The following is a 57,671-nucleotide window of genomic DNA, read 5'->3' as shown; positions in this document are numbered from 1 at the left end:
TATAGCACTACACTTCATCCTCTTATATGTAAACACTGTCATTAATCCATCATTTGTTCTATTTAGTTAAAATTGTAAATAACAAAACTCTTTTTGTCAATTATAATTGTCATTACGACAATAAAACTTGTCAAAATAACTATTATTATTTTGCTCATCTTTCTAATATAGGACATACTACTATATATACAAAAGACAATATGCAAATGTTCATATAAAAATATTATATTTTAATATATAATATAAAATGATTTTCTAACATCAAGGAGGGTACATATGAAGATGAAGAGGGGCATTACCACTCTATTATCTGTAGCGGTTCTATCTACATCACTTGTAGCATGTTCAGGAACACCAGAGAAAACAGTGGCGAAAGAAGAGAAAGTAAAATTAACAGAACAGCAATTAATGGCTGATTTATGGTATCAAACAGCTGGCGAAACGAAAGCACTTTACTACCAAGGGTACAATATCGGTCAATTAAAGCTTGATGCAGTTCTTGCAAAAGGGACAGAGAAAAAACCTGCTATCGTACTTGATTTAGACGAAACTGTTTTAGATAACAGTCCTCATCAAGCAATGAGCGTAAAAACAGGCAAAGGCTATCCTTACAAATGGGATGATTGGATTAATAAAGCTGAGGCTGAAGCCCTTCCAGGCGCAATTGATTTCTTAAAATATACAGAGTCTAAAGGTGTAGATATTTACTACATCTCAAATCGTAAAACGAACCAACTAGATGCAACAATTAAAAATCTTGAGCGTGTAGGTGCTCCTCAAGCAACGAAAGAACATATATTACTACAAGATCCGAAAGAAAAAGGAAAAGAAAAACGCCGTGAACTCGTTTCTCAAACCCATGATATTGTCTTATTCTTCGGTGATAACTTATCTGATTTCACAGGTTTTGATGGAAAATCTGTAAAAGATCGTAACCAAACAGTAGAAGATTCAAAAGCACAATTTGGTGAGAAATTCATTATTTTCCCGAATCCAATGTATGGCGATTGGGAAGGCGCTTTATATGATTATGATTTCAAAAAATCAGATGCAGAAAAAGATAAAATCCGTCGCGACAACTTAAAATCATTTGAAGTAAAATAAAAGAGGATGGCATTCGCCATCCTCTTTATTTTACTTTCTCTGTTAAAGGCAAGATAAACACTTCCACACGTCTATTCTTTGCCTTTCCTTCTTGTGTATCGTTTGGAGCAATTGAACGGTATTCTCCGTATCCAATCGCACTAAATTTTTCTGGTTGTAATTCTTTATTTTGCAGTAATACTTGCATAAAATTAACTGCCCGCTGCGTACTTAATTCCCAATTCGACGCAAACTGCGCATTGGCAATAGGGACATTATCCGTATGACCCGATACTGTAATTTCACGAGGTGACGCTGAAACAAGTAAGCTAGACATCTCTTTCGCAATCCCTAAAGATTCTAATTTCACATCTGCTTTCCCCGAATCAAACAGTATATTTTCTAATATTGTCACCATTAATCCCTTTTCAGTTAATTTAGTTTGAAAAGAAGAGGATAATTGTTTTTCATTAATATATTGATCAATCTTTTTTTGTAATGCTTTCAATTCATCCATCTCTTTTTTTTCTTTAGCTCTAGCTTCTTCTTGTTTTTTTGCTTGTTCTGCCTCAAGGCTACTTGCTGATAATTCTTTTTCCTCATTTGGCTTTTGATCACTTAAAAATTCTTTGTTACCTGTTCCCCCAGCTAATTCACTTCGAAAAGCAACTGCCATCTGTTTAAACTTCGCAGCATCTATACTACTCATTGCGAATAAAACGATAAACAATGCAAATAACAACGTTAACATATCAGAATATGGAATTAACCACGTTTCATCGATATGCTCATCATGTTTTTTCTTTTTGCCTCTTCTATTTTTCTTACTCCGCATTTTTTTCTGCTCCTTTTTCTAGCTTTTTACGCTCAGTTGCAGAAAGTGCACCTAAAATGCGGTTCTTCATAATAAACGGATATGTACCTTCTTGTAACATTAATAAACAATCAATGATTAAACGTTTTTTCTCAATTTCAGCTGAAGATTTTTGCTTTAACTTATTTGCAAATGGATGCCATAATACATAACCTGAAAAAATACCAAAAATCGTTGCAATAAACGCACCCGAAATAGCATGACCTAACTTTTCAATATCAGTTAAGTTACCAAGCGCAGCTACAAGACCGATAACAGCACCTAAAACTCCTAATGTCGGTGCATACGTACCAGCTTGTGAAAAAATAGCAGCTCCCTTTGCATGTCTTTCTTCAATTGCCTCTAATTCAGATTCCAAAATCTGCTCTAAATCTTCTGCGGATACGCCATCAATCACAAATTTCATACCGCGCAAAAGAAATTCATCTTGAATTTTGTCTAATTGTTGCTCTAAAGACAAAATACCGTATTTTCTACTTTCAGATGTCCAATGAACAAATAATTCTAGCAACTGTTCATAACTTAAATCCTTTTTATTTGAACCAAAAAGAACTTTAAATAGTTTTGGAACCCTTTTTAGTTGATTCATCGGAAATGCAATACATACTGCAGCAAATGTACCGATAAAAATAATTAATGCTGCGGCAGGATTTAATAAGGCTGTTACGTCAGCGCCCTTGACGACCATCCCTACTACCACTGCTAAAAATCCTAAAACAAGTCCAATAATTGTTGCAAAATCCATTCCCATTCACTCCTAGTCTATACAAGAAGTTCTTTATTCTCGATAATCGCTACATCTTCTTATGTATATATATTACATAAAAAATGCAATTCATGAAAGATAAGAAATGAATTATATAAAAAAATACTACAAATTCACACATTTTCTGACATTTTCTTTGCATTTCTATTACGTTATGACTCTTATATTCCTTTTCCAACAAACTAGACTTATAATAAAAAAACGCTACACATTTTATTAAGAAGGGACTGTGATTACAAGGCATTATGAAAAAGATAATAATTATTTCTGCCACTACTATTGTAATCGGTATCACATCTTTCACTTACTTTGGTTCTAAATCACCACTACATAATGAAGCGAAAGCTGTCGAAAGTCAAAAACATACTAACCACCCAAAAGAAGAGATTCCTGCTTTTCCAAAAGCTGATCATAATGCAAAGAAAATAGACAATAACTTTTCAGTTGTAACAAATCCAAAATCTAATCTTGTCTTAATTAATAAACATCGAAAACTACCAGATGGATACATTCCTGAAGACTTAACGAGACCAAACGTACCATTTGCTAGTCCAAAAGATAAAGAAAAAACATTGCTACGCAAAGATGCTGCAGAGGCACTTGAAAACATGTTCAAAGCTGCGAAAAAAGAAGGGCTTGATCTTACAGCTGTATCTGGTTATCGTTCATACAAACGCCAAAAATCGTTGCATGATACATACGTTAGGCGTCAAGGAAAAGCTGAGGCTAATTCAGTAAGCGCAATTCCTGGTACGAGTGAACACCAAACGGGTTTAGCAATGGATATTAGTTCAAAAACAGCTAAATTTCAATTAGAGCCTATTTTCGGGGAGACAGCAGAAGGAAAATGGGTCGCGGAACACGCTCATGAATTCGGCTTTGTCATTCGTTACTTAGAAGATAAAACAGATACAACAGAATATGCATATGAACCATGGCACTTACGCTACGTTGGTAATCCATACGCTACATACCTATATAAACATCACTTAACATTAGAAGAAGCGATGGAAGACAAAAAATAAGAGAGCAAATTGCTCTCTTATTTTTCTTTCACTCTATCATTGTAGTAATTTCTTCTTCCATTCTTCAGGCCATGGTTCGCCTCTTCCTGTTTTTTTCGACGCTTGAACCATCATTCCACGACCTACTAAACAAACCTCTCCTTCTGCATTCTTCACCATATAATGTAGATCTAAAGAAGAGTTCCCAACCGATCCTGCCTTTACATACACCTTCAACTGTTCATCAAAATATATTTGCTTAATAAAATTACATTGTAAATCCGCAACAACGATCATCGTTTCTGATGATGCATGTGTCCACTCTTGCATAAATCCAAGTTCTTTAAACAACGCGATACGAGCTTCTTCAAAATAAGTAAAAGCAACGACATTATTTACATGTCCAAACATATCTACTTCACCAAAACGAACCTTTACAGGATTGTAAAATGAAAAACCACTTTCCCATTTCTCGAAGTCTTCAATATAAGAAATTCTCTTCAACGCTATCTCCCCTTCCTGCCAAAAAAACAGAATAAACTGAAAAATGAAGTTATAAATATTGCCCCTTCAAGATGAAGAGGCAATATTTATTAATAGTTATTATCGCTACCAAAGAAATCTTTGAACGATTGAATTGTTGTATCACGGTTTAATGCCGCAATTGAAGTTGTTAAAGGAATACCCTTCGGACATGACTGCACACAGTTTTGAGAGTTACCACAGTTTGCTAGTCCTCCATCTCCCATAATTGCACGTAAGCGATCTGCTTTATGCATTTCACCCGTTGGATGTGAGTTGAATAAACGAGCTTGTGATAACGGCGCTGGTCCAATAAAGTCAGACTTACTGTTTACGTTTGGACATGATTCTAAGCAAACACCACATGTCATACATTTTGAAAGCTCATAAGCCCATTGACGCTTTTTCTCAGGCATTCTTGGTCCTGGACCTAAGTCATACGTACCATCAATTGGAATCCAAGCTTTAACGCGTTTTAGAGCATTAAACATGCGACTGCGGTCAACTTGTAAATCACGTACAACTGGGAATGTCTTCATCGGCTTTAAGCGAATTGGCTGTTCTAATTGGTCAATAAGAGCCGTACATGATTGACGTGGCTTTCCGTTAATAACCATCGAACATGCACCGCATACTTCCTCTAAGCAGTTCATATCCCATGCGATCGGAGTTGTTTGGTTTCCTTTTGAATCAACAGGATTACGACGAATTTCCATAAGCGCCGAAATAATATTCATATTAGGACGATATGGAATTTCAAACTCTTGGTCAAACTCTTGTGCATCTGGTCCATCTTGTCTCGTAATGATGAGGCGGATTGTTTTCTCAGACATGTTGTTTATCCCCCTTCTCTTCACCCTTAGCAGCTACATCATGTTTTGAAGAATAATCACGTTTACGTGGTTTAATTAATGAAACATCAACGTCTTCGTAATGGAATGCTGGTGCATTTCCTTCTCCTTCAAATTTTGCCATAGTAGTTTTTAAGAAGTTTGCATCATCACGATTTGGGAATTCAGGTTTGTAATGCGCCCCGCGGCTCTCATTACGGTTATATGCGCCAATTGTAATAACACGTGCTAACTCAAACATATTTGCAAGTTGACGTGTAAATGAAGCACCTTGGTTACTCCATCTCGCTGTATCGTTAATGTTAATACGTTTGTAACGATCCATTAACTCTTCAATTTTCGCATCTGTTTCTAATAACTTTTTATTTTCACGAACTACTGTAACGTTATCTGTCATCCATTCTCCAAGCTCTTTATGAAGAACATATGCATTTTCATTACCATCCATCGTTAAAATATTGTTAAATTTCTCTGTTTCGATTAATTCATTTTGCTCATATACAGTAGATGAAACAGCATCTGATGATTTAGAAAGACCTTTCATATATTCAATTGCGTTTGGTCCTGCTACCATACCACCGTAAATTGCTGATAATAGTGAGTTTGCACCAAGGCGGTTACCACCGTGCATAGAATAATCACACTCACCTGCTGCAAATAAACCTGGAATACTAGTCATTTGCTTATAGTCAACCCATAGTCCACCCATTGAATAGTGAACAGCTGGGAAGATTTTCATTGGTAGTTTACGAGGATCATCCCCTGTAAATTTCTCATAGATTTCAATAATTCCACCAAGTTTAATATCTAGTTCTTTCGGATCTTTATGAGAAAGATCTAAGTACACCATGTTTTCACCGTTAATACCTAGTTTTTGCTCTACGCAAACATCAAAGATTTCACGCGTTGCGATATCACGAGGTACAAGGTTTCCGTAAGCCGGATATTTTTCTTCTAAGAAGTACCATGGTTTACCATCTTTATATGTCCAAACACGTCCACCTTCACCACGTGCAGATTCACTCATAAGACGTAATTTATCGTCTCCAGGAATTGCCGTTGGGTGAATTTGAATGAACTCACCATTTGCATAATATGCACCTTGTTGATATACAGCAGAAGCTGCTGTACCTGTATTAATAATGGAGTTTGTTGATTTTCCGAAAATGATACCAGGGCCCCCTGTTGCCATAATCACGGCATCAGCTCCGAAACTTTTAATCTCCATAGTTTGTAAGTCTTGTGCAACGATTCCTCGGCACACACCTTCATCATCAACAACAGCTCGTAAGAAATCCCAGCCTTCATATTTCGTTACAAGTCCTGCTACTTCGTGACGACGTACTTGCTCATCTAATGCGTAAAGTAATTGCTGTCCAGTTGTTGCACCAGCAAATGCTGTACGGTGATGTTGCGTTCCACCAAATCGACGGAAATCAAGAAGTCCTTCTTCCGTACGGTTGAACATAACACCCATACGGTCCATTAAATGAATGATACCAGGTGCTGCTTCACACATTGCTTTAACTGGTGGTTGGTTCGCTAAGAAGTCCCCACCATAAATTGTATCGTCAAAGTGGATCCATGGAGAATCCCCTTCACCTTTCGTATTTACGGCACCGTTAATTCCGCCCTGAGCACATACAGAATGTGAACGTTTTACTGGTACTAAAGAAAACAGTTCAACATTTACTCCTGCTTCTGCCGCTTTAATCGTTGCCATTAAGCCAGCCAAGCCACCGCCGACTACTATAAGTTTCCCTTTCATGCTCTCCCACTCCTTACTGATTTGCTAGCTGTGGATCGATGAACGCTAATAATGCACTCACACCTACATAAGATAGACCTAAGAAAATAGCTAATGTTACATAAGTAGAGATTCTTTGTGAACGTGGAGATACTGTAATTCCCCAGCTGATGCAGAATGTCCATAGTCCATTTGCAAAGTGGAAAATTGTTGAAACAACACCAACTAAGTAGAATGCAAACATAGCTGGATTGTTTAAAATATCTGCCATCATATCATAGTTTACCTCTTTACCTAACATTGCTTGAATACGAGTTTCCCAGACGTGCCAAGAAATGAAAATCAGCGTAACGATACCTGAAATTCTTTGGAAAACGAACATCCAGTTACGGAAATAACCGTAAGAAACCGCATTGTTCTTAGCTGTAAATGCAATATATAAGCCATATATAGCATGGTACAGTATCGGTAAAAAGATGATGAAAATTTCTAGCGCATACCGGAATGGAAGGAGCTCCATAAAGCCTGCAGCTTTGTTAAAAGCCTCTGCTCCTCTTGTTGCAAAGTTGTTTACAATTAGATGTTGCGTCAAAAAGACACCAACCGGGATGACCCCCATTAATGAGTGCCACTTACGAAACGTATACTCGCGGCCTTTCATGTCCCCATTACCCCCTTGAATGTTTGACTGCTGTTTTCAGATTAATTTATAACAATAATGTTTTTTCACTATTGGCATAAGAAAAACTGAAAAAATTATTCGAAATATTTCAGCATAATTTGATAACAAGTTCATTTTACCCCTATTTTTGTCGAAGCGTCAAGAAAACGTATACATAATTTGCATATAATTTGGCAATTCTTTTTTTCTTCTTAGATATTCAGATTTCCCTAAAGAAAAATCTGTTTTTATAAATGAAAAATGTTATATAATAATCCCTATAGAAAGAGGGGAATATTGTGAGTAAAAATACAATCGATATAACATCTTTAGAAGATGTTTCATTGAACGCCTTCGCTTATGAATTGCTACGTGAAGAATTACTACCTGATTTAATCGGCAACGATTTAGATGGTATTTTATACTGGTCTGGTAGAAACCTTGCAAGAAAATATCCGCTAGAAACAATTGAAGAAGTCATTCAGTTCTTTGAAAAAGCTGGCTGGGGCACTTTAAGCATTATTGAACATAAGCGTCGTGAAATGCAGTTCCAACTTAAAGGCACACTCATTGCAGAACGTCAAAAACAAAAACGACATTCTTCTTATCAACTAGAAGCTGGATTCATCGCTGAACAAATTCAAAAGCAACGGAACGTCGTTGCAGAGTCATACGAAGAAAAGAAAAAACGTTCTGACTCTATTACATTTCTTGTAAAATGGGATATAAAAGATCTCATTGAAGTGTAAGCATTACCTACAGTCAACTAGACATATCAGTTTAGTTGACTTTTTTGTATTTTCATTCAGATGCATTTATTTTAAATCTTCAGAAATTATACCAAAAAACAGAAGACGTTGTAAACTACAACGTCTTCTTATCTGTTAAATACGTATAAATCGTCTCCGCGACATTTTTCGGCATACCCGCTTCGACAAATTCCTCTATAGAAGCTTCTTTCATCTTCTTTAATGAACCAAAATGTTTTAACAATACCTTTTTCCGTTTATCACCTATTCCTGGAATGTCATCCAATGCTGATTGAATGACAGATTTCCCATGTAATTGACGATGGAATGTAATCGCAAATCGATGCACCTCATCTTGAATACGCTGCAATAAATAAAATTCTTGGCTATTTCTCTCAAGCATCACAGGTTCCGGTGGGTCCCCAATAATTAAATGGGAGGTTTTATGTTTATCATCTTTCACAAGACCTGCCATCGGAATATATAATCCGAGCTCATTCTCTAGAATATCACTTGCAGCCGCTAGATGGCCTTTTCCTCCATCAATAATAATCAAATCAGGTAAAGGTGAATTTTCTTTAAGGGCCCTTGTATAACGGCGCCTCACAACTTCTCTCATAGACTCATAATCGTCTGGTCCTTGAACCGTTTTAATTTTATATTTTCGATACTCTTTCTTCGCCGGTTTCCCATCGATAAAAGCAATCATTGCAGAAACAGGATTTGTTCCTTGAATATTTGAGTTATCAAACGCTTCAATACGATACGGCGTTTCAATCCCAAGCTGCTTCCCTAAATGATCTACTGCTTTAATCGTTCGTTCTTCATCACGTTCAATTAAGTAAAACTTCTCTTCAAGAGCAATTTTCGCGTTTTTATTTGCTAATTCTACAAGGTCTTTTTTCTTACCACGTTTCGGCTGTGTCGCTTCTACTTCTAAAAAGCGCTCTACTAATTCCGAGTCTATACTTCCTGGAACGACAATTTCCTTCGGCTTAAAATGACTACTGTTTTCATAAAATTGGCCGATAAACGTTAAAAAGCCCTCTTCTGGTTCATCGTAAATTGGAAACATAGAAACATCACGTTCAATTAGCTTTCCTTTTCGAACGAAGAAAACTTGAACACACATCCATCCTTTATCCACTGCATATCCAAACACATCACGATCGACTAAGTCACTCATAATCATCTTTTGTTTTTCCATAATCGCATCAATATGAGCAATTTGATCACGCAACTCTTTTGCACGTTCAAACTCTAGTTTCTCTGAGGCCTCATACATTTTTACTTCTAATTCTGAACGAACTTCTTTATGTCCACCATTTAAAAACTTAATAATTTCATCTACAATTTCTTTATTTTGTTCTTCCGTCACTTCTTTCACACACGGCGCTAAGCATTGACCCATATGATAATACAAACAAACTTTATCTGGCATATTCGTACATTTCCGAAGTGGATACATACGATCTAGCAGTTTTTTCGTTTCATGAGCAGATTGTGCATTTGGATAAGGACCAAAATACTTTCCTTTATCCTTTTTTACATTTCGAGTAATGAGTAAGCGCGGTTGCTTCTCCGCCGTAATTTTAATAAAAGGATATGTTTTATCATCTTTTAATTGAATATTATATTTCGGATCATATTTTTTAATTAGATTTAACTCTAAAATAAGTGCTTCTAAATTCGAAGAGGTTACAATATATTCAAAATCAACAATTTCTCCTACAAGCCGCAGTGTTTTCCCATCATGTGAACCAGTAAAGTACGAGCGCACACGATTTTTAAGCACTTTTGCCTTTCCAACATATATAACCGTTCCTTGCTTATCTTTCATCAAATAACAACCAGGTTGATCTGGTAAAATAGCCAACTTCTCTTTCAAATGTTCGTGCACTCGTCTCCCTCCATTTCTACATACTTAGCATTTTTATTTTCCCTTGAAAACATACTATGCTCAAACACCCAACATACGTTCTTTTATTGTAACGGAAAGACTGTAAAAAAGAAAATAAAAAAAGCTACCAACTGGTAGCTTTTTTATTTTAGAAATGTTTAGAAACTAATTCTACTAACGCTTCTTTCGGTTTGTAACCTAACGTTTGATCAACTACTTTACCGTCTTTTAATACGAAAAGAGCTGGAATGCTCATTACTTCGAATTGACGAGCAGTTTCTTGGTTCTCATCAACATCTACTTTTACTACTTTTACTTTTTCGCCTAGTTCTGCATCGATCTCCTCTAATACAGGAGCGATCATTTTACAAGGTCCACACCAAGGTGCCCAGAAATCTAATAATACAACACCTTCGCTAGTTTCAGCTGCGAAGCTTTGGTCATTTGCGTTTACAATTGCCATTTTATTTCCTCCTTCAAGTATATTCTACCAAGAGTATATCATTAACTTATATACGTGGCGAATAATATGTATCGTTATGTATTGTAACAAAAAAATGTTCCTTTATACTATATAAAAATATGGATTAAATACTAAAAAGATGAGAGACAGGGGATCTCTCACCTTTTTCTATATATAGGGGTACTTCACTTGGAACTCAAGGGTACTTAAATCATGAATGTACTTTTAACTTTTTAAACTCTTCTGTTAAAAGAGGTACAACTTCGAACAAGTCACCAACAATACCGTAGTCAGCTACTTTGAAGATACTTGCTTCTGGATCTTTATTAATCGCAACGATTATTTTTGAGTTAGACATACCTGCTAAATGCTGAATCGCACCAGAAATACCACATGCAATGTATAAGTCTGGCGTAACAACTTTACCAGTTTGACCAATTTGTAATGAGTACTCACAGTATTCAGCGTCACAAGCACCACGAGATGCCCCAACAGCGCCGCCTAGTACGTCAGCTAACTCTTTTAATGGTTTAAATCCTTCTTCACTCTTCACACCGCGTCCGCCAGCGATAATAACTTTCGCTTCAGAAAGATCCACACCTTCTGCTGTTTTACGGACAACATCTTGAATAATTGTACGTAAATCTTTCACATCAACTGTAATAGAAGATACGTCACCGCTGCGAGACTCATCTTTTTCCAGAGTTGCAATGTTATTTGGACGCACTGTCGCAAATAAGATGCCGTCTGTTACAATCTTCTTCTCGAATGCTTTACCAGAGTAAATTGGACGAGTGAAGATAACATTTCCACCTTCAACCTCTAAAGCAGTTACGTCAGAAACTAAACCAGCTTCAAGCTTCGCTGCTAATTTTGGTGATAAATCTTTACCAAGTGCCGTATGTCCAAAGACAATACCTTCTGGATTTTCTTCAGCATGTACAGCTAAAAACGCTTGTGCATAACCATCAGATGTATATGATTTTAATTTATCATTTTCAACTGTCACAACGCGATCTGCACCGTAATGAATCAATTCATTTGCAAAAGAGGCAACGCTGTCTCCAATTAGAAGACCTACTACTTCACCGCCTTCTGCAATTGTTTTTGCTGCTGCTACCGCTTCAAACGAAACGTTACGTAGCGATCCATCACGAACTTCACCCATTACTAATACTTTACGAGCCATAGATTTTCCCTCCTGCATATATAATTTCGTATTTTATTAGATTACTTTCGCTTCTGTATGGAGCAACGATACAAGTTCTTTTACTTGATCTTGCAGCTCGCCTTGTAACACTTTTCCTGCATCTTTCTTAGGAGGCAAATAGATTTCAATTGTTTTTGTCTTTGCTTCCACATCATCTTCTTCTAAATCTAAATCATCTAATTCTAATTCTTCTAGTGGCTTTTTCTTCGCTTTCATAATACCTGGAAGCGATGGGTAACGAGGTTCATTTAAACCTTGCTGTGCTGTTACTAAAACTGGTAATGAAGTTGCAATCACTTCTGTATCACCTTCAACATCACGCTCAATCTTCACATTTGTACCGTCAATTTCAAGTTTTGTAATTGTCGTTACATATGGAATATTTAACGCTTCAGCTACGCGTGGCCCTACTTGTCCAGATGCACCATCAATTGCAACGTTTCCGCCTAAAATTAAATCTGCATCTTTATCTTTTAAATATTCAGCAAGTACTTTTGCTGTCGTGAACTGGTCACCATTTTCTACATCATCTTCAATATTAATTAATACCGCTTTATCACAGCCCATTGCTAATGCAGTACGAAGTTCTTTCTCACTATCTTCGCCACCGACTGTTACAACTGTAACTTCTCCACCTTGTGCGTCTCTTACTTGAATTGCTTCTTCAATTGCATATTCATCGTAAGGGTTGATGATGAATTCCGCTTCGCCATCGTAAATTGCACCGTTTTTAATTACGATTTTTTCTTCTGTATCAAATGTTCGTTTCATGAGTACGTAGATGTTCATTCCATTTACCCCCTTGTTTTTCAGAAAGATTCTATCAATTTTAATTTTCTGTTAATTTATATTAAAAAAATAATTTAACTACCTGCCACTAAATGAAGGTTTACGCTTTTCTAAAAATGCGGCTACACCTTCTCTTCCATCTTCACTCGTAAATACTTCACCAAAAATTTGTGATTCACGTTGTACACCTTCATAGTAATGAGACGATTTTGTCGTTTGCAATAACTCTAGTACAGCACGAGTTGTTGCTGGACTTTTTCCAGCAATTTGTTTTGCAACTTTAAGCGTATCATCTAAAAATGATTCTTCAGAGAACAATCCGTTAACAAGTCCCCACTTTAATGCTTCTGCACCAGTAATTGGTGTACTTGTTAACATCATTTCACAAGCTTTCGCTTTCCCAACATAACGTGGTAAGCGCTGTGTACCTGCAAAGCCAGGAATTAATCCAAGTGTTAATTCAGGTAAACCAAGTTTTGCACTTTCAGTTGCAAAGCGCATGTGGCAAGACATAGCAAACTCAAGGCCGCCGCCCAGTGCCGCTCCATGAATTGCCGCAATAACTGGTTTTGAACATTTTTCAACACGCTCAAACGTAACTTGTCCAAGCTGTGCTAATTCTGTTGCTTGCTTCGCTTCAGTAACAGATGTAAATTCTTTAATATCTGCTCCTGCTGAGAAGAAACGTCCTTCACCGTGAATAACAACAACACGAATGTTATCATCCTTTTCCACTTGATCAATTAATTCAGTAACGTCATGCATAACTTGTGAAGACATCGCATTCGCTGGTGCGTGATTTAACGTCGCCACCGCGATATGATCTTCAACTCTTACAGATAGGAATTTCAACATGATCCCTCCCATTATTGACGATAACCACAAGCTGCAATAAGTAGCCCGTGTACCGTTTTTGAAAGTGCGACCAGATCATACTTATGATCGCTCATTACCCAATTGGTCACAACTTCATCTACTGTTCCAAAGATCATTTGTCTTGCCACGCGAACATTTAAATCTGCTTGAAATTCACCTTGTTTTATACCAGTCTCTAAAATCTCATCCATAACTTGTAAGTAGCCTTTTAATACTTCATTTATTTTAAGGCGCAAGTCTTGATTGGACTGCCTTAGCTCTAATTGCGTAACGATAGCAAGCGGATCATTTTGCGACAACAGCAAGAAGTGCGTTTCTACCAACATGAATAACTTCGATACAGCGCTTTCAATTCCTGCTGTTTTTTGACGAATTGTTTCGACAAATTCTCCCATCTTCTCTTGGAATAAGGATATTAATATATCTTCTTTATTTTTAAAATATAAATAAATCGTGCCATCAGCTACCCCAGCTTGCTTTGCGATTTTAGAAACTTGCGCTTGGTGGTACCCATTCTCCGCAATCACAATGACTGCTGCATCAATAATTTGATTGTATTTCGGTCTATTTTTCTTCACTTTACTGTCCCCTTCAAGAAGATGACTGAATGAATAGTCATTCATATTCTTATAATACTGACTATTTAGAAAAGTGTCAATCCTATTTTTTCAAAAAGAAAGGGCCTTAGCCCGTTTGCTCATCCTCATTCTTTCTCTTCTCTTCATCTATTAGAACACGGCGCAAAATTTTCCCTACTGTCGTTTTCGGCAATTCATCTCTAAACTCATATACTTTCGGCACTTTATAAGCCGCTAAATATTTACGTGCAAACTGATTTAATTCTTCCTCAGAGCATTCCGTACCTTCTTTTAACACAACAAATGCTTTAACTGTCTCTCCTCGGTACGGATCTGGAACTCCAATTGTCACTACTTCTTGCACTTTTTCATGCTCATATAATACTTCTTCAACTTCACGAGGATACACATTAAATCCACTCGCGACAATCATATCTTTCTTGCGATCTTTTACATAGAAGAATCCATCTTCATCCATGTAGCCAACATCACCTGTATGGAGCCAGCCATCTTGCAATACAGCCGCTGTTTCCTCTGGCTTATTCCAATATCCTTTCATAATTTGAGGGCCTTTCACTACAATTTCACCTATTTCTCCTGGCGGTAATGCCTCACCAGTTTCAAGCGACATAATGATTGCTTCTGTATCTGGCCACGGAACTCCGATGCTACCTGGCACTCGCTTTTCCCATAAAAAATTACTATGTGTAACCGGAGAGGATTCTGTTAAACCATATCCCTCTACTAGTTTACCACCTGTAACTTTTTCGAACTTTTCCTGTACTTCTACTGGCAGTGGTGCTGATCCACTAATACAAGCACGAATAGAAGAAATATCGTATTCTTTTAAAAGCGGACTATTTAAAAGAGCGATATAAATAGTTGGTGCCCCTGGAAACAATGTCACTTTATGCTTCTTAATCGCTTCAAAAACCATTTTCATATCAAACTTTGGAATAAGGACCATTTTGTATCCTTGCATAATACTTAAATTCATAACAGCTGTCATACCATAAACATGGAAAAATGGAAGAACCCCAAGAACGACTTCTTCTCCTTCTTTGCAATTATATAACCATTGAACTCCCATTAACGTGTTAGAGACGAGGTTTTTATGCGTTAACATAACTCCTTTCGGAAATCCGGTTGTTCCTCCTGTGTACTGTAAAAGAGCTAGATCATTTTCAGGATCACAAGGCACCTCAACATTCGTATTCACTTCTTTTTCTACTGAATTCCAAAGATGAATCGTTTCACTCTCTGATACTTTCACAACTAAATTCGACTGTTTTTTCTGCACAAATGGATACAATAGATTTTTAGGGAATGGTAAAAAGTCTGCAATACGAGTTACGATAATATGCTCAATTTTTGTAGCAGATTGAACATTCGTTACTCTTGGAAACACTAAATCGAGACAAAGAATTACTTTTGCTCCCGAGTCATGAAGCTGATATTCTAATTCCCTTTCTGTATACAGTGGATTGGTTTGTACTACGATACCTCCCGCAAGTAATGTACCGTAATAACCAATTACAGCTTGCGGACAATTCGGCAACATAATAGCAACTCGATCACCCTTTTCCACACCGAGTTTTTGAAGATAATTTGCAAACCGCTTCACCTTATCATGGAAGTCCGAAAACGTAATATCCTTCCCTAAAAAGTGAAGCGCTTTCTTTTCTGGGTAGCGAGAAGCCATCTGTTCTACATATCTATGAAGCGGCTGAATATCATAAGAAATCGTACTCGGAATTTCCTCTGGATAACTTTTCAACCATGATTTTTCCACCTTCATTCCCCCTTCAAATACATAAAAAATAAATGAATGTTCATTCATGATGGTTATTTTCATTATATTATAGTCACCATAGCGTTACAATCATAATATTCTGACTTTTGTATAACTATGCTTTACTTCATTAACTTCTTATTATATGTAGAAACTCTCTTAATCTTAAAAGAGTAAGAGAGTTTGTCATTAACTTAATCTTATAATTGTTAATACCGCTCCTGGGGTAGTTGTTGATAATGTCGCAACAGCTAACAAACCAAATAATTGCAAACTAATTGCACTCCCCGCCGCAAGAGTCGTAATAATTGTCGCACTAAATGATGTCGTTGCTAATGCAGGAGAATTAATAGTCCCAGCAAGCGGTGCCCCATTAATTGTAATTCGTGAACTAACTAATAATGCAGCCGTTATATTAATTGAATATGAAATATAATAATTCCCTGCATTTGCAGCCGTAAATACTGTGTTCCCCCCAGACACTGTAATACCTGGACCAATATTCTGATTGTTTGGAAGCGGGACATTTGTTCCACCTAGTAGTACCGATATTGCTGTACCCGACGTATTATTTGCAAATGCGTATGTTGCCGTTATACTTGTGCCTGTTGCTCCTGTTGGACCTGTATCGCCTGTCGCTCCCGTTGGACCCGTTGCTCCCGTTACTCCTGTCGCCCCCGTTGGACCATGCTCCCGTTACTCCTGTCGCCCCCGTTGGACCTGTTGCTCCTGTTGGGCCTGTTGCTCCTGTTGGACCTGTGTCGCCTGTTACCCCTGTCGCCCCCGTTGGACCCGTTGCTCCCGTTACTCCTGTTGGGCCTGTTGCTCCTGTTGGACCTGTGTCGCCTGTTACCTCTGTCGCCCCCGTTGGACCCGTTGCTCCTGTTATTCCTGTCGCTCCTGTTGGACCCGTTGCCCCTGTTATTCCTGTCGCTCCCGTTGGGCCTGTTGCTCCTGTTATTCCTGTCGCTCCTGTTGGACCCGTTGCCCCTGTATCGCCTGTTACTCCCGTCGCTCCCGTTGGACCTGTGTCGCCTGTTACTCCTGTCGCCCCCGTTGGGCCTGTGCCACCTGTTGCCCCTGTTGCCCCCGTCGGACCGGTTGGACCAACCTTAGGAACTGTCCCATCGCAACTAAAACAGCATGAATCAACATGTACACCATTTTGATTATTACACCCACAATATCCATTTACGTTATTGCTCCATGAAGACATGTTGATCACTTCCTTTACATGCAATCTTTTAAGTACAATCACCGAGTTAGAAAACATCTATCTAAATAACAAAGAAATACTTTACCTATTCGGGATAAACACAGGTTTATTCCATACATTCTAGTAATTATTACATGCGATTCTCACTCCTTTTGCTTGTACTTTCGCCTTATCTCCACAGACTATTAACAATACACATTACACTATCGTACACAGCCACTTTCCCATTTAAACTTTCCACATTCGCCAATATTTTTAGTAAAGAGGCTTATTCTTCATAAATAGCGACTATAATATATAAAAATCCGCATAATTCGTTATTTTTCGTCAAAATTTTAAAAATATATTGACACTTAAAATACCCTCATAGTATGATTTGGGTGTTGTAATTGATAACCATTTTCACTTATGGTGCTAGTTACAAAAAACACTTAATTTGGGGGCAGAAGATGAAGAAAATTCTCAGTATTTTCATAGTAGTTCTTCTATTCGCTGTTGGATGCGGACAGCAAAAAGAGGAGAAAAAAGAAACAAAAGCGGACAATAAAAATCAAGCTATAACAATTAAACACGCTGAAGGGGAAACGAAGTTAGATAAACCAGCGAAAAAAGTAGTTGTACTTGAGTGGGTATATTCAGAAGACTTATTAGCACTTGGTGTTCAGCCAGTAGGGATGGCAGACATTAAGAATTATAATAAATGGGTAAATACAAAAACAAAACCAAGTAAAGATGTTGTAGATGTAGGGACACGTCAACAACCAAACTTAGAAGAAATTAGCCGTTTAAAACCAGACTTAATTATCACAGCTTCATTCCGTGGTAAAGCAATTAAAAATGAATTAGAGCAAATTGCACCAACAGTTATGTTTGATCCATCAACAAGCAATAACGATCACTTTGCTGAAATGACAGAAACATTTAAACAAATTGCAAAAGCAGTTGGAAAAGAAGAAGAAGGTAAAAAAGTATTAGCTGATATGGATAAAACATTCGCTGATGCAAAAGCAAAAATTGAGAAAGCAGACTTAAAAGATAAAAACATCGCAATGGCACAAGCATTTACTGCTAAAAACGTACCAACATTCCGTATCTTAACTGACAATTCTTTAGCTTTACAAGTTACAAAAAAATTAGGTTTAACAAATACTTTTGAAGCAGGAAAATCTGAGCCAGATGGTTTTAAACAAACAACTGTAGAATCATTACAAAGTGTACAAGATTCAAACTTCATTTACATTGTAGCGGATGAAGATAACATTTTTGACACGCAACTAAAAGGCAACCCTGCTTGGGAAGAATTAAAGTTCAAAAAAGAAAACAAAATGTATAAATTAAAAGGCGACACTTGGATTTTCGGTGGTCCTGAGTCTGCAACATCTTTAGCAACACAAGTAGCAGATGTAATGACAGCGAAGAAGTGATTACACAATGAATAGCTTACAACATACACTTCGAGCAAGTCTTGTATTCGGAGGAGGAGCAGCTCTCTTGCTCCTCCTTTTCTTTATTCATATCGGACAAGGTCAAGCAAACATTTCCTATAGTATGATTATTGATGCTCTTATCTCACCGAACCAATCGCTAGAACATCAAACTTTAATCATGCTTCGATTACCTAGAGCCGTAATTGCCATTTTAGCTGGAGGCGCTCTTGCTGCATCAGGGGTTATTTTACAAACGTTAACGAAAAATCCACTTGCTGAATCCAGTACAATGGGTATTCACTCTGGCGCATATTTCTTTCTAGTAGCGGCTACAATTTTCTTACCGAAAGGTTTACAAATTAATTCTCTTCTGTTCACATTTATCGGCGGTGCTATTACTGCTTTATTTGTATACCGTATTTCTGGTGGAAAAAAGGGAACCCCACTCAGAATGGCATTAGCTGGTATGGTCGTTACATTAATGCTCTCTGCCTTTACCGGAACGATGCAGCTTTTCTATGAAAATGAAACAGCTGGTTTATTTTTATGGGGAGCTGGATCTCTTATTCAAAATAACTGGGATGGCGTTCAATTTGCTTTTCCATTTATCATTATTTCTTTCCTAGTTTTACTATTTATATCTCGTAAACTCAACATTCTCTTACTTGGTGATGATGTTGCTGTTTCTCTTGGTGAAAAAACAGCAGTAACACGTCTTATCGCCTTCATTGCTGCAATCTTTTTAACAGCAGTAATTGTTACTGTTGTTGGACCAATTGGATTTGTCGGCTTAGTTGCACCTCATTTAATGCGCCTTATCGGATACCGTCAACACTTTACGCTTCTTCTCTCTTCTTTCTTATGGGGGGCAGTATTATTGCTTGGAGCAGATGTTGTCGGTAGATTAATAGATCCAACCGGTGCAGAACTTCCTGTTGGGGCAGTCACAGCAATGATTGGATCTCCTTGGCTTATTTACTTAGTTTATCGAATGATGAAGTCGAAACAATATATGAATGATAACGGTGCGAATGCAGCTGGAGCTAGTTCCCGCTATTACTCTTATAAAAAGGTAATCATTATATCTATCACACTTTGTATTGTGACGATTGCTCTTGGTGTTACAATCGGTAGTAACGCTTATATCGAAAGCATTACAAATGTTATATCAGGTCAATTAACACAATTTGACAAAAACATGATGATGAATCTTCGATTACCAAGAATGCTCGTTGCCGCTATTGCTGGTGCATGCCTTGCAATAAGTGGGCTTGTTTTCCAAGGTATATTACGAAACCCACTTGCCGATCCTTCTATTATTGGTATTTCATCGGGAGCTGGTGTCGGTGCTTTAACTGTTATGTATGTCTTTCCTGCACTTCCTGGTTTCTTCCTACCAATTGGTGCATTTATTGGTGGACTACTTGCAGTAGGAATTGTCCTCTTCTTCTCATGGAAATCAGGGTTTAGCCCCACAGCTCTTGCTTTAATAGGGATTGGTATTTCTGCACTTGGCTCAGCAATTATTCAAATCTTTATCGTTAGAGCCAATTTGAATGTTGCCGCTGCTTTAACATGGTTATCTGGCAGTACGTATGCAAGAGGGTGGAATCACTTAGAAAATATCATTCTATATCCATCTCTAATTCTTGTATTAATTATCTTTTTCTTAATAAAACAACTTGACGTTCTCGTACTGGGAGACGATTTAGCAACTGGACTTGGGCAACCAGTAAATAAAACACGTCTTGCTCTAATTGTGCTAGCGACACTACTTGCATCAGTAAATATCGCTGCTGTCGGTACAATTGCCTTTTTAGGCCTTGTCGCACCTCACTTAGCAAGAATTGTTGTTGGTATGAACCATCAAAGACTATTCGTTTGTTCAGCACTATTTGGAGCAATCCTTCTTTCTGTTGCTGACTTACTTGGACGTACAATCGCATATCCGAAAGAAATTCCTTCTGGCCTTGTCGTTGCTGTACTTGGAGCACCTTATTTCTTATGGTTGATGAGGAAGAGTGGGAAGAAGGTTAATTAAAAGACGGCTTCATATATGTGAAGCCGTCTTTTCCTATTATGGCATAAAATTAGCATAGGCTTTGTACATAATATATATAACAAGTGAATACATGATTATATTGAACACACTTCGTTTTAAAGTTAACTTTCTCTTTAATTTCTTATCTTGTAATCTCAATTCTATTCCATTCGCTATTTTCAACCTACCTACTATTTGAAATAACTCTCTGTAATCATCAGCATTTCCCAATAATACGTATTCGTTATCATTTTTATACTTTATATGCAGAAACTCACTTCCACCTTTACGGTCTAATATTGTTTTCATATAAGCTACTTCATTCAATACACATACTTTTAAATCAACTTCATTATAATAACGATCCATAAAAAACACATACAATCGTTTATTTGTAACGATTAACACATTATTAATACCAAAGTTCATTGCAAGAACGCCTATCCCTAATGTCATGGCTGTGCCTGTCTGCCAATTTTTCACACGATGATTTTCGGCAAGCATACTATATAAAATCTCTTCGCTTCCCTGTAACTCTTCTTGTACAACCTCATAACAACGTTTCATTAAAATTGTTTTTGTTACAACTTCTTTTGTACGATCTATTTTCTTTTTATCTATTTTCTCATCATTTCTATAATCATCTACAAAATTATCGCTATACTGTAAGTTATTTAATTCCTGAAGTAACTTTTCTTTATTCATTCCTTTCCCCCCCCAGCAGCTTCTTCAATTTCTTTCTCCCTCTTGAAAGCCTACTATATACCGTATCTCGTGTCATACCGAATTCAAGCGCTATTTCTTGTACGCTATATTCATCTAAATACCTTTTTATAAAAATTTTCTTATCTTCTTCATTCAATTCTTTAATTAAAACGTAAAAATTATAATCTCGCTCTTCTTTTGTTAAATTGACATTTTTTCTATCTTCATATATTTCTTGCTGAAACTCTTGTAATTGATAAGACTTATTACTTTTTCGTTTATAATCAATGGCCTTAAACCTAGCGACAGATATAAGCCAGTTTCTAAACTTCCCACGATTTTCATCATAACTACTAATGTTGTACCAAACGATTAATAAAATATCATCAACACATTCATCCACTAACACCTTACTCTGTGCAGTATCTAAAATACTATGAACTACCTTATAAATTAAATCTCCATATCGATCAATTGCTGTATGTAATGCTAACATATCTTGTTTCCGAAGACCTTCTACTATTTCTATATCCTTCACCCTTATCACCACTCTTTATCCTATTCTTTATTCATTATATATACGAATGAGCACATTCGTTTCCTGACACTTTTACAAATATTTTCTAATTGTTTTCATATTGTAGCAATGCTTAATTAATTATTTCTTGTGGAACAGGGATTATATTATCTCTCACGAATTTAATCTATGAACAAAAATAGGAGGGATAACTATGTACCAAACTATTGACGGCTTCTTGCAATCATGGACATACGAAGCAGAGTCTACTCAGAAAATGCTTGATTCATTAACCGATGCATCTTTATCACAAGAGATTGCACCTGAACATTGGACTTTAGGAAAAGTTGCTTGGCATATCGTGACGGCAATTCCTGTTATACTATCTGGCACAGGGCTAAAGTTTGAAGGAGAATCGAAAGATTATCCTGTTCCAACTTCTGCAAAAACAATTGCAGATGAATACCGTAAAGTAAACGCGGCTTTTGTTGAAACACTTCAAAGTAAATGGACTGATAAAGACTTAGCTACTATTAATGACTTCTTTGGTCGCCCTATGCCGAATTCTATATTTTTAATGACACTCATTAATCATCAAAATCACCACCGCGGACAAATGACGGTTTTAATGCGACAAGCTGGCTTAACAGTTCCTGGCGTATATGGCCCCGCAAAAGAAGAATGGGCTGCGGCTGGAATGGAAGCTCCTAAAATGTAACGACAAAAAAGACAAGATGTTTACATATCTTGTCTTTTTCTGTAACTTGTTTCATGTGAAACTATTTTTTCTTAATGGTTGTTTTATGGAAAAGATAGGTTAAAATGAATACATATTACGAAGAGGGGCAACCAAATTGAATAAAAAAAACAAAAAAATAACTATGGGAACTCTTTTACTAACTTCTATTATTGGAGTTATTAGTGTATCTCTTTATTTCACCTATTATGGTACCCCTTGGGGAAAACAAGTAGCAATTACGGACTCAAAAGAGTATATTACAAAATATTTTAATCTAGATGCAGAAGTCAAAAATACTTCTTACGATGCTAAAATGAATAGCTATGCAATCTCCTTTGAAACAAGTACCGACGGCGAGTTTACTATCGAATATAAAAGTCCTAATAACTTTAACATTTCTCCAGAAGTGCAAAAGTATTTAAGTACACACTCTAAATTTACAGAGTAGTAACGAAGCGTACATATACAAAAAAGAGTTGGTGTAACGCCAACTCTTTTGCACATATTCTTATCATACAGTTATATCTTCCTTCTCTATATTTTTAATACCGTAATATGCAATCACAACTCCAATTGCTGCGAGTGCTAGTTGAAGGGGAAGTAAAGTTGCTGTAGGAAACTCTGGGTTGGTATTCATTGCAATTGAGACAACGATAAGAGATGAAACAATTGTAGTTGGCACTGAACGTTTACGCATTCCGAAATATAATGGGATTAAACTCATCCCCGCAGTTGCAATGGCTAAAGGAACTAGTTTTATTCCTTCTTGCACCAATTGATCTACTGTGAATGAATTAGGAAGAATTGAAAAATAACTATCTATCCCAAAGAAAATTCCTACTACTAAAATGTTAGATACAATAACTGTTATAAATGTTACTATCGCTGTAATAGCCAACTTACTAGCCATCATTTTCTTTCGGTTAATGGGATAAGAAAACATGAGTAGTATTGTTTTATTTTTATATTCGCCAATTATTAACCTTGCTATTAATACACTACCAAAAATAATAAATGTTGCTCTTACTATTGTGCTAGCCATTAGCAAAATCATCTGCGGATCTCTTATTTCTGGATCTCCTTCTATTTGTGCAATGAAACTAACAAAGATTAATAATGCCAGTATAATGATATTTGCAATAACTGCTCCCCTCACATACCATCCAAACTTAAACTTCTTCAATTCTAGATTCATAAGACGTAGCATGATAGTCCTCCTTTCATTTAAACTTTAATCAATATAAATTACCCCTGTTTTACTTAAAATCTTCACTTCGTTTTTTGCATCACCAATAGTTCCTTCTTTTATCTTTTCTGTATTTTTATCTTTCTTAAGTCCTTTTAAATCCACTATTACGTCAGTCAAATTACTTTTAGCCATAAGCTTCAATGATGCCGGGACACCTTTATACCGTACGCCAATATCCCCTGATTTTGTTTCTACAAATAATGATTTTCCTTCTGTCATATCTTTCAGTAATACTTCCCCAGATGTTGAAGTGATGTTCATATTTTCGTTTTTTACATTTTTCACGTAATTATCACCAGTAGTGGAAGTTATATTTACTTCTTGTAATGAACTATCTTTTAACATTAAATCTCCGCTTTCGGATGTAAATTCACCCTTCTCTGCCGATAGTCCTGTAATCATTCCATCTCCAGATTTGCCTTTTGTCACGATGCTTTTTACTACTATATCGTTTATTTTCACATCACCCGATTTATTATTTAATACAATTTTATCTATCTCTTTCTTCGGAATAGCTATACATATACTATTTTTCTTTCTAAACGTAAAACCATAAAAAAATCTGTTCACCTTTTGTTTTTGCTTAATCACAATTTTATTTTCGTCATTTTCTATTTTGACAGGATCTATCTCTTTATCTGCTTGTTCACCTTGAGCAGAAATTACTATTTTATTAGCGTCTGTACTTTTAAACTCAAGATTCCAATTTTCATTGTCTACTTCTATTGCTTTTATATTATTTATATCAAAAGACTTTTCTTTCTTAAAATCTTTCCCCTGAAATACCTTGAAACCAAAAACCGCACTAGCAATTGTAATGAATAATATTGCAATTACTATTATTTTTTTCACCATTTATACCCCAGTTCGTTGTTGTTTTAGGCTTACTTCACGCCACATCTATCTTGTCAATTTTACGAAACGATAGATAGCTAATGAAAATTCCTAATAAACAGAGCACTATTGGGATAGCTATAAAATCAAACATACTTACTTGACCATTTCCAGGACCAACGTTACTGTTCATCATCATCCCAATTATTACTGCAGAAGTAATCGTTGTCGGTGTTGATTTCTTTCTCATTCCAAAAAATAAAGGAATTAAACTAATACCAGATATCATAAATGCACTTATAATAGTAGCTGGAACGATAGCTATTATTTCCCCCATCGTAACAGGCGTTTCAAGTAGTCCCATTATTGGATTCATACAGAATATGAGCAAACTAATAATGAAAGTAGCGATAATCGTGCTCACAAAACAAAAACAAAAAACAATTGTTAATTTCGCACTCATTAGCATTTTCCTTTGCAGTGGATACATAAATAGTAGCTGTATTGTTTTGTTCTTGTATTCATCAATCACTAAACGTGATAAAATAACCGATGCAAAAATAATAAATGTAATTCTAATAAGAATATTTGCTAAAGACATGTATTCCATATAGCTAGAGAACATCAAATCATCCTCTACCTTAGATCCCCATGCCATAAGACTTACCGCCGCAAAAATTGCTATAATACAAATTGCTACCCCTTTAAAGTAACTAGATAATTTATGTTTCTTCCATTCGAGCTTCATTAATTTAAACATATAAATTACGCCTCCATTCTTTATATACCTGTCTCTACGCTGCTAACATTCTAACTCCAGCAGTAACGAAGCTTAACATTCCTATCACTAGTAGAATCAACAACCATTTCCGCTCTGGTTTTCTATAATATAAAATTCCACTTATTAGCATTACGATAAATCCACTTACCAGATTCAGCCACAGTCCATTAAGCATGAATCCCTTCTCCATCCATTACATTTAAGAAATATTCTTCTAAGGAACTATGTTTTTTATTAATACTTTCAATTTCCACATCGTTCATAATAAGTGCTTTTGAAATGGCCTGCTGAGACGCTGACGTATCATACACACGAATCATGGTTCCACTCATTATTTTGTAGTTTTTTATACCAAGTTTATCTTCTAAAATATAAGCTACACGTTTCACATCAGGAACAGTGATTTCAATGTACTCTGTTTGTTTTCCGTTAATACTCTTCATTGAAACTTCTTTTATTAGTTTTCCATTTTGAATCACACCAATTGTATCCGCCATTAGTTCCATCTCACCTAAAATATGACTAGAAACTAATAATGTAATACCGTATTCTTTGCAGAGCATTTTAAATAAGTCTCGTAACTCTTTAATACCAATTGGATCTAAACCGTTAATTGGTTCATCTAAAATGAGTAATTCTGGCTTTGTCACGATTGCCCTTGCAATACCAAGTCGTTGTTTCATTCCTAATGAAAAATCTTTTACTTTTTTATTATCTATCCCTTGTAGTTTCACTAAATGTAAAGCATGGTCAATTGCATTTTTATCGTAGTAGCCCATATATTCACAATGCAGGTCTAAGTTTTCTTTCGCCGTTAATTTATCATAAAAGATTGGGTATTCAATAATTGTCCCCATTCTTTTTAATACTTCATAAGATGTATCTGTTAATTTCTCACCGAAGATTTCAATATCACCACTCGTCGGTTTTATTAAATTTGTAATCATTTTCATAATCGTTGTTTTACCAGCACCGTTTGGTCCTAAAAAACCGTAAATTTCTCCTTTTTTCACATGCATGTTAACACCGGAAATAACTTCTTTCCCTTTAAACACTTTCGTTAACTGGTTTGTTTTTAATATATATGTCATGTTACTTTCCCCTTTCGCAATACTCTATATTTCTATAATAGACAACGGAAATCTCTTTTTTCTTACCCGTTTCTTACAAATTCCTTACGCTGAAAAAAAGCTTGTAGAATCTACTGCTCTACAAGCTAAAACTGCATCTTTTTTAATGCAACTGTAAAAATTGTTTTTTCATACGGCTTACTAGAAAGATGAATTTTTCCATCCATCGCTTCCACCAGTCTTTTCGTAATCGTTAACCCTAAACCGCTTCCTTGGTACAATCTATTTCTTGAATCTTCAAGTGTGTACATACGCTCAAATACTTTATCAATATGAGATTCATCAATCCCTTTTCCTTTATCCCATACGTCTATATACACACTCGTTTCATCATCTCTTAACGTCATACCAAGTGCCTTTCCATCGTCTCCATATGTAATCGCATTTGATATTAAATTATTTAATACCCTACCTAATACTTCTACATTTCCAAGTGCGTATATATTTCTTTCTGGTATATCAATATGAACCTGAAAACCTTTCGTCGTCACTAAATCATAAAAAGATAAAATCTTCTCGCGGCAAACTTCATTCATATTTACTTTTGTCATTTCAATTGCTTTGTCACCAGATTCTAATTTTGCCAAGTCAAAAAACTTATGAATTAACTCCATCACTTCTAGTGTTTTCGTATGCACTTTTTCAAGTAATATTTGCTGTTCTTCTTTATTTATCGTTTTATCCTTATTTAACATTTCTGTATATCCAAGAATAACTGTTAGTGGTGTTTTCAAGTCATGCGAAATATTTGAAAGCATTTTTCTCATCGAAATTTCTACTTTTGCATGATCTGCATTCGTTTTCTGTTTTGCATCTAATAATTGATTAATTGCCACTAATAATTTTTGCAATTCTAGATCATCTGTCATAACGAGTAACGTCTCGCCTGTTTTATCATTTACAATACTTTCTAACTTTTCATATGTGTATCGTAAATTTTTACTACTATTTTTTCTCATTCTATATTGCATATAAATAACACATAACAATATAAAAATAATACCTATTAACAAATTGACCATATTACATCACTTCCAACTTATAGCCGATGCCCCATAACGTTTTAATATATTCTGGATTAGATGGATCACTTTCGATTTTCTCACGCAATCTTCTCATATGAACATTAATAACGTTATCGTCACCGTAATACTCTTCATTCCAAACTAACGTATATATTTGCGCTTTTGTAAATACACGATTTTGGTTCTTTACGAATAGCTTTAAAATCTCAAATTCTTTTAAAGTAAGTTTGAGAGGCTTCCCGTTTTTTTCAACTGTAAAATTAATTGGATCAATTGTTAAATCACCAATTTGAATCATTTTTTCTATTGTTTCTGTAGCCGAGTATTTCGTAGACCTCCGAATACCTGCTTTTACACGTGCAGCCAATTCAATCATAGAAAACGGCTTACAAATGTAATCATCTGCTCCAAGTCCTAATCCAACAGCTTTATCAACATCTGTATCTTTTGCCGACATCATTAAAATCGGAACTGCACTTTTTTCACGAATGATTCGTACAACCTCTAAGCCATCTAGCTTTGGCATCATAATGTCAAGGATAATCAAATCAAATGAACCTTTTAAATATGTGTTCACGCCTTCCTCTCCATCAGACGCGATTGTAACTTGAAAGCCCTCTTTTATTAAATACTTTTCCACCATCTCTTGAATTGAAATATCATCTTCCACTAATAAAATATGATGTGACATATGTCTATCCCCTTTTTACAAACATTAACATGCTAATTGTATCGTAACGAATGAACACTGTGAAGAATAATATGAATTTTCAAACCAACTTCCCTTCCTTCCATAACAATGATATGATGAAATTTACTACGATAGTTCATAATTAACTTTATATAAAGGAGACTTATCATGTCAGAAAACAAAAAAGTAAGCTTAGCTGATTTAATGCGCGAACAACTTGCAAAGAAAAAGCAAGGAAATGGAAATGGGTCAAATAATACAAATCAAAGCCAAGAAACGAAAAAATTACAAAACCAACAAACTAAAAAAACAAACAACCAACGTAGACGTACAGGTGTATAAATGAACGGACAAAAACGTTCTAATATCGCACCCGGTCTTGAAGTTGATATTGTATTAAAACAAGATCAACGCACCGGCAAATTAACACGTGGAATTGTAAAAGATATTTTAACAAACTCCCCTTCCCATCCGCATGGTATTAAAGTACGATTGCAGGACGGGCAAGTCGGTAGAGTGCAAAATATCGTCCAATAAGAAAAAGGAGCTCAAGTAAACTCGAGCTCCTTTTTCTTTATTAACCTTTAATTTTCTCGATGAAAACTACTTTTAAATAGTCTCCTTCTTTAAATTGATCAATGGTACGGAAATCTTCTGGTAAAGAATGTTCTTCTAATATTTTATATTTGCCATTCATTTCTTTAAATGCTGTATCGATAAAGCCTTTAAACTTTTTCATATCGAATGCGCTACAATTTGTAGAAGCAACAATAATCCCGTTATTTTCTGTAATAGCAATTGTTTCTTTTAATAAATTTTTATAATCTTTTGCTGCACTAAACGTATATTTTTTTGAGCGCGCAAAGCTTGGAGGGTCAAGTACGACCATATCAAATTTCATATTTTTCTTCGCTGCATATTTAAAGTAAAGGAATACATCTTCTACAATAATGTCTTGTGCTTCATAATCTATTTCATTTACACTAAACTGCTCAATCGTTTTACTTAAACTACGATTTGCCAAGTCCACACTCGTTGTTTTACTCGCTCCGCCAAGCGCTGCAAATACAGAGAAAGCACCTGTATAAGAGAACATATTTAACACTGTTCTTCCCTTCGCATATTTATCACGAATTTGTTTTCGAACGCTACGCTGATCTAAAAACACACCAACCATCGCTCCGTCATTTAAATAAACAGCGAAGTTCACACCATTCTCTTTTACGATAAGTGGGAACTCACCGCGCTCTCCTGCTACGAAATCATCACCTTCAATGTATTTCCCTTTCGTATCAAAACGCTTTTTCTCATAAATACCTTTAAAGTTTGCTACTTTTTGAAGAGCTGCTATAATCTCATCTCTGAAAGTATAAATCCCTTCACTATACCAACTTACTACGTAATAGCCATCATAATAATCGATGATTAAGCCTCCAAGACCATCACCTTCACCGTTCACAACACGGAATGCTGTCGTATCACTTGATTTGTAAAATTGCTTTCGTTTATGTAAGGCAGATTTTATTTTACTTTCAAAGAAAGATTGATTAATTTGTTCACTCTCTTTTCTCGTTAAAATCCAGCCGTATCCTTTATTTTGTTTTCCATAATAACCTTTTCCAACAAATTGACTCTTCTCATCTACCACTTTAATGATTGTTCCTTCTTCCTGAACATCATTTAAATTTTGAATTGCATCTTTTAAAATAAGCGGATATCCACTTTTAATTTCTTTTATAAATTTCAGTTTTATTTTTACAGTTACTTCTGATCGCATATAATAACTTCCTTTCCATTTGCATGCTTTCTCTATAGGAAGCATTTCAAAAACGAGACTGAAAAACAGCCTCGTTTCACTATACCATATTATTGCTTTGCTAGTACAACTCGCTCATTCTCTCGCTTAACCACCATATATTTACTACATTTTGAAAGGGAAATCTTACTGTCCAAAACAATAAAAAACTTATTTATTTTACATTTACCATTGACAATGATAATGATTTTCATTATCATTTAATGTGTATGAGTTCTCGAAAATAAAGGCTACATTTATAGGAGGAATAAAACATGATTATTGTTACAAATACAGCTAAAATTACAAAGGGAAATGGACATAAATTAATTGAGCGTTTTAATAAAGTAGGTCAAGTCGAAACAATGCCAGGCTTTTTAGGATTAGAAGTTCTTTTAACGCAAAATACAGTTGATTATGATGAAGTAACAATTAGCACACGCTGGAATGCAAAAGAAGATTTCCAAGGTTGGACGAAGAGCTCAGCATTTAAAGATGCTCACTCACATCAAGGTGGGATGCCAGAATATATTCTTGATAATAAAATCGCTTACTACAATGTTGAAGTTGTACGTATGCCAATGGCTGCAGCACAGTAAAAACAGTTCTTTTTTTAAGTATAGAATATGAGAAGCGTTATCTATCACTTCTCATATTCTATACTTTTTTCTTTAATTTCTTTTTACTAATTTTGCGTGTACAACTAGCCTTCCAGCCTCTGGATCAAGCGCATAGTCACAAGTAGAAAGTGTTACAATTTCATCATTAGCCGTCAATTCCGTATCCGTTTTGTACAGTGATTTTTCTTGAATTTCCTTTAAGAACGATGTATATGCTACATCATTTTCAAAATCCGTTTCAATGTAATAAAAGTCCGTTGTTGTCGTGTATACTGAAAAAACTTCAACGTCGTATCCTTCAAATAATGTATCGTAATATAATTTACGATGGGACATGAAAAAGTCTTCGTCCAACATCTTTTTTAAACTACCAAACATAGAACCGTCTTTCATACGATGGCCATATAAAATCGTATTTCGATTTTGAGATTTCACATCATTACGATGGTCCATAAAAATGCTGCCCGCTCTCATATCTTCACCTTTATAATTACGAAATAAATAGTAATCATTATCTTTTGCTTGAACGATTGGATAATTAATTTGTGTATCATCCATCGTAATCCATCCGACTATCTCTGGATTAATTTTCTGGAGATCCTGAAACTGTTTACGTACCTCTCCATCTTCTGATTTTTCTTCCATTGGACTTCTTTTATAAATATGTTGTGCCTCAGCCATTACTTTACGATTTTCATAATAATCCATGAAAATCCCGCCCAACTCATACATTGAATAGAAAAAGATTCCTAAAAACACAATTGTAAGTATACGTTGAAAAAAAGAATTCTTTTTCCGTCCTTTCTTACTATTCAAATTATCACCTCAAAACGGATTATGCTCAGCCTTTAGATTCCCATAGGTACCATGTACAATCCGGTATCTTCATCCTGCTTTACAATGACATCTACACCATATATTGCTTTAACCATTTCTTCTGTTATTACATCATTAGGATTACCTTTCGTAATGATCTTTCCATCTTTCATAACGATAATATGGTCGCTATAACGAATGGCTTGATTAATATCATGTAATACCATTACAATCGTTAGCCCATACACTTCATTTAACTCTTTCACTAACTCTAATATTTCTAGCTGATAGTAAATATCTAAATATGTTGTCGGTTCATCTAAGAAAAGCATTGGTGTATTTTGAGCTAATGTCATTGCAATCCAAACTCGCTGCCTCTCTCCACCAGATAAAGCATAGATTGGCTTATCACGCTTACTTTGTAAATTCGTACATACTAGTGCGCGCTCTATCGCTTCTCTATCTTCATCTGTTTGCGGAGAGAAAATATTTTTATATGGCATACGCCCAAAGCTTATTAGCTTTTCCACTGTAATATCTGCTGGAGCCTCATTTTGTTGATGGACAACTGCTAGCTTTCTAGCAAACTCTTTCGGTTTATATTCACTAATCGCTTTCCCATCAAGTATTACTTCTCCACTGCTAGGAACGTGATTTCTAGACATGACACTAAGTAATGTTGATTTCCCGCATCCATTCGGGCCAATGATTGTTGTAATTTTCCCAATTTCTATTTCACTACTAACAGACTTTAAACGATTTGTTGCGTTATCGTATGAAAAGGTTACATTTTTAATTTCCATGAACTTTATCACTCTTTCTAAGCAAGAATATTAAGAATGGACCACCAATAACCGCCATAATTGTTGCTGCTGGAATTTCGTTAGGTGGCACAATTAACCTTCCAATCGTATCCGCCGTCAAAATTAATAACGCGCCTGCAAGAGCAGAAAATGGAATTAATACTTTATGGTCTGAACCGACTAATTGTCTTGAAATATGCGGAACTAGTAATCCTACAAAAGCAATAACACCTGCAATCGCTGTTGATACTGCCGCTAAGAGTACTGCAATGGCAGAAATAATAAGACGAACTCTCGTCACGTGCAAGCCTAAGTTTTTCGCAGTCTTATCTTGTAGCGATAATAAGTTACACCAAGCTCCTACGAACAGAGCAAGAATAAGACCAATCGTTCCATAAGTCACCATTATTTCTACATCGCCCCACGTCTTCATTGTTATGTTAGAAGTCGTCGTTTGCTTAATACTCTTAATAAAATACCCACAAATCGTAACGAATGATTCATTTAATCCAGTAAACATCGCATTAATGGCAATACCAATTAAAATAATGCGAAGCGGGCTTAACCCTGACTTCCATGAAAACGAATAAACGAGATAACACGCAAACGCACCACCTAAAAAGGCGAATACGGGTGTCCAGAAAAAGAATTGCGGGAACAACGTAATAATAACGAGTGTCATAAAACTAGCTCCTGAAGATATACCGATTACCCCAGCATCAGCGAGTGGATTCTTCATAACAGCTTGAAAAAGCACCCCTGAAACAGCAAGAGCCGCTCCAGTGAACAGCGCAATAATAATACGCGGGAAACGTAAATCTTTAATGACTTCAACATCTTCATTCCCACCTGTAAATATCCCTTGCACAAGTTCAACAATACCTACTTCTAAACTCCCTTTCATCGCTGACAATGATGTCATAACAATGAGCAATGCAGTAACAATGAGGAAACTCCAAGTTTTTTTATTCATTCTGCTCTTCCTTTATATTAAAATGCATCACGGATACATCATTTTTTTCAATTCATCTAACGCTTCAATTGCTGCTAAATTGCCTGTCGTTCCAAATAAACGCTCTTCTAAATCGTATACACGGTTATTTTTAACCGCAGCAAAGTGTTTCCAAATGTCATTTGTTTTAAATTCTTTATCAAACATTTTTACAACTTCATCAGGCATACCATGAGCTGCTCGTAAAATAATATCTGGATCAGCTTTCCTTAAATACTCTGTATTAGAAGCTAAATATTCTACTTGTTCACCTTGCACAATATTTTTACCACCTAGTTGTTTCACTAAATCTCCAATATAAGAATGCTCTGTTGCTACTAAATAACTGCCCGGCACACCTAATAATATAAGCACTGTCGGTTCTTTCTTTCCTTTTACTTCCTTTTGAATGCTAGCAACCTTTTTATCTAACTTAGTTACTACTGCTTCAGCCTGCTTTTCACGTCCATATTTCTTACCTAAATCGCTAATAGAACTTTGCATATTTTTTAAACTCGTTAAATCTAAAAAGTTTGCTTTCATACCCACACCATCAATAACTGGCTTTAATTCATATTCAAGTGTTGTCACAGATAACACTTCTGAAGGCTTTAATGACTTTACCTTTTCCATATCTGGACTCATTGGATTCCCAACTTCAGGTAAACCTTTATATCGCTTCGGTAAAGTTTTAGAACTTGTTGGAACGCCGACTAAATCTACTTCTAACGCATCCATAATTTCAGTAACAGCCACTGTTGTTGCAACAACGCGCTCCTTACTCTCACTCTTTACCTGCTTTGCTGTTTCTTTTTTTGGTGATGAGCACCCGGCTATACTCATTAACAAAATGATAGCCATTAGTACACTTACGATTTTCTTCACTCTCAATCACCACTCCCTTCCATACAATATGAAACAAGTCTTGATGCACGCGAACATGCATCAAGACTCCAAAAATTACAATCTACCTGCTCTATATTTACGAACTAGTAAAGCAAGTGAACCTAGCAGTAACACCATGTATAAACCAAGTTTTGCTGTATCTGCAGTTTTTGAGTTTTTCTCTTTTTTCGAATCATTTTTTGTATCTTCTTTTTTCTTCTGACCATCTGCATTTCGGTTAAAATCAGGAGTACCTACTGTTTTTACATTATCTACTTTCGGTGTAGTCACTGGATTTTTCGGTTCATTTTTCGGTTCCTCTTTAATAGTTCCTAACGCGCCGATATTATTTGTATCAAATTGAATTTGTACATCGTAGAAATGATGGTAGTTCATCTCATCGATGTCTACCTTTACTTTTGCGTTTAATTTTTTAAATAGATCTTCTACTTCAAACTGTACTACTCGCGTATTTGCATTTTTATCTTCGCTTACTACTTTCGCATCAGCGAATAGTTCCTTGTTTTCCGTTTGGAATTTCGTAATCCACGCACTATTTTTCAGCGTCATCTCAATGTATTTTTTACCATCTTTTACGATTAATTTCGCTGGATTTACAACATAGTCATTCATCTTTGAAATCTCATCTGTTTTATCTTTTAATACTTTAAATGTAATATCATATTGGCCATCTACTAAATTTTTCGGATCAACTATTACTTTCGGGTTATTATTTCCACCTTGGTTTCCATTCCCGCCTTGGTTGTCGTTTCCACCTTGGTTGTCATTCCCGCCTTGGTTGTCGTTTCCTCCTTGGTTGTCGTTTCCACCTTGGTTCCCTAAAGCTTTAATACTGTCTTGATCAAATACAAATTGAACATCGTAGAAATGGTGATAATTCATTGAATCAATATCTACTTTTACTTTTGCATTTAATTTTTTAGACAAATCGTTTACTTCTACTTCTACTACTCTTGTATTTTGTTCTTTATTTTCACTTAACACTTTTGCATTAACGAAAGAACCATTCTTCTCAAATTCAAATTTCGTAATCCATGTACTATTTGTTAATGTAAACGATACGTATTTCTTACCATCTTTTACTTTTAATACACCTGGGCTTTTTGTGTATGTGTTCATCATTGAGATTTCATCTGTTTGATCTTTTAACACTTTAAAGCCAATGCTGTATTCACCATCTTTAAGAGCTTTTGGATCAATTGTTGTGTTATTATCTTGGTTGTCGTTTCCACCTTGGTTGTTATTTCCGCCTTGGTTGTCGTTTCCACCTTGGTTGTCGTTTCCACCTTGGTTGTTATTTCCGCCTTGGTTGTCGTTTCCACCTTGGTTATCTAACGGCTTAATGCTACCTTTATCAAATGCAAATTGAATATCGTAAAAATGGTGATAATTCATTGAATCGATATCTACTTTTACTTTTGCATTTAATTTTTTAGACAAATCGTTTACTTCTACTTCCACTACGCGTGTATCAGCTTTTTTATCTTCACTTATTACTTTTGCATCAACAAACGAACCATTTTTCTCAAATTCAAATTTTGTAATCCAAGAACTGTTCGTTAACGTAAATGATACATACTTCTTACCATCTTTTACTTTTAGCACACCTGGACTTTTTGTATATGTGTTCATCATTGAAATTTCGTCTGTTTGATCTTTTAATGCTTTAAAATTGATGCTGTATTCACCATCTTTAATTGTTTCAGCATCTGGTTTTTTATTTTCATCTGGTTTTTCTACTTCTGGTTTTTCTACTTCTGGTTTTTCTACTTCTGGTTGTTTCTCTTCATTTTTAATTTGTTCAAGTTTATCTTGTTCAAATAAAAGTTGTACATCATGCGTTTGCTTATAATTTCTTGATGCCATTTCGATAAATACTTTTGTATTTAGTTTTTTAGATAAATCGTTTACTTCAAACTCTACTACTCTTGTATCTTTTTCCTTATCCTCACTCACTACTTTTGCATCAACAAATGCGCCATCTTTTTCCGTTTGGAAATTTTTAATTAATGAGCTACTTTTTAGTGTTACAATTGCTTTTTTCTTACCGTTTTCTACTTTTAATACTCCTGGATTTACCATGTAAGTATTCATCTTAGATTCTTCATCTGTTTGATCTTTTAATACTTTAAATGGAATGCTGTACGCACCATCTGTAATTGTGTTAGAATTTGGTTGTTGATCTGGGTCAGGCTTTTGGTCGGGCTTCTGACCTGGATCGGTAGTTTCATTTGGATCTGGCTTATTAGCTGGGTCCTCTTTTTCATTTGGTTTTTCTACATGAATTGGTGTAATGCTATTTTGATCAAATGCAATACGAACGTCGTACTCATGATGATAATTTAAAAAATCAATATCTACTTTTACTTTTGCATTTAATACCTTCTCTACATCTTCTACATCAAATTCTACTACTCTTGTGTCTTTTTCTTTATCTTCACTAATTACATTTGTCGCAACTAGCTTACCTGCTTTTTCTGTTTCAAACTTCGTAATCCATGAACTATTCGTTAATGTAAAGGATACTTTCTTTTCCCCATCCTTCACTTTTAAAGTTCCCGGGCTTACTGAATATTGATTCATCATCGATTCTTCATCTGATGTATCTTTTAAAACTTTGAAGCCAATTGAATATTTACCGTCAGCCAACTTGGTAGCTGCTTGAACTGCAAGTGGTTGTAATGTTGATACGAATGTAAATATCATTAAAAACATAGCAACAATAATTTTTGTATACCTGTTCAATGGAACGACTCTCCCTTTTGAAAATTATTTAATACTGTTCCCATCAAATACAAAGCGAATATCATACGAAGCATTATAATTAATAATTGGAATATTAATTTTCACCTTGCCATTTAGTTTTTTTGACAAGTCAGCAACTTCAAATTCTACAACTCTAGTATTATCTTTTTTGTTTTCACTTAACACGGTTGTTTCTACAAATTGACCATCTTTTTCTACTTGGAAACTTTTAATAGAAGCACTATCTTTCACTTTAAATGAAACATATTGTTTTCCATTTTTAACTGTTAATGTTGCTGGGCTTTCAAAATAACTATTCATTCTAGACGATTCATCTTTATCGCCTTTCCATACAGTAAAAGCAATATTATATTTTCCATCAGCTAGTTTTGTAGCAGCCTTTGCATCTTGTAAACCTAGTGTTGCGATAAACGTAAATAAAACAGCAAATACGGCAATAATCATTTTAAATTGTTTAAACATATATTCATCACCCTTCAAAAGATTTATTTACTCAATTTCACTTTACGAATTAAGAAAGCACCTGAAATAAGAATTAACGCTGTAAACAATCCAATACGTGCTTCATCGCCTGTTTTTGGGTTATCTGTTTTTTCAGCTTTTCCATTTTCATTTTTTGTTTCTTTGTTCGCTTCTTTAGCTGTTTCCTTACTCTCTACTTTTGTTTTCTCTTCTTTTACTTGTGTATCTGTTTTCGCTTGATCATTATTTTTTGTTGTAGCAGCTACGCCGTTATCGCCACCTACAGCTTTTACATTTGCATCAAAAGCAAAACGAATTGTGTAGTGGTGGTCATAGTTTGCATTTGGTACAACAACATGAATTTTTACAGCTGCTGGTTTGGATAAATCATCTACTTTAAACTCTACTGTTCTTTTATCTGCCGATTCATCTTTACTAACAACTTTCGCATCAACAAAATTCCCGTTCTCTGGTGCTTTAAATTCTGTAATCCAAGCACTATGATTCATCGGAACTTGTACTCTCATCTCACCGTTTTTCACTATTAATTTTGCTGGCTTTTCAAAATAGTCATTTGCCATTGAAGCTGAATCATTTTCCGCTTTTTGAATTACGTAATTAATATCGTAAGTACCATCAGCTAGTTTTGCTGAAGCATTCCCGTATGGCATTACAAGAAAAGCTAGCATACATACGAACGTTATAATAAAAGCGGGTAATACAGAAACCTTTTTCATTTTTCTTGTTTCCTCCTTTGTTATCTTTCACTTCACTTTTTGAAAATGATAATTATTCTCAATTTATAAGAAAAAAAATAATCTCTTCTACCTATTATTTAATTAGCATTCTTTTATGTAATATAAGTATTATTGATTATCATTCTCATTGAATGTTAAAAATAATATCTCACCCTATTCCTTATATGAAGGCATAGAAACTGAGAAAAAATTTCAAAACTTATTTATTGATTATCATTCTCAATATAAATCAAAAAAAATAAACTATCTCTTCTCCTCTTCTTTCACCTCTTCCCCCTAACAACACTTTAGTTATAGAAAACCCTTTTCCCTCACTTCCCTTCCAATATTTCCACAACTAAGTCAATCTTAGCCTACTCATAAATTTTTTGTCAACTATATTACGTATAAAATTTTTAATATCTGAATTTCTCTATATGTGGCTTTTTCTACAAAAAAAGAGACTTTCTATTATAGAAAGCCTCTTTTCTCTATTTTTCTACAGCAATTTCCTGCTTTTGAAACTTAGAAACTATATAACCAAATCCTATACCGATTATGCCTGGAACTAACCAACCAATTCCTACACTATATAATGGAATCTTATCTAAAATAGGTGCTAGCGCTGCAATTTGAAGGTTTGCATTGTGTAACCCATCAAAGAAACTTATTGCAAATGCTCCTACAATCCCGCCCACATACATCGCTAATGGAAGACGAACGTAGTTTTCAACAAGTGATAATACAATAAGTACGATTCCAATTGGATAAATGGCGATTAAGATTGGTAATGCTAATGCATTTAACTGAGTTAACCCAAGGTTTGCTACCATAAATGCTAATACACAGAAAATGAAAACGACTTTTTGATAAGAAAGCTTTGGTAATAAGGAAGAGAAGTAATCACCACAAGCTGCAACAATACCTACAGAAGTTGTTAAACATGCTGCTGTAATTGCGATCCCTAGTAATAAAGTTCCGTAGCTACCAAATAAATGATTCACGACATTTGTTAAAATAATTCCTCCGTTTGCGCCCATTCCAAGCGATACACTAGAAGCTCCAAGATACGCAAGCGCTAAATATACAAGTAGTAAACCAAGTGCTGCAATAAATCCTGCAAAGATTGTTACTTTTGCAATACTATTTTTATTTGTAATGCCTTTTTCTTTTAACGCATGAATTACAACATTTCCGAAAACAAGTGCTGCAAGTCCATCTAAAGTTAAATATCCATCAATAAATCCTTTGAAGAGAGGAGCACTATACGCTTCTGTCGGTGCACCAAATTCTCCAATTGGTGTAATAAGTGCTTTACCTACGATAATTGCAATAACTGCTAATAATATTGGAGTTAGTACTTTACCAATACGCCCCACTAATTTCGAAGGATTTAAAGCTAAATAGAAAGTGACTGCAAAGAAAATAAGTGTAAAGATAACAAGTGGATATGACTGACCAGCTATCTCACTTGGTAAAAACGGTGCAACACTCATCTCATAAGCTACTGTTCCTGTACGCGGCACACTTACGAATACGCCTAAACATAAATAAATTGCAGTGATAAAAACAAGTGCGAATATAGGATGTACACGTCCTGCTAGCTCATTAATATCTCCCTTTAAAGCTATAACAATTACTCCTAATAAAGGTAGTCCAACCCCTGTTACGATAAAACCAAACAGCGCGATCCATACGTCCGTTCCAGCACCTTGCCCTAACGCTGGTGGAAAAATCATATTGCCTGCACCAAAAAACAGTGCAAATAACATTAAACTTATTGCAAACATCTCTGAAAACTTTAAAGATGATTTCATTTCTACTAACCTCCTAAAATAATTAATTGACAAAATATTCTGATTTTAAATCCGTCACATATCCTCTTTCAAGCATACTTCCCCGTAAAAGAACGCAAAAAACACCCGTCCCTAACAAAGGGACGAGTGTTGAAATCGTGGTTCCACCCTTATTCTAATAAAATGAATTTATAGCAAAATAAGCTCATTTTATAGCTCGTGTAAATTGATAACGGTTTTATCCGTCAAGAATTACAATGCATCATGTATGCAGTTCACTCTTGAAGTTTAGAGGTGGTAAGCTTGTCTTTTCGTATTAGGAAGCTCACAGCCTAAGGCTCCCCTCTCTGAGAATCGTAAAATACAACTCATGTCCTCATCATTACTTTTATAAAATATCTTGTCGAAACTTGTTGTTTTTTATTATATGGGCTATTTTTTAAAAAATCAATAGTTTTATTTTTTCTGACAAAAAAATATAGGGAGAAAATTTTTCCTCCCTATAACTGCCCTTTTAATATCTCTAATTCCTCAGTTGCAATGTTCCGCCATTTTCCTACTCCAAGCTCATTTAGCTCTATATTCATAATGCGCACTCGCTTTAGCTTTATTACAGTAAATCCGAAAGCACGACTCATTCTACGAATTTGCCTGTTCATTCCTTGCGTTAAAACGATACGAAATGTTGATTGATCGACTCTCGTCACTTTGCACGGCTTCGTCATACCATCTTTAATCTTTACACCGCTGGACATCTCATCAATAAACCAGTCCGTAAAAGGTTTATCGACTGTGACAACATATTCTTTCTCGTGTTCGTGATCACCGTGTAAAATTTGATTGGCAATCGCGCCATCATTCGTTAATAAAATAAGTCCTTCTGATGCTTTATCTAATCGCCCAACTGGAAAGATTCGCTCTGGGTAATTGATATAATCAATAATATTATCTTCAATATGATCAGCTGCTGTACAAGTAATTCCGACTGGTTTATGGAATGCGATATACACCTTTTCTTTCTCTTCTTTCGCAATAACCTGTCCATCAATCGTTACAACATCGCCTTCATTAACAAGTGCACCGTGCGTACATATTTCGCCATTAATAGCCACGCGTCCAGCTTTAATAAGGCGGTCTGTTTCACGTCTTGAGCATGATTTTGCTTCGCTTATGTATTGGTTGATTTTCATGTTTTATTCCTTTTCATATATAATAAAAACGTCAATCTATGGCAATATCATTATGCCACGATTGACGCTTTTTCACTTCGCAAAAACAACTAAATAAATAACCCCAATCACCAAAAATATTCCACAACAAGCTAACAATACTTTTGCAAGTTTGTCCATAAACATATAATGGTTTCCCCTTTGTTTCGTTGTTTGCTATTTTAATTCGACAACTGTTACGCCTAGGCCTCCCTCGCCCATGTCACCGTAACGGTAATTCTTCACGCCGCGATGCTTCTTCAAGTAATCTTGTACACCTTGGCGAAGCGCTCCTGTTCCTTTACCGTGAATGATTGATACACGAGGATAACTTGCAAGCTGGGCATCGTCTAAATATTTTTCAACGCGCATCATTGCATCTTCATAACGTTCACCGCGAAGATCAAGTTCCAATGAAACGTGGTAATCTCTACCCTTCACACTTGCGACTGCTTTTTTCTCTGTTTGCTTCGGTGTGTTAATGTATTCCATGTTAGATTCTTTTACTTTCATCTTCAGAATACCGATTTGTACGCTCCACTCTGTATCACTTACTTTTTCAAGTAATTGACCCTTTTGACCGAACGTTAATACTTTTACTTCATCACCTGCGCGTAACTGTTGTTTCGGCGCAGTGTTTTTCACGTTTACTTTTTGTTTCTTCACAAGCTCTGGCGCTGTTCCTTCTAGACGGCTCTTCGCTTCAATAAGCTCATGGTCTTTCACATTTACAAGCTGTGCTTTACGCAATTGACGAAGTTCTTGAATAATACCTTCTGCTTCTTTCTTCGCAGCTTCGACTTTTTCTTCCCCTTCTTTTTGCGCTTTTAATAATTTTTCATCACGCTCATCGTTAAACTCAATAATTTGACGTTGCAACTCACGATGAAGTTTCTCAGATTGTTTGCGAAGTGCCTCTGCTTCGTTCCAGTCACGCTCTGCGTTCTTCTGGCTTTCTTCTAACTTCGCAATCATATTTTCAATTTTATTTGTATCTGTACTAATGTGGTTACGTGCTTGGTCAATAACGCGATCAGATAATCCAAGGCGCTTCGAAATTTCAAAGGCGTTACTGCGACCTGGTACACCGATTAATAACTTATAAGTTGGACTTAATGTATTTACATCAAACTCAACACTCGCATTAATAACTTGCTCACGGTTGTATCCGTATGCTTTTAATTCTGGGTAATGCGTCGTAGCAACAACGCGAGCACCGCGGTTACATACTTCATCTAAAATCGAAATTGCTAGTGCAGCACCTTCTTGCGGGTCTGTTCCAGCACCTAATTCATCAAATAAAACTAAGCTTTCAAAATCAGCTTTTTCTAAAATATCTACAATGTTCACCATATGTGAGGAGAACGTACTTAAGCTTTGTTCAATCGACTGCTCATCACCGATATCAGCAAAGATATTTTTAAATACACAAATCTCTGACTCATCCATTACTGGAATGTGAAGACCAGATTGCGCCATTAATACACAAATACCAACTGTTTTCAGCGTAACTGTTTTACCACCTGTATTCGGTCCTGTAATAACAATTGTTGTGAAATCTTTACCTAGCATAATGTTATTTGGCACAATAATTTCTGGATCGATTAGCGGATGACGAGCTTGTCTTAAATCCATATAACGCTCGTTATTTACAATTGGTTTCGTTGCTTTAATTCGTTTCGCATAAAAAGCTTTCGCAAAGATGAAATCAAGATTTGCAACTACTTCTACGTTTGATAAAACGATATCGGCTTCTACTGCCACTTCTTCTGTTAACATTAATAAGATGCGTTCAATTTCTTGTTTTTCTTTCACTCGTGCTTCTTGTAGTGCATTATTTAATTCTACAATTACTTGTGGTTCAATAAATAATGTTTGTCCAGAAGCAGATTGGTCGTGAACAATACCGCCATATACGCCGCGGTATTCTTGTTTTACTGGGATTACGTAACGTTCATTACGAATTGTTACAATCGAGTCAGACAGCATCTTTTGCGCGTTTGAAGAACGCGTCATATTTTCTAACTTTTCACGAATACGGCTTTCCGCAGTACGAATTTGAGTACGAATACCACGCAGTTTATCACTCGCACTATCGACTACTTCACCGCCATCACCGATGCAATTTGTAATTTTCTTTTCTAACTCATATAAAGATACAATTTGAGCGACATGAGTTTCTAAAATCGGAAGCTCGACACCGTTATCAGCCATATCTTCAATGAAACGTTTCATATTACGACTACCATACATCGTATTCGCAATATCAAGTAGTTCATTTGGGCTTAACATACTTCCAATCTTTGCACGCTTCACATTCGAGCGAATATCCGTAATGCCACCTAATGGTGCACTACCTTTTAAACGAATGACTTTCGCTGCTTCATCCGTTGTATCTTGCATTTCTACAATTTCTTCAAAATCAGTGCTCGGCACTAAATTCTTCACTTTATCACGGCCAAGTGAAGAGGCTGTATGTTCAAGTAATTGTTCTTTTACTTTATTGTATTCTAATACACGCAACGTTCTTTCTAACATGTTGCAGGTCCCCCTTGTGTTACTTATTACGTTTAATATAGTCTAATAAACGTTCAATATCCCATGTGTTAATCACGTTATCTTTTTGAATCCAACCTTTACGTGCTGCAGCTACACCTGTTTCCATATCTTCTAACATTTCAAGTGTATGAGCATCCGTATTAATCGCTACTTTTACACCAGCATCTTGTGCTTGTTTTAATAATTTCGCGCTTAAATCTAGACGGTTCGGATTCGCATTTAATTCTAAAACTGTATTTGTCTCTTTTGCGAGTTCAATTAATAAATCTGTATCTACATCATAACCCTCACGGCGCCCGAGAAGACGTCCTGTCGGATGGGCAATCATTGTGACATGTTTATTCTCAAGTGCAGTACGCAGACGCTTCATAATCGTTTCACGGTCTTGTGAGAAGCTAGAGTGAATCGCTCCAATGACATAGTCTAATTCTTCTAATACTTCATCATCAAAATCAAGAGAGGCATCTGGTAAAATGTCCATTTCAATTCCGCGTAAAATTGTAATGTCTGGATACTTTTCATTCATACGTTCAATTTCTTTCGCTTGCTCACGAAGACGCTCTTTCGTTAAACCGTTCGCCACTTTTAAGTATTGCGAGTGATCAGTAATCGCCATAAACTTATATCCACGAGCACGGCACGCTTGTACCATTTCTTCAATAGAAAAAGCACCGTCACTCCAAGTTGTATGCATATGTAAATCACCTTGTATATCGGAAAACTGAATTAAGTTCGGATACTCTTTAATTAATTCAATTTCTTTTCCATCTTCACGCACTTCTGGCGGAATAAATGGCAGACCGAAATGAGCGAAGAAGTCTTCTTCAGTCTCAAATATTTTCACTTCACCTGTTTCCAAGTTCTCTACACCGTACTCACTAATTTTCTCGCCTTTATCTTTTGCGATTTGACGCATTTTTACGTTATGATCTTTTGATCCTGTGAAATGGTGAAGAGTTGTAATAAACTCTTCTGGTTTTACTAAACGGAAATCAATTGAAATATCATATTCATATTGAAGACGGACAGAAACTTTCGTATCTCCACTTGCTATTACTTCAATCATATTATCAAATTGTAGTAAATGCTCACGTACCGCTGCTGGTTCTGTCGTTGCAATGATAAAATCTAAATCTTTCACTGTTTCACGAACACGGCGCAAACTACCAGCGCGAGAGAAACGAATTACTTCAGCAATATTCGACAATTTCTCCTCTATTTCCCCGGCAATAGGCAATACCATCGCAATTGGTAAACGCTCTGGACGAGAGCCTACTTGATCGATTGCTTCTAATATTTTCTCTTCTGTCTTCTTACCGAAACCTGCTAAAGCCTGTACTTTATTTTCCTCACAAACAGCTTTTAGCGATTCCATATCAACAACACCAAGTTCTTTATATAACTTAGCCACCTTTTTACCACCAAGTCCTGGTAGTTTTAATAACGGCAATAAGCTACTTGGTACTTCTTTCTCAAGTTCTTGCAATACTTCAGATGTTCCCGATTCTATATATTCTTGAATAACGGCTGCTGTTCCTTTTCCGATTCCTGGAATCTTTGTGAAATCTTCAATTTCAGAAAGACTACGATCGTCACTTTCCAATGCTGCTGCCGCTTTACGAAATGCAGATATTTTAAATGGATTCGCACCCTTTAGTTCCATAAAAAGCCCGATTGTCTCTAATAATTTGATAACTTGTTTTTTATTTACTTTCATCATTGCCCCGCCTTTCTTTCATAGAAAAAAACTTCTCTTTCCGAAAAAAGAGAAGTTATACTCTGCTACCTGTCTGCCATAGTTCCTTCACCTTTTCAGATAGAATCGGTGTATCGTCTACAATTATTTTGCTAATTGATGATTTTTGTAATGGTGTTTGTACTTGTTCAATCGGAAGAATATTTCCAATGATAATTAAGACAAACAAAATAATATATACTTCTAAAAATCCGAGGATTGCCCCCGCAAACGCATTTACTTGCTTTAAAACCGGTATTTCTGCAAACATATTTAACAAATTACCAAGTAATGAAAGTGCAATTTTAGTGATAATAAACAATATGATAAACGCAAGCGCTTGATAAAATACTGTCTCAATATTATTTGCATCAATCCATTCTGGAACAGATACGTTTTTATCAAATGGATACGGAATAAATTTCGCAAGTGCTGGCGCTAAATCTTTACAGTACCAGTATGCAACAAGGTATGCGATAATAAAGCTTGTTAACTTTACAAGTTGCAGAATAAACCCTCTGCGTAAGCCGAGGAAAAATCCCATAACAAGCAGTAAAATGATAATAATATCAATCATGTTATTCCATTCCTTTTTTTGTCATACTTTCTTTCAATTTCTCATGTTCTTCTTTTAATTTTATGTAATCGTGTATGACGTTTACCGCCGTCAATACCGCTAGTCTACTCGTGTCAAGCGAAGGATTCTTGGCATTGAGTTCGCGCATTTTATCATCCACAATCGCTGCTACCATGCGGATATGACTTGTACTTTCATCGCCAACAACTGAATATTGCTGACCATAGATTTCTACATTAATTCGACTTTTCTTTCCCTTTTGTTGTGACAACTCACCGGCCTCCAATCACGTACAGAATCCTAAAGTTTATCATACCATGAACCTTCATAATATGGAAACAGAAAGAACAATCCGATATGATAAAAATAACAATATAAAAAAAGGGGCGACCATTATGTCAAATTCTATCGTAATTCAAACAAATTCTACAGTAATTGAAGACATGAAACAACAATATAAACATTCGCTTAGCCCGAAAACTCCGCAAGGCGGGATCTTCATGGCAAAGGTACCATCTTGCACGATTACAGCGTATAAATCTGGAAAAGTAATGTTCCAAGGAGGCCGCGCTGAAGCAGAAGCTTCTCGTTGGCAAACTGTCTCTCAAACACCGAAAACAGCTGCAAAAAAATCTGTTGATTCACACCGTTATGCACCGCCTGCTTCCATCGGTACAATGTCTATTGTAGGGTCTGATGAAGTTGGTACTGGTGATTTCTTCGGACCGATGACAGTCGTTGCTGTATATGTGGATGCAAAGCAAATTCCACTACTAAAAGAACTTGGTGTAAAAGACTCTAAAAACTTAAATGACGATCAAATTACTGCCATTGCGAAACAACTTCTACACGTTGTTCCTTATAGCTCTCTTGTCCTTCATAACGAAAAATATAACGAGCTATTTGATAAAGGAAACAACCAAGGTAAGTTAAAAGCTTTACTACACAATAAAGCTATTACAAACTTATTAGCTAAAATGGCACCTACAAAACCTGAAGGCGTCTTAATCGATCAATTCACACAACCTGATACATACTATAAATATTTAGCAAAACAAAAACAGGTACAGCGTGAAAATGTTTACTTCGCTACGAAAGGTGAAAGTGTTCATTTAGCTGTTGCCGCCGCTTCCATTTTAGCTCGCTACTCATTCGTAAAACAGTTTGACGAACTAAGTAAAAAAGCTGGTATGCCACTTCCAAAAGGTGCTGGTAAACAAGTTGATATCGCTGCTGCTAAATTAATTCAAAAGCTTGGTAAAGAACGATTACCTGAGTTTGTGAAACTGCATTTCGCTAATACGGAGAAGGCGCTTCGCTTATTAAAATAGTATCGACAAAAACAGGAGCCTACAAACTCCTGTTTTTTGTTTCACCCTACTATTGTCCTTATAGTTTTGTTATAATTATAATATACAGATTATTCTAACATAGGAGGAGATTCCCATTACTACTTCTACAAATGATTCTAAATATTTTACTAGGTGATCCACATGAAAGACAGTTCGAAATTAGGGAAAACATTCAGCTACTAAGTGAACAACGAGAGTTCAACGATTTAATAGAGCGTTATGGTCGATCTTTTTTATTAAACTTTCGGATCCGCAGGTTTATCGGGAAACACGATGCCCGCTTGTTAATACATAATCCAGCAAAACTACAACACTTCTGTGAGGAACTTGAATGTATGATTAGAAAAAGGAGGTTTTTCATATGAACGCTGTAAAAATAAAAACGGTACTTTATGCTTTCGTACACATCGTAGGTCCTCTTTCTTACTTCACTATTTCTACCATTTGGGGAGCTTTTTTCACTACTAAATCTACATTTGAAAATATATCTGATAATCTTGGCGTGATGGCCATCTATTACGTGTTCATAAGTTTACTGTGGTTTTTCTATTTCAATCGATTAGACAAAGATGTCGATAACATTACAAAAGAAATTAACGATAAGAAGATGTAATACATGAAAAAAGGAGAGTCGCCAAGACTCTCCTTTTTTATGTTAGCTTCGTTTCTGCTTCTTATTTGATGAAGGTACTTTATGTGAACCTGTTTCATGCGTCGTCGTTCCTTGTCCTTCTACTTCTGGAGAACCAAGGCTTGACCTTGAATGATCTTTTTTCACTTTTTTACTCATTTATATTCACCCCTTCGCGTTACTTTTTGCTACGGGGTCATAAACTATGCAAACAAAAAAGCGAGAGGAAACCCTCTCGCTTTTTCATATCTTAAAACTCAGAAGAACCTGGAGTTCTTGGGAATGGAATTACGTCACGGATGTTAGCCATACCAGTGATGTACATTAGGAAGCGCTCGAAACCTAGACCGAATCCAGCGTGTTTTGTACCGCCGTATTTTCTAAGTTCTAAGTACCACCAGTAGTCCTCTTCGTTCATACCTAATTCTTTAATTCTGTCTACTAAAACGTCCATTCTTTCTTCACGTTGACTTCCGCCGATTAATTCGCCGATGCCAGGAACTAGAAGGTCAGTAGCAGCTACTGTTTTTCCATCTTCATTCATACGCATGTAGAACGCTTTAATGTCTTTCGGGTAGTCAGTTACGAATACAGGGCGTTTGAAGATTTCTTCTGATAAGTATCTTTCATGCTCTGTTTGTAAGTCAATACCCCATTCTACTGGGTATTTGAAGTCAGCACCTGATTCTTGAAGTACTTTAATTGCTTCTGTATATGTGATGCGACCGAAGTCAGAGTTAATCACGTTGTTCATACGCTCTAGAACTGTTTTATCAACGAAACTGTTGAAGAAGTCCATTTCTTCTGGTGCATGCTCTAATACATATTTCATTGCATATTTCAGCATATCTTCTGTAAGATCCATTACATCGCCTAACTCAGCGAATGCAATCTCAGGCTCAACCATCCAGAACTCAGCAGCGTGGCGAGTTGTGTTTGAGTTTTCCGCACGGAATGTAGGTCCGAATGTATATACATCACGGAATGCTAATGCATACGCTTCAGCGTTCAGCTGTCCACTTACTGTTAAGTTTGTTTCTTTACCGAAGAAGTCTTTTGATTCATCAACTTGTCCGTCTTCACCTTTTGGTACGTTGTTTAAATCTTGTGTTGTTACGCGGAACATTTCGCCAGCACCTTCTGTATCACTACCAGTGATGATTGGTGTGTGAACATGTACAAATCCACGCTCTTGGAAGAACTGGTGAATCGCAAATGCTGCGATAGAACGTACGCGGAACGTTGCAGAGAATGCATTTGTTCTTGGACGTAAGTGAGCGATTGTACGTAAGTATTCAAACGTATGACGCTTCTTTTGAAGTGGGTAATCAGAATCTGATAAGCCCTCGATATCAATTTTTTCTGCTTTAATTTCAAATGGTTGCTTCGCCCCAGGCGTTGCAATTACTTTACCTTCTACTTTCACTGAAGAGCTAAGTGGAAGCTTTGCAATTTCTTTAAAGTTCTCTAATTCTGTATCGAAAACGATTTGAACGCTTTTGAAGAAGCTACCGTCGTTTAATTCGATGAAACCAAATGCTTTTGAATCACGTAAGTTACGAATCCACCCTGATACTTGTACTGTTTGACCTGCATACTTTTCTGTATCTCTATACAGACTTTTTACTAATGTGTTTTCCATAGTGAAATTCTCCTTTGCTGATATATTTAAATACAAAAAAACCTTTCATCCATAAAGGGACGAAAGGTTAAACTTCGCGGTACCACCCAATTTGTCATAAAGACCAACTTTAACTCGTATGTAATACATACTTCCCGGTTTGTAACAGGCCGGATTCCCGTCTAAGTCTACTCTTGAATACAAGATTCAATTTCGGTTAGCAACTCCAAGGTGTTCTTCACATATACCGCCTCATCAGGCTCTCACCGCCCCTGACTCGCTTTGGATTATAGTATATACTACTTTTCCTTATCATCGTCTTTCATTTTGTTAAACTAAAATTAATGTACTACATTCGAGAGAAAGATGCAAGATGCCAGAAAATATATAAGCGATTTTTGTAATATATCGACTTACCGACATCTTTCGACGATTGTGCAATAAAAAAATTGCCGGAATGAATCCGGCAATTTTCTAATTACTTACGTAACTCCGCACCAAATTTCTCTTCTACCGTTGTTAATACACGGTTATGTGCTTCTGTTACTTCTTCGTCTGTTAACGTACGTTCTGCATCGAAGTAAGTCATAGAGAATGCAAGTGATTTCTTGCCTTCTTCCATTTTTTCACCTTCGTATAAGTCGAATAGTGTTACGTCTTTCAGAAGTTCTCCGCCAGCTTCAGCAATGACTTGCTTCATTTCACCAGCTTTTGTTTCTTTTGTTACTACAACAGCCATGTCACGTGTCATAGATGGGAAACGCGGAATTGCTGAGTAGTAAGTTTCTTCAGCGTCTGCACCGAATACTTTTACAAGAGATAGTTCAAATACGAATGTATTTTTCACATCTAATTGTTTTTCTGCTTCTGGGTGCAATTGACCGATGAAACCAATTACTTCGCCATCTAATACGATGTCAGCTGTACGGCCTGGGTGCATACCTTCACGTTTTGCTGGTGCATATGTGATTTGGTTTGAAACGCCAAGTACGTCAAATAGTCCTTCTAGTACACCTTTCATAACGAAGAAGTCTACTACTTTCTTCTCACCTTGCCATGCATGGTGAAGGGCAAGACCTGTCATAACACCTGCAAGGTGTTGTTCTTCTTTCGGAAGTTCTCCTGCTTCTGTTGGTAAGAAGATAGAACCTACTTCGTATAAAGCAACGCTGTCGTTTTTACGAGCAACATTGTATGAAACTGCTTCTAGCAATTGTGGCACTAAGCTTAAACGAAGTTGGCTACGCTCTTCGCTCATTGGAAGCGCAAGGTTTACAGGTGCTTTTTCGTTTGGCTCAACCATGTATTGTTTCGCTTTGTCAGCGCTTGTTAATGAATACGTGATTGCTTCATATAAACCAGCACCCTCTAAGAAGCGACGTACTTTACGACGTTTCGTTTGTGCTGATGTTAATTTACCACGAGTCATCGTTCCAGAAGGTAATGTAACTGGAATGTGGTCATAACCGTATAGACGGCCCACTTCTTCTACTAAGTCTTCTGAAATTGTAATATCAGGACGACGTGCTGGTACATTTACATGGAATGTTCCTTCTACTTCTGTGAATGGGAATTTCAAGTTTGTAAACATTGTACCCATTTCACTCGCAGAAATATTTGTACCTAATACACGGTTTACTTTTTCAGCAGTAACAGATACTGTACGCTCTTGTACTTGTAAGTTGTCAGCTTCTACTACACCTTCAAGCGCTTCACCGCCAGCATATTTCGCCATTAAAGTAGCTGCGTGTTGAATTGCTTCAAATGTACGTGTTGGATCGATTCCTTTTTCGAAACGTGCACTTGATTCACTACGAAGACCTAAGTCTTTTGATGTACGACGCACTGTTTGACCTGCAAAGTATGCAGACTCAATTAGAACGTTTACTGTCTCATTTGTAACTTCAGAATCCGCTCCGCCCATTACACCAGCAACAGCTAAAGCTTTTGTTCTGTTTGTAATTACAAGGTGGTGGCTTTGTAATGTACGCTCTTGATCATCTAACGTTTCAATTTTTTCGCCTTCTTTTGCAAGACGAACAACGATTTCTTTTGAACCTAATTTATCGTAATCGAATGCATGTAACGGTTGACCGTATTCCATTAAAATGTAGTTTGTAATATCAACTACGTTGCTAATTGGACGAATGCCAGCTGCCATAAGGCGAGTTTGCATCCACATTGGTGATGGACCAATCTTTACGTTTTTAACCATTTTTACAATGTATAATGGGTTTTCTTCTTTCGCTTCTACACTTACAGAAATATAATCAGAAGTTTTTTCTGCTATTTCTTGTAATTCGATAGCTGGAAGTTTTACTTCTCGCCCGTAAATAGCAGCCACTTCATATGCAACACCTAACATGTTTAAGCAATCTGCACGGTTTGGTGTTAAACCAAGCTCAAGTACTTCATCGTGTAAGTTTAAAATTTCAAGTGCATCTGCACCAACTTCAGCGTCACTTGGGAAGATGAAGATACCATCTGCATATTCTTTTGAAACTAACTTTCCATCAATGCCAAGCTCTTGAAGAGCACAAACCATACCGTGAGAAGCTTCACCACGTAGTTTTGCTTTTTTAATTTTGAAGTTACCAGGAAGTACAGCACCAACTTTTGCAACTGGTACTTTTAAACCTTTTGCAATATTAGCAGCTCCACAAATAATTTGAACTGGCTCTTCTTCACCGATATCGATTAAGCATTTGCTTAATTTATCAGCTTCTGGGTGTTTTTCACATTCTAATACGTGACCAACTACAACACCTTTTACACCTTTATTTAATACTTCAACGCCTTCTACTTCAATACCACTTTTCGTGATTTTGTCTGCTAGTTCTTGTGCTGTTACATCTTTAATATCTACATACTCTTGTAACCAACGATATGATACGAACATATTTATCCTCTCCTTCCCTTACGCTCGTTTGAATTGTTGTAAGAAACGTACATCATTTGTATAGAAATGACGAATGTCATCTACGCCGTATTTCAACATTGCGATACGCTCTGCGCCCATACCGAATGCGAAACCTTGATATTCTTTTGAATCATAACCAGCCATTTCAAGTACGTTCGGGTGAACCATACCTGCGCCTAAAATTTCAATCCAGCCAGTTCCTTTACAAGTGCCGCAACCTTTGCCATGACACATCATACAAGAAATATCCATCTCTACAGATGGCTCTGTGAATGGGAAGAAACTTGGACGAAGACGGATTTCACGATCTTCACCGAACATCTTTTTCACGAATACTTGCAGTGTACCTTTTAAGTCACTCATACGAATGTTTTTATCAATTACAAGACCTTCAATTTGCATGAACTGATGTGAATGCGTCGCATCATCATCATCGCGGCGATACACTTTACCAGGACAGATAATTTTGATTGGGCCTTTTTCTTTATTATTTTCCATCGTACGTGCTTGCACAGAAGATGTATGTGTACGTAGTAACGTTTCTTCTGTAATGTAGAATGTATCTTGCATGTCACGTGCTGGGTGATCTTTCGGTAAGTTTAGTGCTTCGAAGTTGTAGTAGTCTTTTTCTACTTCTGTTCCTTCAGCTACTTCATAACCCATACCGATGAATACATCTTCAATTTGTTCAACAACAGCTGTTAACGGATGGTGACAACCTGTTTCAACAGGACGACCTGGTAATGTAACATCAATTGTTTCCGTAGCTAATTTCGCTTCAATTACTGCTTTTTCTAAGTTACCAATTTTGTCTTCTAGACGCGTTTGAATCGCTTCACGTACTTCATTTACTAATGCTCCCATACGTGGACGCTCTTCTGCTGATAATTTTCCCATGCCGCGTAATACTTCTGTAATTGGACCTTTTTTTCCTAAATACGCTACGCGTACGTCGTTTAAGCCCTTTAGCTCTTTCGCTTCTTCAATAAGCTCTAACGCTTTTTGCTTTAGCTCTTTTAAACGTGCTTCCATTTTGGAACCCTCCTAATTTTAAAAATAAAAAAACCTCGCTCCCAAAAAGGGACGAGGTAAATTCGCGGTACCACCCTAAATTGACAGAACAAGTCTGCCCACTCATTAGTTATAACGATCAATTCTGACCGGAACGCCTTTACATATACATGGTCCTGGCGTCAACTCCAGAGGTGAATTCACTTCCGTCTACCATAAGAATGCTTTCAGTCTACGGCATTCTCTCCCTATATGGCGATTTTGTAAGCTACTCTTCTCTATCAACGTTTTTCGTTATTTAACTTTTAATATAATGTACTTCAACTTATTATAAGAAGTTTTTTATTTGTTCGCAACCGGGCTTTGCAAATAATACGTTAAAATCCCTGCTGCAACCGCAACATTTAATGATTCTGCCCCGCCGTAAATCGGAATATACAAGTTTTGATCCGTTTTTGCAAGAATTTCTTGGCGTACGCCATTTCCTTCATTTCCAACAATTAATGCAAAACTTCCGGCCGGCGTTACTTCACCATACGGAACTCCATTTTCAAGAGCTGTTCCATATACAGGAACGTTATTTTCTTTTAACTTATCTACCCATTCTTCTAAGTTCCCTTTTACAACTGGTAAGTGGAAAATAGAGCCTTGTGTAGAGCGGAGTACTTTACTATTGTAAACATCAACACAACCTTCTCCAAGCACAACGGCGTGAATACCAGCTGCATCAGCTGTACGAATAATTGTTCCTAAATTACCTGGGTCTTGCAGGCCATCTAATAAAAGGAATTTCCCATCAGTAAGAGCTACTTCTTTCTCATGCTTCTCACAAACAGCAAATACACCTTGCGTCGTTTCTGTTTCACGAAGTATTTTTACAATCGCCTCAGGCACGATATACATTTCCACATCATTAACTGTCCAATCTTTCGGAAGGTCTGTCTGATCTGAAACGATAAGTTCTGTTACAATTCCTGCCTTCAGAGCTTCCTCGACTAAGTGAAATCCTTCTACAAAAAATAAACCTTTTTTATCGCGTTCTTTTTTCGTTTGCAGCTTTTTCCACTGCTTTACACGCGGATTTTGTACTGAATCAATGTTTTTCATAATATGTATTTCCCTCTCTTCTTGTCTTATCATTATAGCCTATTTTTCATACATATTTACATAAAAAAGAACAAAAACTAACGTCAGTTTCAATTCTGAAGAAGAGGTGAAAGCAATGAGTTTTAATTTACGCGGTGCCGTATTAGCGAATGTATCTGGTAATTCACAAGATCAATTACAAGAAACAATTGTCGATGCAATTCAAAGCGGTGAAGAAAAAATGCTTCCAGGTCTTGGCGTTTTATTTGAAGTCATTTGGAAAAACGCTGATGAAAATGAAAAGCACGAAATGTTAGAAACACTAGAGCAAGGATTAAAAAAATAAGCAATTTGAAAATCACCTTCGCATAAGCTAAGGTGATTTTTTTACGAAAAAAATTTTTCTTCTCCTAAACATTTCTACTTTACTAACGAACTATGATGGAGTACAATGTTCAAAATACATTTAAACCGATCGATTTTTCTTCGTATACATCATTAGATAAAAGGAGTGAATGTTTTATGCACCGTATTACGCTTGAACAAGTTTTTAAACATCACATTACACAAAAATACGTAAACCGTTCTGGAATGGTCCACGCGATCGCTGTCGCTTACCATGCGTTTCACCTAGCCAAAAAGCATCACGCCTCAGTCGATGCTGCGACAAAAGCCGGTTTCCTTCATGATATCGGACATCATACGTGGTACACAGGCGGCGAATGGGACTATGACTTATATAAAAAGAATGATATCCATGCAATTAAAGGTGCTGAAAGAGCACATAAATTGCTTATTAGATTGGGAGAACATCCAAAACTAGCAAAAGAAATTTCTATCGCAATTCTTCTTCATACAGATTCTTTCTTAGTAGAACAAGAAATTGAAAGAACATCTCTTCAAAACATTATTAAATGGGCAGACGAAGCAGATGAAGAACCAGGCGGAGCTCATCATTATAGAACGATTTCTTATGAAAAAGCACTTAAAGCTATTCAGCAATTAGATCGATTGGTAGAGCGTGAATTGCAAATAGAGCAAGCAAAATTGAATAACAAGGCAGAACATAGTTATCAATGAGAAAGAGGCATCACTACAGGGTGATACCTCTTTTATTATTTTATGGAAAATAAACCTTTATCCCGCATTAACGGGCAGTAAGACCCCCACCTCGAAATTCAGCAAAGACGAGGAAGTTAGGTGGGGAATCAACTGCCCGTAAAAGCCCGATTGGTGAGGGCTGATAATCAGTGGGGGATGAACCTCCCCAATGATTAAAGTTTCACTTTATATGTAATATTTAAATGTTACATTCAAAAACATTTTACTTTATAATTAAATATACAAATATAAAAGAGGTGATTTTACAAATGCAACCCGCTACACAGCTTTCTAATGAACAAAAACACTCGATGTCATGGGGACAATTTATTAGCTCTGTTTTATTCGCCTTTTTTGGAACTGGACTTATTACTGTGTTCCTCGCAATGCCATTAACAATTTATACAGCAGGTCTTACAGATAAAAAACAAGTTGCCCTGTATGAATCTATTGCAAATACTGCAAGTACCGTATTACAACTAGCTGTATTGTTATTCTTCATTTTTAAATTCGAACCCGCAAAAAAATTACTACTAAAATCTTTTAACTTTAAAACACTGAAAGAATGGCGCACATACGTATACTTACTTCTTTTCTTCGTTATCAACATCATACTCAATTACATCTTGTTAAATTATGTGTTCCAAGACGCAACAAAGCAGCAATCTTCCGCACTAAGCTTAGACGTCTTTAAGCAATATCAAATATTATTACTTCTCAGCTTTGCAATACTCACACCCATTTTTGAAGAACTTATTTTCCGTGGTTTTATACTTCGCTTCTTCTCAGAACGCTTTCCATTTTGGATTGCAGCCATCGTAACAAGTTTCTTCTTCGGTATCGCTCATACATACTCACTTGGGGTAATGGTAATTACTTTCTTTATGGGATTATTAATGGCCATTTTATGTAAAAAAACAAAGTCCATTATTCCAGCTATGTTATTTCATATTATGAATAACATGTTGGCATTCTTGAGTTAAAAAGAGGTATCATCGCGATACCTCTCTTTACTCTTTTATCATAACTTCAAACTCTTTTGCGGTTAGCGTTTTTGATAATCCGTATCGTTATTACCCATTTCCTTCAATTTATATATACTCATTAATAATATCCAAAATAAACCTCATGTAGTAAAATATAACTTAATTCACATAAAGGAGTTTACATATGTTCAGTATTATTTGGATGCTTTTCACGCCACTTCTCTTACTATGCGGGATTGCTGGTGGTATTTTTTTAATAGTAACAGGAATTAAATATCGGAAATTACTCGTTGGTTTAATGGGGCTACTTAGCCTATCCTTTGTCACACTACCTTTTGTTTTTTTAAGTATAGGAATTAATATGGATACAATCTTCCCCATTCCAACTGCTCTTTACTGGACCCTATTTTCTTTAACTGGATTATTAGCTGGATTAAGTGGATTACAAGCAAAGATTAAAAGTATCCGTAATATGGGATTCATTATTTTTATCGCTGGTATATTAGGAGTTATCTTCTGGTTACTCATGACTGTGGGTGATTCATACTATATATAATATTTTTTGAAACTCACAAATCGGAGGTAACACAGAAGTGTTCGGAATATTAACTTGGATGATTTTAACTCTTACTTTAATGGTATGCGAATTCATCGTTGGCATTTTTTTAATTATTTTTGGTATTAAATGTCGTAAATCACTTACCATTATAGCTGGTTTCATTAGCATATCGCTTATCGTTGTTCCTATCGTTTGTATAGGTTCTGGAATAGATTTAGAGGGGATGATTCCAATTTCAGGAACTTTATATTGGGGTCTCTTCTCTTTAGCTGGACTATTAGCTATTATAAGCGGCAGACAAATATCAAGTATTCGTGCTATGGGAACAATTTTGTTTATAACAGGGCTGTGCTCCGTAGCTGGTTACCAGCTTTTATATTTAACTGCATAAAGAACACAAAAAAGCAGGGAAT

The 57,671-nt window shown here is 36.1% G+C and carries 59 protein-coding genes, 1 pseudogene and 3 other annotated features; of the genes and pseudogenes, 18 read left to right on the top strand and 42 right to left on the bottom strand.

Going from position 1 to position 57,671, the window contains the following annotated elements; genetic code table 11:
• The first annotated feature begins 276 nt into the window (after positions 1-276).
• Positions 277-1,104 (top strand): 5'-nucleotidase, lipoprotein e(P4) family, encoded by an 828-nt coding sequence (locus H6481_RS13250; RefSeq protein WP_000782771.1) that lies wholly within the window; start codon positions 277-279, stop codon positions 1,102-1,104.
• Between the two features lie 25 nt (positions 1,105-1,129).
• Here the strand turns inward: H6481_RS13250 and motB are convergent, their stop codons facing one another.
• Entirely contained in the window at positions 1,130-1,918 is a 789-nt protein-coding gene (gene motB, locus H6481_RS13245; RefSeq protein WP_001256741.1) for a flagellar motor protein MotB, read from the bottom strand.
• On the bottom strand, positions 1,908-2,702 hold the full coding sequence (gene motA / locus H6481_RS13240) for a flagellar motor stator protein MotA (RefSeq protein ID WP_000344862.1): 795 nt from the start codon (positions 2,700-2,702) through the stop codon (positions 1,908-1,910). Before motA ends, motB begins: the two co-directional genes overlap by 11 nt.
• A 266-nt stretch (positions 2,703-2,968) precedes the next feature.
• Between motA and H6481_RS13235 the strand changes: the two genes are divergently transcribed.
• The gene (locus H6481_RS13235) at positions 2,969-3,748 is read left to right on the top strand and encodes a M15 family metallopeptidase (RefSeq protein ID WP_000720211.1); all 780 of its coding nucleotides are present in this window, start codon (positions 2,969-2,971) and stop codon (positions 3,746-3,748) included.
• Between the two features lie 36 nt (positions 3,749-3,784).
• Here H6481_RS13235 and H6481_RS13230 read toward each other — a convergent pair whose 3' ends face one another.
• The 4 genes from H6481_RS13230 to sdhC form a co-directional block, all read right to left on the bottom strand.
• Positions 3,785-4,231, bottom strand: coding sequence for a thioesterase family protein (locus H6481_RS13230; protein WP_000822727.1), 447 nt, complete (start codon positions 4,229-4,231; stop codon positions 3,785-3,787).
• An 89-nt stretch (positions 4,232-4,320) separates the two neighbouring features.
• The gene (sdhB, locus tag H6481_RS13225; protein WP_001291830.1) at positions 4,321-5,082 is read right to left on the bottom strand and encodes a succinate dehydrogenase iron-sulfur subunit; all 762 of its coding nucleotides are present in this window, start codon (positions 5,080-5,082) and stop codon (positions 4,321-4,323) included.
• Positions 5,075-6,868 carry a succinate dehydrogenase flavoprotein subunit gene (sdhA, locus tag H6481_RS13220; protein ID WP_000676743.1) on the bottom strand — a complete coding sequence of 598 codons (1,794 nt, stop codon included), beginning with the start codon at positions 6,866-6,868 and terminating at the stop codon, positions 5,075-5,077. The genes sdhB and sdhA overlap by 8 nt, the downstream gene beginning before the upstream one ends.
• A 13-nt stretch (positions 6,869-6,881) precedes the next feature.
• A complete protein-coding gene (gene sdhC / locus H6481_RS13215) occupies positions 6,882-7,508 on the bottom strand; it encodes a succinate dehydrogenase cytochrome B558 (protein ID WP_000678354.1) in 627 nt (208 codons plus the stop codon).
• A gap of 299 nt (positions 7,509-7,807) precedes the next feature.
• On the opposite strand from sdhC, the gene H6481_RS13210 reads away from it, so the two are divergent.
• Positions 7,808-8,257 carry a YslB family protein gene (locus H6481_RS13210; RefSeq protein WP_000042214.1) on the top strand — a complete coding sequence of 150 codons (450 nt, stop codon included), beginning with the start codon at positions 7,808-7,810 and terminating at the stop codon, positions 8,255-8,257.
• 115 nt (positions 8,258-8,372) lie between these two features.
• On the opposite strand, the gene uvrC is transcribed toward H6481_RS13210, so the two are convergent.
• The 8 genes and pseudogenes from uvrC to H6481_RS13170 all read right to left on the bottom strand — a co-directional run bounded on the left by uvrC (position 8,373) and on the right by H6481_RS13170 (position 17,081).
• Positions 8,373-10,157 carry an excinuclease ABC subunit C gene (gene uvrC, locus H6481_RS13205; RefSeq protein ID WP_000544300.1) on the bottom strand — a complete coding sequence of 595 codons (1,785 nt, stop codon included), beginning with the start codon at positions 10,155-10,157 and terminating at the stop codon, positions 8,373-8,375.
• Between the two features lie 148 nt (positions 10,158-10,305).
• Positions 10,306-10,620, bottom strand: a complete 315-nt coding sequence (gene trxA, locus H6481_RS13200) for a thioredoxin (RefSeq protein ID WP_001018944.1) — start codon at positions 10,618-10,620, stop codon at positions 10,306-10,308.
• Between the two features lie 211 nt (positions 10,621-10,831).
• Entirely contained in the window at positions 10,832-11,809 is a 978-nt protein-coding gene (etfA, locus tag H6481_RS13195; protein WP_000101946.1) for an electron transfer flavoprotein subunit alpha, read from the bottom strand.
• Between the two features lie 36 nt (positions 11,810-11,845).
• Entirely contained in the window at positions 11,846-12,619 is a 774-nt protein-coding gene (gene etfB, locus H6481_RS13190; protein WP_001029028.1) for an electron transfer flavoprotein subunit beta, read from the bottom strand.
• Positions 12,620-12,697: 78 nt separating this feature from the next.
• Positions 12,698-13,474: an enoyl-CoA hydratase gene (locus H6481_RS13185; RefSeq protein ID WP_000911291.1), complete on the bottom strand. Its 777-nt coding sequence runs from the start codon at positions 13,472-13,474 to the stop codon at positions 12,698-12,700.
• Between the two features lie 11 nt (positions 13,475-13,485).
• Positions 13,486-14,118, bottom strand: a complete 633-nt coding sequence (locus H6481_RS13180; protein ID WP_002001012.1) for a TetR/AcrR family transcriptional regulator — start codon at positions 14,116-14,118, stop codon at positions 13,486-13,488.
• A 61-nt stretch (positions 14,119-14,179) separates the two neighbouring features.
• On the bottom strand, positions 14,180-15,865 hold the full coding sequence (locus H6481_RS13175) for a long-chain-fatty-acid--CoA ligase (protein WP_063548716.1): 1,686 nt from the start codon (positions 15,863-15,865) through the stop codon (positions 14,180-14,182).
• 189 nt (positions 15,866-16,054) lie between these two features.
• A pseudogene (locus H6481_RS13170) lies at positions 16,055-17,081 on the bottom strand (collagen-like protein).
• A 449-nt stretch (positions 17,082-17,530) separates the two neighbouring features.
• Between H6481_RS13170 and H6481_RS13165 the strand changes: the two are divergent.
• Positions 17,531-18,505 carry an iron-siderophore ABC transporter substrate-binding protein gene (locus tag H6481_RS13165; RefSeq protein ID WP_182812003.1) on the top strand — a complete coding sequence of 325 codons (975 nt, stop codon included), beginning with the start codon at positions 17,531-17,533 and terminating at the stop codon, positions 18,503-18,505.
• A gap of 7 nt (positions 18,506-18,512) precedes the next feature.
• Complete coding sequence (fhuB, locus tag H6481_RS13160) at positions 18,513-20,549, top strand: Fe(3+)-hydroxamate ABC transporter permease FhuB (RefSeq protein ID WP_063548720.1); 2,037 nt, start codon at positions 18,513-18,515, stop codon at positions 20,547-20,549.
• Between the two features lie 36 nt (positions 20,550-20,585).
• On the opposite strand, the gene H6481_RS13155 is transcribed toward fhuB, so the two are convergent.
• The gene (locus H6481_RS13155) at positions 20,586-21,254 is read right to left on the bottom strand and encodes a septation ring formation regulator EzrA (RefSeq protein WP_090976972.1); all 669 of its coding nucleotides are present in this window, start codon (positions 21,252-21,254) and stop codon (positions 20,586-20,588) included.
• Complete coding sequence (locus H6481_RS13150) at positions 21,247-21,801, bottom strand: sigma-70 family RNA polymerase sigma factor (RefSeq protein WP_161114783.1); 555 nt, start codon at positions 21,799-21,801, stop codon at positions 21,247-21,249. The genes H6481_RS13155 and H6481_RS13150 overlap by 8 nt, the downstream gene beginning before the upstream one ends.
• 184 nt (positions 21,802-21,985) lie before the next feature.
• Between H6481_RS13150 and H6481_RS13145 the strand changes: the two genes are divergently transcribed.
• Both H6481_RS13145 and H6481_RS13140 read left to right on the top strand, forming a co-directional pair.
• Positions 21,986-22,489: a DinB family protein gene (locus H6481_RS13145; RefSeq protein WP_182812000.1), complete on the top strand. Its 504-nt coding sequence runs from the start codon at positions 21,986-21,988 to the stop codon at positions 22,487-22,489.
• 136 nt (positions 22,490-22,625) lie between these two features.
• Positions 22,626-22,958 (top strand): spore coat protein C, encoded by a 333-nt coding sequence (locus H6481_RS13140; RefSeq protein ID WP_182811997.1) that lies wholly within the window; start codon positions 22,626-22,628, stop codon positions 22,956-22,958.
• Positions 22,959-23,021: 63 nt separating this feature from the next.
• On the opposite strand, the gene H6481_RS13135 is transcribed toward H6481_RS13140, so the two are convergent.
• The 7 genes from H6481_RS13135 to H6481_RS13105 form a co-directional block, all read right to left on the bottom strand.
• A complete protein-coding gene (locus H6481_RS13135) occupies positions 23,022-23,717 on the bottom strand; it encodes an ABC transporter permease (RefSeq protein ID WP_053563587.1) in 696 nt (231 codons plus the stop codon).
• A gap of 24 nt (positions 23,718-23,741) precedes the next feature.
• Complete coding sequence (locus tag H6481_RS13130) at positions 23,742-24,614, bottom strand: DUF4097 family beta strand repeat-containing protein (protein ID WP_069356271.1); 873 nt, start codon at positions 24,612-24,614, stop codon at positions 23,742-23,744.
• 34 nt (positions 24,615-24,648) lie between these two features.
• Positions 24,649-25,353, bottom strand: coding sequence for an ABC transporter permease (locus H6481_RS13125; RefSeq protein WP_000475536.1), 705 nt, complete (start codon positions 25,351-25,353; stop codon positions 24,649-24,651).
• 34 nt (positions 25,354-25,387) lie between these two features.
• On the bottom strand, positions 25,388-25,549 hold the full coding sequence (locus H6481_RS13120; RefSeq protein WP_182811994.1) for a hypothetical protein: 162 nt from the start codon (positions 25,547-25,549) through the stop codon (positions 25,388-25,390).
• Positions 25,542-26,465 (bottom strand): ABC transporter ATP-binding protein, encoded by a 924-nt coding sequence (locus tag H6481_RS13115; RefSeq protein WP_182811992.1) that lies wholly within the window; start codon positions 26,463-26,465, stop codon positions 25,542-25,544. Before H6481_RS13115 ends, H6481_RS13120 begins: the two co-directional genes overlap by 8 nt.
• 125 nt (positions 26,466-26,590) lie before the next feature.
• Positions 26,591-27,526: a HAMP domain-containing histidine kinase gene (locus H6481_RS13110; protein WP_182811989.1), complete on the bottom strand. Its 936-nt coding sequence runs from the start codon at positions 27,524-27,526 to the stop codon at positions 26,591-26,593.
• Between the two features lies 1 nt (position 27,527).
• Positions 27,528-28,220 carry a response regulator transcription factor gene (locus tag H6481_RS13105; protein WP_000018029.1) on the bottom strand — a complete coding sequence of 231 codons (693 nt, stop codon included), beginning with the start codon at positions 28,218-28,220 and terminating at the stop codon, positions 27,528-27,530.
• A gap of 168 nt (positions 28,221-28,388) precedes the next feature.
• Here H6481_RS13105 and H6481_RS13100 point away from each other — a divergent pair, with 168 nt between their 5' ends.
• Together H6481_RS13100 and H6481_RS13095 are read left to right on the top strand one after the other, a co-directional pair.
• The gene (locus tag H6481_RS13100) at positions 28,389-28,562 is read left to right on the top strand and encodes a hypothetical protein (RefSeq protein ID WP_001293585.1); all 174 of its coding nucleotides are present in this window, start codon (positions 28,389-28,391) and stop codon (positions 28,560-28,562) included.
• Positions 28,563-28,757: a YwbE family protein gene (locus H6481_RS13095; protein ID WP_001014310.1), complete on the top strand. Its 195-nt coding sequence runs from the start codon at positions 28,563-28,565 to the stop codon at positions 28,755-28,757.
• Between the two features lie 40 nt (positions 28,758-28,797).
• On the opposite strand, the gene H6481_RS13090 is transcribed toward H6481_RS13095, so the two are convergent.
• Positions 28,798-29,997 carry a class I SAM-dependent rRNA methyltransferase gene (locus H6481_RS13090; protein WP_182811986.1) on the bottom strand — a complete coding sequence of 400 codons (1,200 nt, stop codon included), beginning with the start codon at positions 29,995-29,997 and terminating at the stop codon, positions 28,798-28,800.
• A gap of 293 nt (positions 29,998-30,290) precedes the next feature.
• On the opposite strand from H6481_RS13090, the gene isdG reads away from it, so the two are divergent.
• Positions 30,291-30,614, top strand: a complete 324-nt coding sequence (gene isdG / locus H6481_RS13085; RefSeq protein ID WP_000587824.1) for a heme oxygenase — start codon at positions 30,291-30,293, stop codon at positions 30,612-30,614.
• A 72-nt stretch (positions 30,615-30,686) separates the two neighbouring features.
• Here isdG and srtB read toward each other — a convergent pair whose 3' ends face one another.
• The 13 genes from srtB to zapA all read right to left on the bottom strand — a co-directional run bounded on the left by srtB (position 30,687) and on the right by zapA (position 46,262).
• Positions 30,687-31,451, bottom strand: coding sequence for a class B sortase (gene srtB, locus H6481_RS13080; RefSeq protein ID WP_182811983.1), 765 nt, complete (start codon positions 31,449-31,451; stop codon positions 30,687-30,689).
• Between the two features lie 32 nt (positions 31,452-31,483).
• Positions 31,484-32,254, bottom strand: a complete 771-nt coding sequence (locus tag H6481_RS13075) for an ABC transporter ATP-binding protein (protein WP_182811979.1) — start codon at positions 32,252-32,254, stop codon at positions 31,484-31,486.
• Positions 32,244-33,227 carry an iron ABC transporter permease gene (locus H6481_RS13070; protein WP_001036841.1) on the bottom strand — a complete coding sequence of 328 codons (984 nt, stop codon included), beginning with the start codon at positions 33,225-33,227 and terminating at the stop codon, positions 32,244-32,246. The genes H6481_RS13075 and H6481_RS13070 overlap by 11 nt, the downstream gene beginning before the upstream one ends.
• A gap of 27 nt (positions 33,228-33,254) precedes the next feature.
• On the bottom strand, positions 33,255-34,136 hold the full coding sequence (isdE, locus tag H6481_RS13065) for a heme ABC transporter substrate-binding protein IsdE (protein WP_182811976.1): 882 nt from the start codon (positions 34,134-34,136) through the stop codon (positions 33,255-33,257).
• A gap of 69 nt (positions 34,137-34,205) precedes the next feature.
• Complete coding sequence (locus H6481_RS13060) at positions 34,206-36,896, bottom strand: NEAT domain-containing protein (RefSeq protein ID WP_182811973.1); 2,691 nt, start codon at positions 36,894-36,896, stop codon at positions 34,206-34,208.
• Between the two features lie 24 nt (positions 36,897-36,920).
• The gene (locus tag H6481_RS13055; RefSeq protein ID WP_000476164.1) at positions 36,921-37,379 is read right to left on the bottom strand and encodes an NEAT domain-containing protein; all 459 of its coding nucleotides are present in this window, start codon (positions 37,377-37,379) and stop codon (positions 36,921-36,923) included.
• Positions 37,380-37,402: 23 nt separating this feature from the next.
• Entirely contained in the window at positions 37,403-38,116 is a 714-nt protein-coding gene (isdC, locus tag H6481_RS13050; RefSeq protein ID WP_053563579.1) for a heme uptake protein IsdC, read from the bottom strand.
• 491 nt (positions 38,117-38,607) lie between these two features.
• Entirely contained in the window at positions 38,608-39,933 is a 1,326-nt protein-coding gene (gene brnQ / locus H6481_RS13045; protein ID WP_000842650.1) for a branched-chain amino acid transport system II carrier protein, read from the bottom strand.
• Between the two features lie 115 nt (positions 39,934-40,048).
• Positions 40,049-40,304: a binding site (T-box leader), on the bottom strand.
• A 108-nt stretch (positions 40,305-40,412) separates the two neighbouring features.
• Complete coding sequence (locus H6481_RS13040; RefSeq protein ID WP_182811970.1) at positions 40,413-41,102, bottom strand: 23S rRNA pseudouridine(2604) synthase RluF; 690 nt, start codon at positions 41,100-41,102, stop codon at positions 40,413-40,415.
• 195 nt (positions 41,103-41,297) lie between these two features.
• The gene (locus tag H6481_RS13035; protein ID WP_000893743.1) at positions 41,298-43,658 is read right to left on the bottom strand and encodes an endonuclease MutS2; all 2,361 of its coding nucleotides are present in this window, start codon (positions 43,656-43,658) and stop codon (positions 41,298-41,300) included.
• A 19-nt stretch (positions 43,659-43,677) separates the two neighbouring features.
• Positions 43,678-45,396 carry a DNA polymerase/3'-5' exonuclease PolX gene (gene polX, locus H6481_RS13030; protein ID WP_098910904.1) on the bottom strand — a complete coding sequence of 573 codons (1,719 nt, stop codon included), beginning with the start codon at positions 45,394-45,396 and terminating at the stop codon, positions 43,678-43,680.
• A gap of 55 nt (positions 45,397-45,451) precedes the next feature.
• The gene (locus tag H6481_RS13025; protein ID WP_000565409.1) at positions 45,452-45,991 is read right to left on the bottom strand and encodes a CvpA family protein; all 540 of its coding nucleotides are present in this window, start codon (positions 45,989-45,991) and stop codon (positions 45,452-45,454) included.
• 1 nt (position 45,992) lies between these two features.
• Positions 45,993-46,262 carry a cell division protein ZapA gene (zapA, locus tag H6481_RS13020; protein ID WP_000082701.1) on the bottom strand — a complete coding sequence of 90 codons (270 nt, stop codon included), beginning with the start codon at positions 46,260-46,262 and terminating at the stop codon, positions 45,993-45,995.
• Positions 46,263-46,386: 124 nt separating this feature from the next.
• On the opposite strand from zapA, the gene rnhC reads away from it, so the two are divergent.
• From rnhC to H6481_RS13005, 3 genes are all read left to right on the top strand, one after another.
• Positions 46,387-47,322: a ribonuclease HIII gene (gene rnhC, locus H6481_RS13015; protein WP_033695585.1), complete on the top strand. Its 936-nt coding sequence runs from the start codon at positions 46,387-46,389 to the stop codon at positions 47,320-47,322.
• A 131-nt stretch (positions 47,323-47,453) separates the two neighbouring features.
• Positions 47,454-47,708, top strand: coding sequence for a hypothetical protein (locus H6481_RS13010; RefSeq protein WP_033659778.1), 255 nt, complete (start codon positions 47,454-47,456; stop codon positions 47,706-47,708).
• Complete coding sequence (locus H6481_RS13005) at positions 47,705-47,956, top strand: hypothetical protein (RefSeq protein WP_182811967.1); 252 nt, start codon at positions 47,705-47,707, stop codon at positions 47,954-47,956. The genes H6481_RS13010 and H6481_RS13005 overlap by 4 nt, the downstream gene beginning before the upstream one ends.
• 42 nt (positions 47,957-47,998) lie before the next feature.
• On the opposite strand, the gene H6481_RS13000 is transcribed toward H6481_RS13005, so the two are convergent.
• The 5 genes from H6481_RS13000 to H6481_RS12980 all read right to left on the bottom strand — a co-directional run bounded on the left by H6481_RS13000 (position 47,999) and on the right by H6481_RS12980 (position 54,666).
• Positions 47,999-48,133 carry a YuzL family protein gene (locus H6481_RS13000; RefSeq protein ID WP_000039592.1) on the bottom strand — a complete coding sequence of 45 codons (135 nt, stop codon included), beginning with the start codon at positions 48,131-48,133 and terminating at the stop codon, positions 47,999-48,001.
• A gap of 91 nt (positions 48,134-48,224) precedes the next feature.
• The gene (gene asnS / locus H6481_RS12995) at positions 48,225-49,616 is read right to left on the bottom strand and encodes an asparagine--tRNA ligase (protein WP_000432189.1); all 1,392 of its coding nucleotides are present in this window, start codon (positions 49,614-49,616) and stop codon (positions 48,225-48,227) included.
• A gap of 52 nt (positions 49,617-49,668) precedes the next feature.
• Positions 49,669-49,920: a binding site (T-box leader), on the bottom strand.
• Positions 49,921-50,073: 153 nt separating this feature from the next.
• Complete coding sequence (gene pheT, locus H6481_RS12990; protein WP_182811964.1) at positions 50,074-52,494, bottom strand: phenylalanine--tRNA ligase subunit beta; 2,421 nt, start codon at positions 52,492-52,494, stop codon at positions 50,074-50,076.
• Positions 52,495-52,512: 18 nt separating this feature from the next.
• Complete coding sequence (gene pheS, locus H6481_RS12985; RefSeq protein ID WP_000388220.1) at positions 52,513-53,547, bottom strand: phenylalanine--tRNA ligase subunit alpha; 1,035 nt, start codon at positions 53,545-53,547, stop codon at positions 52,513-52,515.
• A 44-nt stretch (positions 53,548-53,591) separates the two neighbouring features.
• Positions 53,592-53,820: a binding site (T-box leader), on the bottom strand.
• Between the two features lie 48 nt (positions 53,821-53,868).
• Complete coding sequence (locus tag H6481_RS12980; protein ID WP_141544800.1) at positions 53,869-54,666, bottom strand: RNA methyltransferase; 798 nt, start codon at positions 54,664-54,666, stop codon at positions 53,869-53,871.
• An 82-nt stretch (positions 54,667-54,748) separates the two neighbouring features.
• Here H6481_RS12980 and sspI point away from each other — a divergent pair, with 82 nt between their 5' ends.
• The 5 genes from sspI to H6481_RS12955 all read left to right on the top strand — a co-directional run bounded on the left by sspI (position 54,749) and on the right by H6481_RS12955 (position 57,649).
• The gene (gene sspI / locus H6481_RS12975; RefSeq protein WP_000009509.1) at positions 54,749-54,958 is read left to right on the top strand and encodes a small acid-soluble spore protein SspI; all 210 of its coding nucleotides are present in this window, start codon (positions 54,749-54,751) and stop codon (positions 54,956-54,958) included.
• Between the two features lie 176 nt (positions 54,959-55,134).
• Positions 55,135-55,692: an HD domain-containing protein gene (locus tag H6481_RS12970; RefSeq protein WP_000554803.1), complete on the top strand. Its 558-nt coding sequence runs from the start codon at positions 55,135-55,137 to the stop codon at positions 55,690-55,692.
• Positions 55,693-55,982: 290 nt separating this feature from the next.
• Positions 55,983-56,696, top strand: a complete 714-nt coding sequence (locus H6481_RS12965; RefSeq protein ID WP_001182112.1) for a CPBP family intramembrane glutamic endopeptidase — start codon at positions 55,983-55,985, stop codon at positions 56,694-56,696.
• 187 nt (positions 56,697-56,883) lie between these two features.
• Positions 56,884-57,255, top strand: a complete 372-nt coding sequence (locus H6481_RS12960) for a DNA-binding protein (protein ID WP_182811961.1) — start codon at positions 56,884-56,886, stop codon at positions 57,253-57,255.
• A gap of 37 nt (positions 57,256-57,292) precedes the next feature.
• The gene (locus tag H6481_RS12955) at positions 57,293-57,649 is read left to right on the top strand and encodes an ammonia permease (protein WP_098678607.1); all 357 of its coding nucleotides are present in this window, start codon (positions 57,293-57,295) and stop codon (positions 57,647-57,649) included.
• Positions 57,650-57,671: the final 22 nt, after the last annotated feature.

Origin of the sequence: Bacillus sp. ME78 (genome assembly GCF_903970865.1) — a bacterium.
GTDB classification, from domain to species: domain Bacteria; phylum Bacillota; class Bacilli; order Bacillales; family Bacillaceae_G; genus Bacillus_A; species Bacillus_A cereus.
This window is presented reverse-complemented; position numbering and strand designations above follow the sequence as displayed.

Coding starts and splice junctions, on each gene's coding strand:
- H6481_RS13250 (WP_000782771.1), top strand. CDS start 277: ATGAAGATGAAGAGGGGCATTACCACTCTATTATCTGTAGCGGTTCTA.
- motB (WP_001256741.1), bottom strand. CDS start 1,918: ATGCGGAGTAAGAAAAATAGAAGAGGCAAAAAGAAAAAACATGATGAG.
- motA (WP_000344862.1), bottom strand. CDS start 2,702: ATGGATTTTGCAACAATTATTGGACTTGTTTTAGGATTTTTAGCAGTG.
- H6481_RS13235 (WP_000720211.1), top strand. CDS start 2,969: ATGAAAAAGATAATAATTATTTCTGCCACTACTATTGTAATCGGTATC.
- sdhB (WP_001291830.1), bottom strand. CDS start 5,082: ATGTCTGAGAAAACAATCCGCCTCATCATTACGAGACAAGATGGACCA.
- sdhA (WP_000676743.1), bottom strand. CDS start 6,868: ATGAAAGGGAAACTTATAGTAGTCGGCGGTGGCTTGGCTGGCTTAATG.
- sdhC (WP_000678354.1), bottom strand. CDS start 7,508: ATGAAAGGCCGCGAGTATACGTTTCGTAAGTGGCACTCATTAATGGGG.
- trxA (WP_001018944.1), bottom strand. CDS start 10,620: ATGGCAATTGTAAACGCAAATGACCAAAGCTTCGCAGCTGAAACTAGC.
- etfA (WP_000101946.1), bottom strand. CDS start 11,809: ATGGCTCGTAAAGTATTAGTAATGGGTGAAGTTCGTGATGGATCGCTA.
- etfB (WP_001029028.1), bottom strand. CDS start 12,619: ATGAACATCTACGTACTCATGAAACGAACATTTGATACAGAAGAAAAA.
- H6481_RS13185 (WP_000911291.1), bottom strand. CDS start 13,474: ATGTTGAAATTCCTATCTGTAAGAGTTGAAGATCATATCGCGGTGGCG.
- H6481_RS13180 (WP_002001012.1), bottom strand. CDS start 14,118: ATGAATGACTATTCATTCAGTCATCTTCTTGAAGGGGACAGTAAAGTG.
- H6481_RS13165 (WP_182812003.1), top strand. CDS start 17,531: ATGAAGAAAATTCTCAGTATTTTCATAGTAGTTCTTCTATTCGCTGTT.
- fhuB (WP_063548720.1), top strand. CDS start 18,513: ATGAATAGCTTACAACATACACTTCGAGCAAGTCTTGTATTCGGAGGA.
- H6481_RS13155 (WP_090976972.1), bottom strand. CDS start 21,254: ATGAATAAAGAAAAGTTACTTCAGGAATTAAATAACTTACAGTATAGC.
- H6481_RS13145 (WP_182812000.1), top strand. CDS start 21,986: ATGTACCAAACTATTGACGGCTTCTTGCAATCATGGACATACGAAGCA.
- H6481_RS13135 (WP_053563587.1), bottom strand. CDS start 23,717: ATGCTACGTCTTATGAATCTAGAATTGAAGAAGTTTAAGTTTGGATGG.
- H6481_RS13130 (WP_069356271.1), bottom strand. CDS start 24,614: ATGGTGAAAAAAATAATAGTAATTGCAATATTATTCATTACAATTGCT.
- H6481_RS13125 (WP_000475536.1), bottom strand. CDS start 25,353: ATGTTTAAATTAATGAAGCTCGAATGGAAGAAACATAAATTATCTAGT.
- H6481_RS13120 (WP_182811994.1), bottom strand. CDS start 25,549: ATGCTTAATGGACTGTGGCTGAATCTGGTAAGTGGATTTATCGTAATG.
- H6481_RS13115 (WP_182811992.1), bottom strand. CDS start 26,465: ATGACATATATATTAAAAACAAACCAGTTAACGAAAGTGTTTAAAGGG.
- H6481_RS13110 (WP_182811989.1), bottom strand. CDS start 27,526: ATGGTCAATTTGTTAATAGGTATTATTTTTATATTGTTATGTGTTATT.
- H6481_RS13105 (WP_000018029.1), bottom strand. CDS start 28,220: ATGTCACATCATATTTTATTAGTGGAAGATGATATTTCAATTCAAGAG.
- H6481_RS13100 (WP_001293585.1), top strand. CDS start 28,389: ATGTCAGAAAACAAAAAAGTAAGCTTAGCTGATTTAATGCGCGAACAA.
- H6481_RS13095 (WP_001014310.1), top strand. CDS start 28,563: ATGAACGGACAAAAACGTTCTAATATCGCACCCGGTCTTGAAGTTGAT.
- H6481_RS13090 (WP_182811986.1), bottom strand. CDS start 29,997: ATGCGATCAGAAGTAACTGTAAAAATAAAACTGAAATTTATAAAAGAA.
- isdG (WP_000587824.1), top strand. CDS start 30,291: ATGATTATTGTTACAAATACAGCTAAAATTACAAAGGGAAATGGACAT.
- H6481_RS13075 (WP_182811979.1), bottom strand. CDS start 32,254: ATGGAAATTAAAAATGTAACCTTTTCATACGATAACGCAACAAATCGT.
- H6481_RS13070 (WP_001036841.1), bottom strand. CDS start 33,227: ATGAATAAAAAAACTTGGAGTTTCCTCATTGTTACTGCATTGCTCATT.
- H6481_RS13055 (WP_000476164.1), bottom strand. CDS start 37,379: ATGTTTAAACAATTTAAAATGATTATTGCCGTATTTGCTGTTTTATTT.
- isdC (WP_053563579.1), bottom strand. CDS start 38,116: ATGAAAAAGGTTTCTGTATTACCCGCTTTTATTATAACGTTCGTATGT.
- brnQ (WP_000842650.1), bottom strand. CDS start 39,933: ATGAAATCATCTTTAAAGTTTTCAGAGATGTTTGCAATAAGTTTAATG.
- H6481_RS13040 (WP_182811970.1), bottom strand. CDS start 41,102: ATGAAAATCAACCAATACATAAGCGAAGCAAAATCATGCTCAAGACGT.
- H6481_RS13035 (WP_000893743.1), bottom strand. CDS start 43,658: ATGTTAGAAAGAACGTTGCGTGTATTAGAATACAATAAAGTAAAAGAA.
- polX (WP_098910904.1), bottom strand. CDS start 45,396: ATGAAAGTAAATAAAAAACAAGTTATCAAATTATTAGAGACAATCGGG.
- H6481_RS13025 (WP_000565409.1), bottom strand. CDS start 45,991: ATGATTGATATTATTATCATTTTACTGCTTGTTATGGGATTTTTCCTC.
- rnhC (WP_033695585.1), top strand. CDS start 46,387: ATGTCAAATTCTATCGTAATTCAAACAAATTCTACAGTAATTGAAGAC.
- H6481_RS13010 (WP_033659778.1), top strand. CDS start 47,454: ATGATTCTAAATATTTTACTAGGTGATCCACATGAAAGACAGTTCGAA.
- H6481_RS13005 (WP_182811967.1), top strand. CDS start 47,705: ATGAACGCTGTAAAAATAAAAACGGTACTTTATGCTTTCGTACACATC.
- H6481_RS13000 (WP_000039592.1), bottom strand. CDS start 48,133: ATGAGTAAAAAAGTGAAAAAAGATCATTCAAGGTCAAGCCTTGGTTCT.
- asnS (WP_000432189.1), bottom strand. CDS start 49,616: ATGGAAAACACATTAGTAAAAAGTCTGTATAGAGATACAGAAAAGTAT.
- pheT (WP_182811964.1), bottom strand. CDS start 52,494: ATGTTCGTATCATATCGTTGGTTACAAGAGTATGTAGATATTAAAGAT.
- pheS (WP_000388220.1), bottom strand. CDS start 53,547: ATGGAAGCACGTTTAAAAGAGCTAAAGCAAAAAGCGTTAGAGCTTATT.
- H6481_RS12980 (WP_141544800.1), bottom strand. CDS start 54,666: ATGATAAGACAAGAAGAGAGGGAAATACATATTATGAAAAACATTGAT.
- sspI (WP_000009509.1), top strand. CDS start 54,749: ATGAGTTTTAATTTACGCGGTGCCGTATTAGCGAATGTATCTGGTAAT.
- H6481_RS12970 (WP_000554803.1), top strand. CDS start 55,135: ATGCACCGTATTACGCTTGAACAAGTTTTTAAACATCACATTACACAA.
- H6481_RS12965 (WP_001182112.1), top strand. CDS start 55,983: ATGCAACCCGCTACACAGCTTTCTAATGAACAAAAACACTCGATGTCA.
- H6481_RS12960 (WP_182811961.1), top strand. CDS start 56,884: ATGTTCAGTATTATTTGGATGCTTTTCACGCCACTTCTCTTACTATGC.